The sequence below is a fragment of the Psychrobacter sp. P2G3 genome (assembly GCF_001593285.1).
Lineage (GTDB): Bacteria > Pseudomonadota > Gammaproteobacteria > Pseudomonadales > Moraxellaceae > Psychrobacter.
Window position 1 is genome coordinate 461,371 of sequence record NZ_CP012529.1, and the last position, 57,671, is coordinate 519,041.

Genomic DNA, 57,671 nt, shown 5'->3' on the forward strand with positions numbered 1-57,671 from the left:
GAAATTTCAGGGTGACGTGTATGAAGAGTTGGCACAGCTTGAATATATCTATGTCGATGATGAAATTGGATTAAATACCGAAGACAGTAAAACCATGACCTCGCACAAACCTATCTCTTTGAGTGATTTCTTTGAAGGATTGGCACAGCTTGCGACAATGGGTGTGGTTGAGGTTACTGACATTGTAGAAGCCATCCATCGTGAGATTATTCTACGTCCTTTGGGACGTTTTAACGAAGGCAATGTCAGTAAATGGCAACGTGGTCTTACCGGGCGAATCTATGGGGCAGTACGCCAAGTAACACGGCTAGTAGGCAACAATCTAGCCTCAGCGCTGCGAATATATAAAAGCCTGCTCAATCAAAAAGACTCGCGCCCGCTACCTGAAACACTAAAACAGCTTATCAACGTTCTAAATGGCGTAATGGGCGACCATCTTGTCACACATAATAACCCTCTCGCTATCCCGATGATTTTATACGACAGCTCTTTACGCCCAAGATATGGACATCTAAAAAACAAAGAGATATCAGGGCGCGTTATTGTTTTATGCCATGGTCTTTGTATGAGTCACTTGAGCTGGCAACCAACTGCAGGTAATAGTCTTGGCGCGTGTATTAGTCGCAGTCTGCCAAAATCTACCGTTCTATACCTTGATTACAATACTGGACGGCGCATCTCACTCAATGGTCGCAACTTCTCTAAAGTGCTACAACAGTTAGTAGATAATAACCCAAATATCAGTCAGATAGATTTGGTTGGGCATAGCATGGGTGGATTGGTCGCTCGTAGTGCGCTGTTCTATGGCAAACAACAAGGTTTTAACTGGGTGAAACGAGTTAGTAACCTCATTACTCTTGGCTCACCGCATCATGGTGCAAGCCTAGAGCGTATCGGTTATTTTGTGCAAGATATGATCGCCAAGCTGCCTTTTGCAGGGTCGCTTGCCAAACTGGGTGATTTACGTAGTACAGGCATTATCGATTTGCGACATGGTAGTATTCGTGACGATGATTGGAAGTCTTTAGAAGGCCGCAGTGTGCTACCGCAAGACTTTCATCATCCTGCTCGTCTGCCGCTACATGTGAATACTTACTTTATCGCGGCCACGCTGGTTGAGGCTCATTACGACTCCAAAGCCACAAGCTTATTGGGCGATGGTCTGGTAACAATAGAATCTGCGCTAGGGGAGTATGATGGCGAGCATGCTTTGTCGGTACCTGAAGGGCACAAGGCCATTTTTTATGGCGTAAGTCATTACAATTTACTTTACAACGATAGGGTACATAAGCAAGTCGTTGCATGGCTGTTGGACAATGGGCAAGGTAGCTCTAATCAAGAAGGTGATGCATTTGGTGCTTGCATACATTCTTATCCTGAAAATGTTGAGGTGGTGGTCTAGTTTTTTAGCCTTACTTTCTTATTTAGATTTATCCAGTAAAACAAAAACCCTCAAGCATCACACTTGAGGGTTCTAATTATAATTACAAATTAAACAAATCAATTCAATAAAAACTACTCAGCAAATATCGTTGCGACATCGTCTTTATTAAATTTATAGACTTCACCACAAAATCCGCAATCCATCTCGAATTTACCGCCTTGTTCCTCGATTATATCCAACGCTTCCGCTTCGCCGATTTGCTCAATTGCCATCTCGCATTTTTCACGTGAGCATGTACAGCCAAATGATAAGGCAACTGGGTCAGGCGCAACGACATTTTCTTCATTGTATAAACGATACAAAATTTCATTCGTATCAAGCGTGGTTAGCTCTTCGGCTTTGACAGTACGAGTCAAAACGCTTAAACGCGTCCACAAGTCGTCATCGATACCCGCATCTTCGTTTTGCTCTACCTCATAGGTTTCCTCAGCGGTACGAGGCAGCATCTGTACCAATATACCACCTGCTTGCAAGCCGTCAGAAGCCAAATTAATTAGCGTTGGAATCTGTGCAGATTGCTTTTGATAATGTGCTAAGCAGTCAGCTAAATTGTCATGGCTACGCTCAACGATACCTTGGTATGCTTCACCGCCATTAGGCTGAATGTTAATAAATAACACGCCTTGACCCATAGCGCCAAGCTCAGCAAAAGCCTCATTAGCACTGGTCATATTTTCCCATGCTTGTACTTGCTCATCAGTATCCGCTTTCCAGCTGGCAAGGGCGCGAATAATACCGTCTTGATCGCATTCAGCCATTGCCCAATTCAGTAAGCTGTCACTGTCTGACGACTGCAATTGAATGGACAGGTGGCCATCAATTTTAACAGTACCGATAAGTAAGCTGGCAGCCGTCAACATTTCACCCAATAAGCGTTTGATGGCTTCAGGGTAGGGCTTTTGAGCGATAGTGCTGGCGTAACTACGTGATAGGCGTACGACGTCGCCACGCACAGGCGAATCTTGAATAAAAAAGCGCTGACGCACATCATTATCGGTAGATACGGTGTCAGTTTTTGCTATCTGAGAGTTTTGATTGGCTTGAGTCATAAGTCATTAGTATGGTTAAGAAGTTGCTAGCTTTATGGGGATTATCCATAATTTATCAACGATAGAGAAAGCGCTAATATTGATTCGAAGCTCTAGAGTTGATAGTAGTTTACCCATTCCATTTAAATTTTCTTATTGAATATGAGATATTATGGATATATGTAAGAAAGTTTACTAAGGTCGGTAAAAGTGTTGTACAGTAACATTAAGTTGCTCTATGATAACTGAAAGTAACAGCAAGGATGCTGGGCAGTGATGTAGAAAATGTCCAAGCTTTTCACCGATTTGTAATAGTTTGATAAAAGGATGTATCTTATGGCTTATTCAATCTCAAAACCTCTAACGTTAGCTGCTTTTATGGCACTTGGCTTGGCTGGCTGTAATAACAGTAACCAAACTGCCGATGATGCTGCTCCAGCAGACGATGCAGCGACTACAGAGGCTGCAGCAAATCCTAACGGCACCCTACAAAAAATAAAAGATTCGGGCACTATTGTTGTCGGTTATCGTGACTCCTCTATTCCATTTTCTTACATCGCAGATGACCCTAATCAGCCGATGGGCTATGCGCATGATTTAGAGATGAAAGTGGTCGAAGCGGTTAAGCAAAAGCTAAACATGCCAGACCTAAACATTCGCTATAACCTAATCACCTCACAAACTCGTATTCCATTAGTACAAAACGGTACAGTAGATTTTGAATGTGGTTCAACGACTAATAATGAAGAGCGCCAAAAACAAGTGGCTTTCTCTAATGGCTTCTTTGAGATTGGTACGCGCTTATTAACCAAGACCGACTCTGGCATTCAAGACTTTGAAGACTTAAAAGGTAAAACACTCGTCACGACTGCAGGTACGACCTCAGAGCGTTATATTCGACAATATAATGACGAGAAGAAGATGGATACCGATATCATCTCTGCCAAAGATCATGGCGAAGGCTTCTTGATGTTAGAAAATGGCCGTGCTGATGCCTTTATGATGGATGATGTATTGCTTGCAGGCGAAAAAGCCAAAGCAAAAAATCCTGATGAATGGGTAATCGTTGGTACGCCGCAATCGTTTGAAATCTATGGCTGTATGATGCGTAAAGACGATCCTGAGTTTAAAGCTGTTGTCGATGAAGCATTGGCTAACACCTTTAGTTCAGGTGAGATTAATAGCATTTATGACAAGTGGTTCTTAAACCCTATTCCACCGAAGAACGTCAATCTAAACTTTGAGATGTCAGACAACTTAAAAGCTTTAATTGCTAATCCACATGATAGTGCCCAGCCAAAAGACGCTGCACAATAACGACATTTTGTCCCTCAATATAGCCGACTCATGCGCTTAGGTATTAGGTAGTCATTAAGTTCAACCTAGCGCATGAGTCTATCTTCCGTTGCTCGGAGAGACAAAAATGAATTATAGCTGGAACTGGGGTGTGCTCTTTGAGCACACTGGTATTGGTAATGAGCTGTACATACATTGGATGATTACCGGCCTTGGCTGGTTGTTATTGATTGGTAGTATTGCATGGGCGATTGCCATGGTTATTGGTACCATCTTTGGTATCATGCGCACTTTGCCAAGCAAGACGGCTCGCAGTATCGGCACCGCCTATGTGACTTTTTTTCGTAATATCCCTCTATTAGTTCAATTATTCTTTTGGTTCTATGTCGCCCCCGGCTGGCTAACACCTGCCTTACAAGAATGGTGGTATAAAGACTTATCTCCAAATACCTCAGCTATGCTCTCAGCGAGTATTGGTCTTGGCTTATTTACCGCTGCGCGTATCGTTGAGCAAGTGCGTACGGGTATCCAGTCATTGCCACAAGGTCAAATCAACGCCGCTTATGCATTAGGCTTTAGCGTCCCGCAAGCTTATAAAGAAGTCTTGTTACCACAGGCATTTCGCGTCATTCTACCGCCACTTAGCTCTGAGCTGACAAACTGCTTCAAGAATGCTTCAGTGGCATCTTTGGTTGGCGTAATGGAGCTGATTAGCCAGACCAAAACCATTAGCGAATATACGCAAAATAACCTTGAAATTTATACTTACGCGACCGTGATTTATTTGGTGTTTAACCTGTCTTTGATAGCTATCATGGGTTTGATTGAGCGCAAACTGCGTGTACCAGGGCTTATTGCAGGGAGTCAGAAATGAGTATGATGACCGAACTTGCAACGGCCTATCCAGGTCTAATGGGTGGCATGCTGACCACCTTAAAAGTATTGTTCTTAGCCATTCTCGGTGGTATCAGTTTAGGAACGGTACTCGCTTTGATGCGGCTATCTGGTATTAAGATATTAGAAGTACCAGCCAAGCTGTACGTCAATTACTTTCGTTCTGTACCGTTGCTATTAGTATTGCTATGGTTTTATTTTGCCGTACCGATGATCTACTTTTGGGTAGCTGGTAAATACTTACAACTTGATGCAGCCTTTGCCTCGTGCGTCGTTGCCTTTATGATGTTCGAAGCCGCCTATTTTTCAGAAGTGGTGCGTGCGGGTATTCAGTCTATCGGTAGTGGGCAAGTAAATGCCGCAAAAGCTTTGGGTATGACTTATGGGCAGACCATGCGCTTAGTCGTGCTACCACAAGCCTTTCGGAAGATGCTGCCACTTATTTTGCAGCAATGTATTATTTTATTCCAAGATACGACATTGGTATTTGCTATCGGTTTGACAGACTTTTTCCGTGCAGCCTACGTACGTGGTGAGCTGATGGGCTTATTAACGCCTTATATTTTAGGAGCAGGAGCGGTGTATTTTATCATCAGCTTAAGCGCTTCTATTGGCGTACAACAAGTGCAAAAACGTTTGAGGTTCTAATAACTGAAGTTTGAATTTCTGAGATTTTAATTACAGGTTCTAGTAATAGCTATTTATGAATAAATTTTAATAAAAAGCTATTGCCTAGAATTTATGAGAGTAACCAATAAATATCTTATGAAATATAACTATATTTCATAAAGCTACATTTAATAAAATTATCCAAAATACGACGGTTAGGAGCCAGTGATGAGTAGTGCTGATACGTATACAAATGACTTTGGCGGACTGGTTACCAATAACGGCCATGCTAGTGATGAGATGGTCATTCAAATGACTGACGTCAGCAAATGGTATGGTGACTTTCAAGTTTTGAGCGACTGTTCTGCCCACGTGCACAAAGGTGACGTGGTGGTGGTCTGTGGGCCATCGGGTAGTGGTAAATCTACTTTGATTAAGACCGTCAATGGACTTGAGCCTTTTCAAAAAGGTCAGATTATGGTCAATGGCATCTCAGTCGGTGCGCCAAAGACCGATTTACCTAAGCTGCGCAGTAGCGTTGGCATGGTGTTTCAACATTTTGAATTGTTCCCGCATTTGACTATTATTGATAACTTAATGGTCGCGCAAATTAAAGTATTAGGCCGTAAAGAAAGTGAGGCTAAACAAAAAGCGATGGCGTATCTGGATCGCGTAGGACTGACCGTACAAGCAGCGAAGTATCCGGCCGAATTGTCCGGTGGTCAGCAGCAGCGGGTAGCGATTGCACGTGCGCTGGCGATGGATCCAGTTGCAATGCTGTTTGATGAGCCAACCTCAGCACTTGATCCGGAGATGATTCAAGAGGTGCTGGATGTCATGGTAGAGCTGACCCGCGATGGTATGACGATGATGTGTGTCACTCATGAGATGGGCTTTGCTAGTCAGGTAGCTAATCGTATTATCTTTATGGATGAAGGCTATATCGTTGAAAACTGTAGTAAAGATGAATTCTTTGAAGGTGCGAAAAGTGATCGTGCGCAAATGTTCTTATCAAAGATTCTTAATCATTAAAATGTAGCCCTATGAGTCATTTTTAAAGCGTCTATAAATAGGCGCTTTTTTGTGGGGGTAGATTTATATCTTCAATATTAATATTGATATGAGTAACTACATCGTGAGCGACGTGGGAGAATAGATGAGTGAATGGCTGTTTACTGATACAATAAGGGCAATTATATTTGGCAAAATCTGATAAACACAATAATTAAATTAATAGGAGCTTGTATGAGTGCAGAACGTTCATCTACATCGAAAGGTGTGGTCATTATTGGTGCAGGGTTGGCCGGCTGGCATGTCATCGATGCAATTCGTGCGAAAGATAAAGACATTCCAATTACCTTGATTACCGCTGATAGTGGCGATCGTTATCATAAGCCAATGCTAACAATGGCAATTAGCCAAAACAAAAGCGCATCAGATTTAGTGAGAGCTACGGGTAATGATGCAGCAGAGGCTGCGAATATCAATTTACTTGCCAATACTGAAGTTAGTGATATTGATGCTGCCAGTCAGCAGTTATATCTTGTCTCTGCTAATCGCTCAGATCCAGCTAACACGAGTTACGCAACGATCAGCTATGACAAGCTAGTGCTAGCAATGGGTGCTCACCCTATCTTTCCGCAAAGCTTGCCAGAGGATTTGGTTTGGCATGTCAATCATATTGAGCGCTTTGGTCAACTGCAAGAGAAGCTGGCAACCGGTAGTCAGCATGTTGCCATTGTTGGGGCTGGCATGGTTGGGACAGAAATAGCAGAGGACTTGCTGAAGGCTGGTCATGAAGTGACGCTGATTGACTTAAATGATGCACCACTTTCACAAATGCTACCGCCAAAAGCCACAGCTCGTATTGCTCAAGCGGTCAAATCACAAGGGATTAATTTTTTGGGCAGTTGCCAAGTGTCTGATGTTACTCGTAAAGATAATGGTAAATTGCAGGTCAGTTATGAGCCGCTAGCGTCAGAAACTGACACTGACACTGACACTGACACTGACACAGAAGCAGACAGTACCGCTGCTCAACAACGTGAGCCGCTTATTGTGGATCATGTGATTGCCAGTACAGGCTTGCTCGTCGATGATAAATTGCCCGCCGCTGCTGGGGTTGAATTCAATCGCCGTACCGGTATCGTGGTCGATGCGACAACGTTGCGTACTAATGCCTCCAGTATTTATGCCATTGGTGATTGTATGTCTATCAATGGGGTTGCCTGTCGTTATGTTGCACCGCTGCGTGCGCAAGCTGCGACCATTGCTGATGATATTTTAGGTCATGAGCATGATGGCTATGAACATAAGCCGCCGATGATTCGTCTAAAAAATAAAGCCATTTCTGTGATGGTTACTGGGGTTCCGCAAGCTGCTGGCAATTGGCAGGTAAAGACTGAGACTGATGAAGAGTTAATCATGGATTTGCTAGATGATAACAACGAAGTCAGTGCGACAGTGACCATTAAAGCGCCTGTCATGCCTAAAGCTTAATTATTAAAAAATCTCTACACCATAGCCAGTGCTGCAATTCTAATGCAGCATTGGCTTTTTTTATGTCTATCGCATCTTTTATATCACTCGCTAACATGATAATACGTCGCATCAATCCTAATCGATACGTGCTGTATCAGTTATGATTGACAGTCTTTCGTTTAAGGCGCTATATTGGTTAGGGCATGATTTAACTATACTGTCTAGTTATAAAGAATATTCAAGGAGGAATATTGTACTTACCTTAGCAGCGCATTAAATGCTCATAAGGCAATAATAAAACTAACAGCAAAACGAAAGGACTCGTTATGACTCAGCTCACCAATTTCGACAATATTCTTAATAATGTTCCCAAAATTAATATAGGCGCACGCTCGGCAAATGCGCCACTGTCCCAAAGCCATGATAAAGGACTTGATGTACCGCTGATTGAGGCGACCATCGGTGATTTTTTCGATGCCATTGTCAATAAATATCCTGAGCGTGAAGCTTTAGTTTCTCGTCATCAAAATATCCGTTGGACTTACCGTGAGCTACAGGAGAAAGTCAATCAGTTAGCCAGTGCCATGATTGAGATGGGGCTTGAGATAGGTGATCGTATCGCTATTTGGTCGCATAACAATGCGGAATGGCTGCTGATGCAATTAGCAACAGCAAAAATCGGCGTCATCTTAGTCAATATCAATCCTGCTTATCGAACTTTTGAGCTGCAATATGCGCTGAATAAACTGGGCTGCTCGGCCTTGGTATTGATGCGTCATTTTAAAACTAGTGATTATACGCAAATGATTCGCGAGCTATGTCCTGAAATTTATCATAAAAGCTATAATCAGCTTGATTTGGTCGAAATTCCTACCATTGAGCGCATTATTTGGATTGATGAGCCAGAGAGTGATGAGGACTTTAATTTTATGCAAAAGTTCTCTACGTGGATGGCAGAGGGTGATGCAAACGACCCTCGCGTAGCGGAACGCCAAGCCCAGCTCAAAAACACCGATGCTATTAGTGTGCAGTTTACCAGTGGCACGACCGGCACACCGAAAGGCGCTACCTTAACGCATCGCAATATCCTAAATAACGGCTATTTTATGGGCGAAGGAATGAGGCTGACAGAGGAGGATAGGCTATGTATCCCATTGCCGCTTTATCACTGCTTTGGCATGGTGGGTGGCAATTTAGCCATTTTAACCCATGGTGGTTGCGCGGTGTATCCCAATGATGGTTTTGATCCGCTAACGGTATTGCAAACAGTGGAAGAAGAAAAATGTACTGCTCTACTTGGCGTCCCGACGATGTTTATCGCGGAACTCGATCATCCAGAATTTAATAGCTTTGATTTGTCCAGTTTGCGCACGGGTATCATGGGCGGTTCAAGCTGTCCTATCGAGGTTATGCGCCGTGTCATGGATAAGATGCACATGAGTGAGGTGACCATTGCTTATGGCATGACCGAGACCAGTCCAGCTTCTTGTCAGACTAGCTCGCAAACGCCACTTGAAAAGAGAGTGTCCACAGTGGGGATGGTGCTACCAGCGCTTGAGGTCAAAATCGTCGATACCGAAACTGGTGAGGTCGTCCCGATTGGAGAGACGGGCGAGCTACTGACATATGGCTATGCGGTCATGAAAGGCTATTGGGGTAGCCGTTTTAAAACACGTGCGGCAATCACTGATGGCTGGATGCATACGGGTGATTTGGCAACGATGGACGAAGATGGTTATATCACGGTGGTTGGGCGTAGTAAAGATATGATCATTCGTGGCGGCGAAAACATCTATCCAGTAGAAGTCGAAAACTATCTCTATCGCCATCCTAAGATTCGTGATGTACAAATCGTCGGCGTGCCTGACAACAAGTATGGTGAAGTATTGGCTGCATGGATTATTGCCAAAGAGCAAGGTAGCTTAAGCGAAGAAGAGATAAGGCAATTTTGTCGTGACCATATCGCTCATTATAAAGTGCCGACCTATTTTCGCTTTGTGACTGAATATCCAATGACTGTGACTGGTAAAATTCAGAAATACAAAATAGTCGAGCAAATGATAGAGGAGTTGGGTTTAGAGTAGACTGTAGTATATGAGTGCTAGCAAAAATAAGGGAGTTATTTATAATCGCTAGTATTATAAAGGCTTACAACTGAATGCTAAAGGCCTAAAGACAGAAGTGTTAAACACTGATAAAGTCAGTTTTATACTACTATACTATAAAGCTGGCTTTTGTATTTTAGGTTATATTAAATATTCATTATTTATCTATGAAAAATTTATTTAACTTATGCTATGCTTTTAAATGATACATATTGTATCGCTATCATTGACAGTCTTTCATTTGAAGCGGTATAGTAGATAATAATATATGATATATATTCAAGGACGAAAAATTAGCTTACGGGCTGTTTTTATATAGAATAAAAAAGTAAAACGAAAGGACTCGTTATGACTCAAAATATTGATTTCGATACTATCTTAGCTAACATTCCCAGCATCAATATGGGTGCACGCTCAGTAAATGCGCCACTTTCTCAAAGTTATGACAAAGGCCCCGATGTGCCGCTGATTGAAGCGACTATCGGCGACTTTTTTGACGCCATTGTCGCAAGATGTCCAGAGCGCGAAGCGTTGGTTTCATGTCACCAAAATATCCGCTGGACTTATAAACAGCTACAAGAAAAGGTCAATCAACTGGCGAGCAGTATGATTGAGATGGGACTTGAGATTGGTGATCGCGTCGGTATCTGGTCGCATAACAATGCCGAATGGTTGCTAATGCAATTAGCGACTGCTAAAGTCGGCGTTATCCTCGTCAATATCAATCCTGCCTATCGTACCTTTGAGTTGCAGTATGCCTTGAATAAACTTGGCTGCTCGGCTTTGGTGTTAATGCGCCACTTCAAGACCAGTGATTATACGCAAATGGTGCGTGAGCTGTGTCCAGAGATTTATCATAAAACTTATAATCAGTTGGATTTGGTCGAAATACCGACGATTGAGCGTATCATTTGGATTGATGAACCAGGTAATGATGAAACCTTTAGTTATATGCAAAAGTTCTCTGACTGGATAAGTGAGGGTGACCCGAACGACCCACGCGTTGCTGAACGGCAAGCACAACTCAAAAACACTGACGCTATTAATGTGCAGTTCACTAGCGGTACGACTGGCACGCCAAAAGGTGCCACGTTAAGCCATCGTAATATCCTCAATAATGGCTACTTCATCGGTGAGGCCATGAATCTCACTGAAGAAGACATATTGTGTATTCCTGTGCCGCTTTATCACTGTTTTGGTATGGTGCTCGGGAATTTAGCCATCTTGACCCATGGCGGTTGTATCGTATATCCCAACGATGGTTTTGAGCCATTAAGTGTCCTGCAAGCGGTCGAAGAAGAAAAATGTACTGGTTTGCATGGCGTGCCAACGATGTTTATCGCGATGCTTGATCATCCAGACTTTGACCAATACGATTTATCCACTTTGCGCACTGGTATTATGGCAGGCTCTAGCTGTCCGATTGAAGTCATGCGCCGCGTCATTGATGAGATGCACATGAGCGAGGTCACTATTGCTTATGGCATGACCGAGACCAGTCCAGTATCTTGTCAGACGAACAAGCATACACCGCTTGAAAAGCAGGTTTCCACTGTAGGACTGGTGCAGCCAGCGCTTGAAGTCAAAATTATCGATACAGAAACGGGCGAGACTGTACCGCTAGGAGAAAAAGGCGAGCTACTCACGCGCGGCTATTCGGTGATGAAAGGCTATTGGGGCGACCGCTTCAAAACCCGCGCGTCCATTCAAGATAATTGGATGCATACAGGCGACTTGGCAACCATGGATGAAGATGGGTACGTCAAAGTGGTCGGTCGTAGCAAAGACATGGTCATTCGCGGTGGCGAGAATATCTACCCAGTAGAGATTGAAAACTATCTGTATCGCCATCCCAAGATTCGCGATGTACAAATCGTTGGCATACCTGACGCTAAGTACGGTGAAGTATTAGCGGCTTGGATTATTCCCAAAGAGCCTGATTGCTTAAGCGAAGAAGAGGTTAAGGAGTTCTGCCGCAATAACATTGCCCATTATAAAATACCAACTCACTATCGTTTCGTCGAAGAATACCCGATGACCATTACGGGCAAAATTCAAAAATATAAAATTGTTGAGATGATGAAAGATGAGCTGGGCTTACAGTAAGCTTGCTGCTTAGGTCTGAAACATTTAGGTTTTAAACATCACGGATTAATCATGTGAGTAACGCTTAAAATAAATAGCAGTTAGAATAACTCGCATAAAAAAGCTACTCGCATTTACGTATCAAAGAAAAGGGATATCATGAGCGCTATCATAACCAGTAAACTGAGTCCAAACGCTGCTGAATTTCAGCAAAACAGTGCCGCCATGCAAGCGGTAGTCGATGACTTATATGTGCACTTGCGTAAAGTCGTCCAAGGTGGTTCAGAGCGTGCACGTGCTAAGCATCTAGCGCGTGGCAAGCTGCTGCCTCGTGAGCGTGTCGAGCGTTTGCTTGATGTGGGTACACCATTTTTAGAAGTGGCTCCGATGGCAGCGCACGACATGTATGGCGAAGATATTCCAGCTGCTGGCGTGATTGCGGGTATTGGCCGTATTAACGGCACTGAGTGTATGATTGTCTGTAATGATGCCACGGTAAAAGGCGGAACTTATTACCCATTGACGGTAAAAAAACATCTACGTGCGCAAGAAATCGCCCAAGAAAACAACTTGCCTTGTGTATATTTAGTGGACTCAGGCGGTGCTAACTTACCCAACCAAGATGACGTATTCCCAGATAAAGAGCACTTTGGTCGCATCTTTTTTAATCAGGCCAACATGAGTGCTGCAGGCATTCCACAGATTGCCGTAGTCATGGGTAGCTGTACGGCGGGCGGTGCTTATGTACCAGCTATGAGTGATGAATCTATTATTGTTAAAGACCAAGGAACCATCTTTTTGGGTGGTCCGCCACTCGTGAAAGCAGCAACGGGCGAAGAGGTCACCGCTGAAGATTTGGGCGGCGGCGATGTGCATACCCGTCTGTCAGGGGTCGTCGACCATTTAGCACAGAACGATACTCACGCACTATCGATTGCGCGTAATATCGTCAGCCATCTCAACCGTCCTGCCAAGCAAGTTCCGAATCAAATCAAACCACGTCCACCTCGCTATGATGCCAAAGAGCTATATGGCGTCATTCCAACGGACAAGCGCAAACCATTTGATATCAAAGAAATCATCGCTCGTATCGTCGATGATAGTGCCTTTGATGAATTTAAGGCGCGCTTTGGTACCACGCTGGTTTGTGGTTTCGCTCATATCGAAGGTATGCCAGTCGGTATTATTGCCAACAACGGCATCTTGTTTAGTGAGTCGGCGCAAAAAGGCACACACTTTATTGAGCTATGTTGTAAGCGTAAAATCCCATTGATATTCCTGCAAAACATCACCGGCTTTATGGTTGGTCGTAAATATGAAAACGAAGGTATTGCTCGTCATGGTGCCAAGATGGTGATGGCAGTGGCCAACGCGAAAGTGCCAAAATTTACCGTCATCGTTGGCGGCTCATTCGGCGCTGGTAACTACGGCATGTGTGGCCGTGCTTATAGTCCACGCTTCTTATGGATGTGGCCAAATGCGCGCATCTCTGTGATGGGCGGCGAGCAAGCAGCATCGGTATTGGCAACGGTCAAGCGTGACAATTTTGACCGTAAAGGCGAGGAGTGGAGTGCGAAAGATGAAGCCGCATTTAAAGCGCCGATTCTCGATATGTACGAAGAGCAAGGTCATCCATATTATGCAACGGCGCGTCTCTGGGATGATGGGGTGATTGATCCTGCCGATACTCGTAACGTACTGGCGTTAGGTTTGAGCGCTGCCTATAACGCACCGATTGAAGAAACTACTTATGGTGTCTTTAGAATGTAGATTGGTATTCTACTTTTGATGAGTGAGTGCTTTAGTTTACAATAAAAACGGTATTACTAAGGCCAGTACGTGACTGGTAAAAATTTTCTTGCGTGCTGTGCCTACGCCGACAGAGGCTGCGAAAATTTCTACCAGTCACCCATTTCTTTTCGAAGATAGAATGACGGTGTTAGAAGTAAAAAAGAACGTGACGCAAAATTATCCGTAAAAAAAGACATGCAAAAGTTACCACAAAACATTGAGATAACTCTATATGAATAATTATAAAAGCCTATTGGTCGATATTGAGCAGCACGTGGCTACGGTAACATTAAACCGCCCTGAAATACGTAATGCTTTTAATGATGAAATGATTGCCGAATTAACGGATGTATTTAACAAGCTTGGCACTGATGATAATGTCCGAGTCATTGTGCTAGCGGCTGCTGGTAAAGCGTTTTGTGCTGGTGCGGATCTTAACTGGATGCGTGCGATGGCAGATTATAGCTATGAAGAGAACCTAGCAGACGCTGATAAACTCGCGCAAATGCTTAAGACCATTTATGAATGCCCCAAACCAACGGTTGCCGCTATTCAAGGGGATGTCTATGCAGGTGGTATGGGTTTAGTAGCCGTTTGCGATGTAGCCATCGCGGTTAAAATTGCGAACTTTTGCCTAAGCGAAGTACGTTTGGGATTGGCTCCTGCAACGATTAGCCCTTATGTTATTAAGGCGCTAGGTGCTCGCGCATCACAGCGCTATTTCTTAAGTGCAGAAGTTTTTGATGCCAAAAAAGCTCAGCAACTGGGCTTTATCCATGAGCGCGTCAGCGAAGAAGCGCTTAATGATGAGGTAGCCACGTTCTGCGCCAAAGTGGTCAAAAACAGCCCGGATGCGGTTAAGACTTGCAAACGTTTATTGCATGAAGTGGCGGGCGCACCCATTAGCGATGAGTTGATTGCCGATACGGTAAAAGGCATTGCTGATATTCGTTCATCAGAGCAAGGTAAAGAAGGCGTACAAGCGTTTCTGCAAAAAAGGAAGCCTGATTGGCTGACAGCAGATTAATAATAGAAGAGATATTTGGTAAATTGACGATAAATTAACAGCAGATGCTATTTTTTTTAAAACAGTCACACGTGAACATCAACCTATATTTTATTATTTATCATTATTTATTAATGTCACAAACGAATGTTAAAAACGATAAAAACGACAAGACACAGGGATAGTTATGTTTTCTAAAATTCTAATCGCCAACCGTGGTGAAATTGCCTGCCGTGTTGCAGCAACTGCTAAGCGTCTGGGTGTAAGCACCGTCGCTGTTTATTCTGATGCCGACCGTGAAGCTAAGCATGTCGCTGTCTGTGATGAAGCCGTTTATTTGGGCGGATCGTCTCCCAAAGACAGCTATCTTAAAGGCGATGCTATCATTGCGATTGCTAAAGAGACTGGTGCAGAAGCGATTCACCCAGGTTATGGGTTTTTAAGTGAAAATGCAGATTTTGCGCAGGCCTGTCAGGATGCTGGTCTGGTCTTTATTGGTCCATCAGCTGATGCTATTCGCGCTATGGGCGGTAAATCTGAGTCCAAGCGTTTGATGGAAGCGGCTGGCGTGCCATTGATACCGGGTTATCATGGTGACAATCAAGATGCAGAGTTTTTAAAGCAGCAAGCAGATAGCATTGGCTATCCAGTACTGATTAAAGCCAGTGCGGGTGGTGGCGGTAAAGGCATGCGTATCGTTGAGCAGAGCAGCGATTTTATTGACCTGTTAGACTCCTGTCGTCGTGAAGCGATTACCAGCTTTGGTAATGATCAGGTATTGGTCGAAAAATACGCCCTAAAACCACGCCATATCGAAATCCAAGTATTTGGTGATACACATGGCAACTATGTGCATCTGTTTGAGCGTGATTGCTCGGTACAACGTCGCCATCAAAAGGTATTAGAGGAAGCGCCAGCTCCAGGTGTTGACGCTACCATGCGTGAAGCGATGGGAACAGCGGCAATCGAAGCCGCACGTGCGGTTAGTTATTTTGGTGCAGGCACGGTTGAATTTATCGTTGAACAGCGCGAAGGTTCTATGAATTTTTATTTCATGGAGATGAATACCCGTTTGCAAGTTGAGCATCCAGTCAGTGAAGCCATTACTGGCGTCGATTTGGTCGAGTGGCAACTCTTGGTCGCCGCGGGTAAGCCATTACCTAAGCAGCAAGATGAGCTGGCGATTAATGGTCATGCGATTGAAGCGCGTATCTGTGCTGAAAACCCTGACAATGGTTTTTTGCCAGCGACAGGTACTTTATTTACTTATCAAAAACCTGAGCACAGCACCTTTAACATTACCGATGTACGTATCGATGATGGGGTGCGTGAGGGCGATGTGATTAGCCCATTCTACGACTCTATGATCGCTAAGCTTATCGTTCATGCGCCCACTCGCGAGCAAGCATTGGCTAAACTCGATCGAGCACTCGGACAAACACGCATCGTTGGTTTGCCGACTAACGTGGCATTTTTACGCTATATTCTAAATACTGAGTCATTTAGTCAAGCCAATCTCGATACCGCATTGATAGAGCGTGAGGCGGACGAGCTGTTTAATCAGCATCCGCTTCAGTTATCGACGCTTGCTGTGACAGCCATTGCTCAGCAGCTTGCCAGTGAAGTGATTGCACAAGACGCAGATGCAGATCCGTTTAGTAAGCCTACTGGTTTCCGTGCTTATAATGCCTATGCGAGATCGTTTAGCTTGATATATGATGAGCAAGCTTATAGCGCCCGTATTAGTAATTGGCACAACGCACATTATTCTGACAGTAAAAAGAGTGCTGAAAATACCAGCAGCTTTACGTTGGTCATTGAAAAAGAGATTGCGAGTAACGATACCCAGGATAATGTCAATGTAGCCGCTCAGACAGAAAGTGTTTATGAAGGTGAAGTTAGCTACGCCAGCAGTGACTCGCATAATCATACTTTATGGTTAGATGGCGTACGTACTAATGCCCAAAGTTGGGTACATAATGAGACCGTTTATGTGTTCACAGATAGCGGTCGGGACGAGATTACGCTGATTGATATCATGGCGCACGTAGGCGAAGAGTCTGCAGCGGTCGGTAGTTTAAAATCGCCAATGCCAGGACAGGTCGTTGCCTTCAAAGTAGCTGTCGGCGATAGCGTGAAGAAAGGCGAGCCACTCGCCGTTATCGAAGCGATGAAAATTGAACATACCATTACCGCACCGACTGATGGCGTGGTGGCAGAGTTGTTATTTGCTGCGGGCGACTCGGTTGCTGATGGTGATGAGTTACTGCGCATCGACACAGAAGCTAGCGAAGCTTAAAAACCTAAGTATAAGAACAATGAAAGGATAATAACCATGAGCCATTCGTATCCAGAGCACGTCACCATCGTGGATGTCAGCCCACGTGATGGCTTACAAAATGAATCGATGACAGTACCGACTGCCATTAAGCAAACGCTTATCAACGATTTAATCGCGGCAGGCGTCAAAAAGCTTGAGGCGACCAGCTTTGTCTCGCCAAAATGGGTGCCGCAAATGGGCGACAACAGTGAGCTGATGACCGTGCTTGCAGATAATAAGCGTGATGACGTTATTTATTCGGTACTCGTGCCAAATATGCGCGGTTTTGAAAATGCCATCGTACATCGTCCTGATGAAATCGTTATCTTTGGCTCAGCTAGTGAGACCTTTAGTCAAAAAAACATCAATTGCAGTATCGATGAAAGTATTGAACGTTTTGCACCCGTTGCTGCTGCTGCAAAAGAGCAGGGCATCAAGGTACGCGGCGTTATCTCTTGCACGGTCGGCTGTCCTTATGAAGGCGAGATTGCTCCTAGCCAAGTGGCTTATGTGACTAAGCGCTTGGTTGAGATTGGTTCAGAACAGATTGGTATTGCTGATACGATTGGTGTTGGTACGCCGCTGAAAGTACAGCGCGCGCTACAAGCCGCATTAGAATATGCCGACATCGCTATGCTATCAGGACATTTTCATGATACTTATGGTCAAGCAGTCAGTAATACCTTAGCCGCACTACAGATGGGCGTCAGCGAATTCGATACCTCAGTGGCTGGGCTTGGCGGTTGTCCGTATGCCAAAGGCGCAACGGGTAATGTCGCAACCGAAGATGTAGTCTATATGCTGCACGGTATGGGTATTAGCACTGGTATTGACTTGGATAAACTGGTCGTCGCTGGCGAGCGTATCAGTGAGTTTCTAGGTCGTCGTAATGGGTCAAGCGTGGCGCGTGCGTTGATTAATAAGCGTCAGTCCTAATTAAATGCGCTGAAAATACAGTGGCTTTAAAGACGAATTAATATTTAAAACATCAAAATACAAGGAATAGTTATGAGTTTACCTGGATTGAATTTTCAGCTTGGCGAAGATATCGACGCGTTACGTGATGTGGTACAGCAGTTTGCGGCTAATGAAATAGCCCCGCGTGCGGCTGAGATTGACAGCAGCGATGAATTCCCAATGGATTTGTGGCAAAAGATGGGTGATTTAGGTCTACATGGTATCACTGTTCCTGAAGAGTACGGTGGTGCTGATATGGGCTACGTCGCTCATATGGTCGCAATGGAAGAGATTAGCCGCGCTTCTGCGTCCGTGGCGCTGAGCTACGGTGCGCACTCTAATCTTTGTATCAACCAAATTAAACGCAATGGTTCAGAGGAACAAAAGCAAAAATATCTGCCGAAACTCATTAGCGGTGAATTCATTGGTGCTCTCGCGATGAGTGAAACGGGCGCTGGCTCAGATGTGGTCAGTATGAAGCTAAAAGCCGAAGAAAAAGACGGCGGCTACATTTTAAACGGTAGTAAAATGTGGATTACCAATGGTCCTGATGCGGATGTGATGGTGGTTTATGCCAAAACTAATCCAGAGATGGGTGCTAAAGGCATGACGGCATTTATCGTTGAAAAAGGCATGGAAGGTTTTGGTACAGCGCAAAAGCTCGATAAATTAGGCATGCGCGGCAGTCATACCGGTGAGATGACTTTTAATAATGTTGAAGTCCCTAAAGAAAACATTTTAGGCGGCTTAAACGAAGGCGTTAAAGTACTGATGAGTGGTCTCGATTACGAGCGCGCGGTATTAGCCGCAGGTCCTATCGGCATCATGCAAGCGGTGATGGATAATGTCGTCCCTTACATTCATGATCGCAAGCAGTTTGGTCAAGCGATTGGTGAGTTCCAACTTATCCAAGGTAAAGTTGCGGATATGTATACCATCTTGCAGGCGGGGCGTAGCTTCTTATACACCGTTGGTAAAAATCTCGACATGTTAGATCAACGCGGTGCTGGTCATAGTCGAGAAGTGCGTAAAGATTGCGCCAGTGTGATTTTATGGTGTGCCGAAAAAGCCACTTGGATGGCAGGTGAAGGCATTCAAATCTTTGGCGGTAATGGCTATACCAATGAGTATCCGCTAGGTCGTTTCTGGCGTGATGCCAAACTCTATGAAATCGGCGCAGGTACCAGCGAGATTCGCCGTATGCTGGTTGGTCGTGAGTTGTTTAACGAGACTAAGTAAAAATTATTGAATGTTCGTTAGATATTAATTTCAGAATAAAATCGATACATTAATATCCTCGTGCTAATGGGCTAAATTTTTCTTGCTTGCTGTTTGCAAACGTGAAAGAGGCTGTGAAAAACTCATCCCTTTAGCACTCTGTATGGGTTTGAAATCGAACAGGCTATAACAAAAAAGCAGTACGCTTAAAACGTACTGCTTTTTTTATTTATACAAATGCTCAAAACACTATGTCTGTTTACTATGGTCAAAATAGCGTGCCAGACCATTTAACAGTAAATCATCGCGCAGGCGCACTGGACGATTGACATGTTGCGCAATAATGGCTGCATCACCACCCGTCATAATGACTTCAAAGTTGGGATGACGATGGCTAATCTCATTGATCGCACCAACGATGGATAATAATATCCCACGATGTACCGCATCTTGCGTGGTAGTGCCCTGACTGACACTATCAAAAGTACCGTTAGAGATGGTGATTTGCTTGGTACCAGAGAATAGGGACTCGCGTTGCAGATAGATGCTTGGGAAAATATAACCGCCTAAATGCTCAGCGTGATCAATCAAATCAATCGTCACCGCTGTACCGCAACCAATCACGCATTGACGCTTTTTCTTATCAACTGCGCCCAGCATCTGTAGCCAACGATCGCAGCCGAGCTGCTCGTCATTGTAGGCGCTACGCATCAATGGGTGTTCAGCATCAACATGGACAAACTCAAACGGAATATCTAGACGACTCAAAGTCTCTGATACTTTTACGTTCAGCTCGTCACCCAGTACAGATGAGATGCCGATAAAGTCGGGCGCATAACGCTCAAAGCGATCGGTTAGACCCATGAGTAATTCGGCAGGCGCTTGTAAATGCTGCTTGGCATCGTGCGCGACTATCTGCCCGATATCATCAGTGAGCCAGTATTTAAGACGAGTATTTCCAAGATCTAACCAGAGCATAAAAATCCCTTTATATAGTGCTCGTTAAGTAGGCGGTCTAAGCCTCATGAATCACATCAATACGACCGGTAAAAAGCGCAGAAATCTTACCGTTATCTTGACGCAATTGCAAACAGCCGTTTGTATCAATACTGCAGGCGTCACCAGTGATTACATGCGAATTATCATCATGGTCTTGGGTGACACGTAATCGCAGACCTGCCAGTGCGTCCATCGTCGCAAATTCTTGCAAAAAACTGTCCAGATAGTAAGTATGTCCAGTTGGCCTTTCGATATCAAAGTGCTCAAAGCGGGTCATAGCCGCCAGTAACGCTTCACTAATTTGCTGATAAAGCGTTTGTAAGGTTGGTAGACTGTTCGCGTTATCTGACGCCAGCATTCCATAAATATCTTGCAAGCTAACTGCTTGATAGCTCATGCCTTCACAAGTTTGCGCGGTTAGCTTTGGCGCAGCTTGTACATTAAGTCCAACGCCCATGACTACACCAACCAATTTTCCTGCCTTCCATACTGGTTCAATTAAAATACCAGCAAGCTTATTAAATTGAATAATTTGCGTGTCTAGTTCAGCTTTATCTGATTCGGGTGAGTTTTGATAAAAGCCTAAATCATTGGCCCATTTTACGCCAATAGGGGTTAAACTTTGCGCGCGTAATTGCTCATTCAATGTTTGGATAACAGGCGTTTTTGCCAGCTCAACGCCGATGATTAACGATAACAAACCGCTAATAGGCATGTGTACTGGATGGTATAACGACAGATAAACATTACCGCGCGGTGATTGCCATGAGCGTCCTCGCTGTCCGCGCCCTGCACTCTGGGTCTCAGCCGTTAGTAGATGCAACTCAGTAGCATCCAGCGTACCATCTTGCACAGCGTCTATCAGCTCACTATTGGTAGAGGCACTGCTGGTCACATGACGATGCGTAACCTCAGCTAAATGGACGGAAGGATTGGCTGGTGACGGCATAGATATAGATAACGGCATAAATTTAGTCGCTGTAGTTCATATAATGTTTGATAGAGTCTTTGAGATAGCATTTGATATACTAAGGCCATTGTTAAGAATGACAGCCATCGGCAGAATTGTCACGACTTAGATGCTAATGACGCGCAGGCGCTGGTTATTATCAACTAAAAATAACCATAATAAAAGGTAGAGCTATAATGTTATATGTGTGGTTTGTCATTGCAGGGGCATTTGCTGGGGTCAGCGCAGGTTTGTTTGGTGTCGGTGGCGGCATGATTATCGTACCAGCATTGGTATGGATTTTTACTGCGTATCATTTTCCTCCTGAAGTGGTCACCCATTTGGCAGTTGGTACCTCACTTGCGACCATTGTAGTGACTTCTATTAGCTCACTCACGGCGCATAATAAGCGCGGCGGTGTACGCTGGGAAGTGTGGCGAAAAATGGCGTTGGGCTTGGTTATCGGTAGCCTCGTTGGAGCAGGCGTTGCTGACATGATTGACGGTAAAGTATTGCAAGCCATCATCGGTGTCGGGGCGTTATTGGTCGCTTTAAAGATGTTGTTCTTCTCTAATAAAGAGCAGATAGGTAAGCCGTTACCGTCAGCTGGTGTGCAGTTTGGCGCGGGTACGGGTATTGGTATGGCATCGTCTATTTTTGGCATTGGCGGCGGCAGTTTGACCGTACCGTTTTTAAATTGGGCGGGACTGCCAATGAAGCAGTCGGTTGGCACTTCAGCGGCTTGCGGGCTACCGATTGCATTGGCTGGCGCGGCAGGCTTTGCATGGTTTGGTCAAGACGTGGTCAATTTACCTGAGGGTACGATAGGCTTTGTACATATTACGGGTTTTCTATGTATTTCCGTCGTTAGTTTCGCTATGGCAAAAGTCGGTGCCAAGCTTGCTCATGTATTACCTGCGCTCACGCTTAAGCGTGCCTTTGGGGTGTTGCTATTGTTTGCTGGCGGGCAGTTATTGTTAAGTGGAATTGGGGTGATTTAATTTAGGTTTAGCGAAATATTGATTAATAATGAATTGAGGGTTTAACATGGCTATTGTTGATTTATTTCATAAAAGGCAGAAGAAGCTTCGAGGTGAATATCCTGACGTTTACCAATACGATGAATTACCACGCGCGCTTAAAGTTCAAATAGTTCACTTATGGGATGAAACAATAGAAGAGGACTATTCTGGCGGTGATTGGAATCCTAGTAGCTTAAATCGTGAACATTTGAAAAAATGCTACAAGAGTCTATGCAAAGAGATAGGTGTATTTAAACTAAATGAAGAAGACAGTGATAATGAAATTTATATCACCTACTTTGAAAGTATTTCTAACTATTTTTTAAGTGAAGACAATATTGAGCAAGCTCTAAGTGTTATAGAGTTGATGATGCAAATTATTTCAAGCTTCGCTAGAGAATATAGGTATAAAGTTTCTATAAACGTTGATGAAGCTATCAATGAATTGAACCAACGTTTTCGTGAACATGGCATAGGTTATCAATACGAGAATGGTCAAATCATTAGAGTAGATTCTGAGTTTATCCATGCTGAAGCTGTTAAGCCAGCTTTACAGCTACTAAGTAATCCAATGTATAAAGGTGCACAAGAAGAATTCTTAAAAGCTCACGAACATTATCGTCATAGTCGTTACGATGCTGCTCTAACAGATTGTCTTAAAGCTTTTGAAAGTACAATGAAAATTATAATTCATAAGAGAAGTTGGATATGTGATAACAATGCAGCTTCAAAGAAGCTTATTGATTGTTGCTTAGCTAATGAATTGATACCAAAGTTTTGGACAGATCAATTTAATTCATTAAGCAATATGCTTACTTCAAGTATAGGTACACCTCGAAACAAATTGAGTGGTCATGGTAAAGGTAATGATGACATAGAAGTTCCTGAACACCTTATTCAGTATGTGCTACACATGACAGCCTCTACCATTGTATTTTTAATCAAAGCAGATGAAAGCTTGAAATGATTATTTCCTATCAATCGCATCTAGCCCTAAACGCATCCACTTTCTTGCTAACTCATCATGATCGCTGAGCATATTCCATAGCGCATCTTCACTAAAGATAGAGTGCTCTTTACCTGAGTGCTCAATTGGCAGATCCGCTTCACGATCTGTCATCCATTGCGGATTTAGATAGTAATCTTTCAACTCATTTTGCAATGCTTCAGCTTTTAAGAACTGCTGTTGCGCCTCAAGCTGTTTACGATGTAGCTCACACCATTCTTCATATTTTTGTTGTAGTTCTTGCGGGTTATATTCTGCCATTTTAATTCTCTTTTTTAGTGGTTAATAATTTAGCTTTTGAGCAGTATCATATAATGAATTGAAATAAAACTAGTATATAGATTTGAATGTGCTACTGGTATAAATTTTCCTTGCTTGCTGTGCGACTTCGTCACTCCAGAGGCTACACAAAATTCATCCCAGTAGCACTATATACTTTTTAAAGTGAACATATTATAGCATTCCTCACAAACTCTAAAAACTCGTCACAATTTCAGGTAGAATAGCCGCCTGTTTTCGCTAAGTTTATTGATTATTCATGCGTCTAAAATCTCTAAAGCTGGCAGGTTTTAAATCCTTTGCCAATCCAACGACTTTTACCTTCCACCATGGTATCACCGCCATCGTCGGGCCGAACGGCTGTGGCAAATCCAACGTGATTGATGCCATTCGCTGGGTGCTGGGCGAGACCTCTGCTAAGCAGTTACGTGGCGGGGCAATGAGTGATGTTATCTTTGCAGGCACGCAAGATAAATCTGCCAAAAGTGTTGCCAGTGTCGAGCTGACTTTTGAGCATACGCAAGATGAACAGACGGGTATTCGCCATGAATTCAATCTCTATCAAGAGCTGTCAGTACGCCGACAGGTAAATAAGGAAGGACGCTCAGACTACTTTATCAATGGCACGCGCTGCCGTCGCCGTGATGTAGTCGATGTATTCTTGGGAACTGGGCTTGGCGCGCGCAGTTATGCGGTTATCGAACAAGGTATGATTGGGCGAATTGTTGAATCTAGCCCGCTGCAGCTGCGAGAGTTTATCGAAGAAGCGGCTGGGGTTTCGCGCTATCAAGCGCGCCGCGAAGAAACGCAAAAAAAGTTAGAGAAAACTAAAGATAATTTAGCACGCCTGCACGACATGCAAAGCGAGCTGGTTACCCAGCAAAAACGATTATCTAGGCAAGCAGAAAGCGCTCAGCGTTACGAAGAGCTAGCGTTAACACTTGTTGATATCAAGCAGCAACTTGCCATTCAGCAACTGTATCAAGCCAAGCATAATCAGCAGCAGCAAAAAATAGCTCATGAGCGTAGCGCTAATGAGGTCGCCACATTACAAGCCAGCTATGAGACTCTAAAAGCCAAACAAGATAAGCTTGCTGCCCATATCAATCAAGAACAGTGGCTAAAAGACGATGCCCAAAGCAGCCATTATCAGCAGCAGCTAAGCTATCAACAAGCTGAGCACCAGCTCAGTGATGCCAAATCACAGCTAACCGTTATTGAACAGCAACTAGTCAGTTTAGAGCAGCAGCGTGAGCAAGCAGTCGATGAGATTGAGCGTTTAAAAGCTGAGCAAGCCACGCAGCAAAACGTGCTAGAAGAATTGCGTCCGCAGCTAATTGAACTGACGAATAAACGTGAAGCGTATAAACGCAATGAGCAACCGTTGCAGCGCGCATGGCATGAAGCGCAAAACAAGCTGTCACGCCTGCAAGATAATGCTCGTACGCTTGAGCAGCAGCAAGCGATTAATAGCCAAGCGCAAAAACGGCATCAGCAAAACCATGAGAAATGGCAGCGTCGCCAGCAAAACTGGCAGAGTCTATGGCAGCAACTACAACAGTCACTAGCACCAGCTGCCAATACTGACGGGGCTGATGGTGATGGGCAAGAGCAGGCTGACGCGAACAATTTGCAGCGCACATTAGAGACGCAAGTTGCTGAGCTAAATAAACAGTTGCAGCAGATTGAGCGTCAGCAAGATAGTATCGATGAGCGACTGTCTGAGCTACAACCGCAAGCGCATGATTTACAGCAGCGCTTGAATATGCAGCAACGCGAGTTGAGTGAGGATGAAAAACGTCTCGCAGTTTTAGCAGGTGAGTACGATACTCTACACCAGATATTGCATCCTAAAACTACGGCAAAACTTCAACAGCAATTATCTATTTCAGGAAATGACAATTTAAAAACTGATTTAGAAAATGAAATAGCCAACGACTATAAAGACTTGGCTATCACGACCTTGCGTGAGCAGATTGAGTTAAGCACCAAAGGGCAACAGCACGCAGAGCTACTCGATAGCGTATTGGCGTTATGGCTGGATAGTCATGTGCTGGTTTCTAAACAATCAAGTAATGAAAAAATTAACAGCGACGTTCAAAAAGTGAATAGCTTATGGCAAGCGCTTGAGCATAATTTAACGGATTTGTTTACTTATCAGACCGCACAAAATGAGCGTAGTAATAGAGAAGAGAATTCTTCAATAGAAACTGGTCATAGCCTTTGGCTATCTGCTAAGCAAAGTGAAATTAGAGACAGTTCATTTGTTAGCCCATTGCCTGATAGCTTGGTTGATAAAGTACTGCCTTTATCACAGCTAATTATTGCACCTAACTTAGCACTTTGGCAGCACTGTTATTTATATATCGCGAAGCTTGAAACGAATAATCAGCAGACACTTGAAGCGCTTGCCGATATCCTAAAAATATTACCATCATCAGCCATTTTATTAACCTCGGACGGTTGGCTTATCAGTCGTCAGGGTACGATTAATCTCAGCAAGTTTGCTGGGGCGCAAAATGGTCAAAATGAGAGCAATAGCCAATTCTTAAGCCAGCGTTTACAGCAGCGCAGCCGTCTGCAAGTATTAGAAAATCTGCTTGATGAATTTGAGGTCAAAATACAAGATAAGCAAAAGGCTATTGCTAATGACCAGCGTAACTATGATGCAATGACTGTCAGCTTAGAAGAAACCCGTGCGCAAGCTGAGCAATTGACCCGTGACCAGCATCAATACCAGCAACAGCTCACTACTCAGCGCGCTAATGCGGAGCGTCTACAAGCGGACAGCCAGCGTCTAAATGCTGATAAAGTAGCCCTTGAGCAAGAGCAACAAGAATTAGATCAAGAATTGCAAACTCTCAATCATGAGCAGCAGCATATCCAAAGCGAGATAGCAGCGCTGACGCCGCAAATAGCCGATGCTCGGGCATTGAGTCAGCAATTACAGTCCGAGCGTAGTGAGCTTGCCCACACACGTCAGGCAGATGATGACGCTTGGCAAGCATTGCAACTTCGTATTCAACAAAGCGAGATGCGTTTAGAGCATAGCGTTAGTAGTCTTACCCGTGCGAGTGAGCAACATGATAATTCGCTACAAAACGAGCAAAGTCTAAAGGCGCGTCATGAACAGCAGCAAAATAAACTGCCAGCACTGCAAGCAGCATTGCACACAGCGCAGACAGCACGCGATGAGCAGCAGGCAGTATTAGCAGAGCGTGAGACGGCATTAACGGCGCTTAAAGAGGATTATAGTCAGCAGCAGGCAGAGCTAGATACGCTACAACATACATTGCAGACTCAGCAAAGTGAGCTTGCGCGTCTCGCCACCGAGCTGGCATTAAGCGCGGCACGTTTAGACGATGCCAGTAGTCATACGCAAGAGACTTTAGAAGCTTATTTTAGTATTAGGCATAGATATAAAACTGATGAAGAGTTACCACAGCAACCGATTAGTGTCTCAAATTTATTAGCGGACTTTATTGCCCATGATCGCCGCGTACGTCCAGACAAAATCGCTGAGCTTGAGTCCGAACGTGCAAAGCTTGAGCAGCAGTTAAGTAAAATTGGTGCGGTTAACTTAGCAGCGGTTGCAGAATTGGCTGAGGTCAATGAACGCTTAGAGCCGCTGGCGCAGCAGACAGAAGATATTGCTGCCAGTATGCAGACGTTGACCGAGGCGATTGCTTCTATTGATGAGACCACCAAGACGCTATTTATGCAGACACTTGAGGCGGTCAATGATGAGCTTGCCAATTTATTTGCCAAAGTCTTTGGCGGTGGACAAGCTAGCTTAACGCTCAACACTGACGACATGCCTGCTAATGCATCAAAATCAGAACAGTGGCGGGCAGGGCTAACCTTAATGGCGCAGCCGAAAGGCAAGCGTAATAGTCGCTTGGCCGTACTCTCAGGCGGTGAAAAAACGCTTACTGCACTTAGCTTAATTTTTGCGATATTTAAGCAGCATCCTGCCCCATTTTGTGTGCTTGATGAAGTCGATGCACCCCTTGATGATGCCAACGTTGCCCGCTTTACCAGTCTGATTCATGAGTTGGCAGACGATTTGCAGTTTATATTTATCAGTCATAATAAGCTGACAATGCAGATTGCCGATGAGCTTAAGGGTATTACGATGCCTAACGCAGGCATTTCTACTTTAGTCAGTGTCTCACTCGATGAAGCTGCAAGCTATATTGATAGTTAGTATTAATGACTAGTATTAAAAATTGATAACTGGTATCGAATTCTATACAGTCCCTAGTGTTATAGTCGATGCTAGGACTGTAACGTAACGCAACTATGTCAGGCTGACTATAAACGATTACTATATGGTGACGAGGTTAGTCAGCCATGCTAGACTATTGCCATTTATTCCCTCTTATGTATTCCCTTTTATCATAGTTATTAGGATATATTTCTCATGACCGCTATTCAGTTTGTATTGATTGCCATTGCTGCATTTATCGTGCTTGCAGGCCTGTTTATGGTCATTCGTAGCTTTAAGCGTCGTAATAGCGCGGAGATTGCGGCAGTCAATTATGATAAAAATGGTATCCCAATTATACCGCGCCACGAGCGTAATATTGTCGATCAGCCAGACTTGGACGATACGGTCGCTGGTGAAACCACCATCGCTCCTGATCGTGATTATCTAAATGCGGTGATCGAAGATGAACCTTTAACTGAGACTCATACCAATGTCGATGCACAATTGACACAGGGTCGTGGTGATACCGCAATTGATGAAAGTGCAGAAAACAACGAGGACTATGTACGCTGGCAGGACGAGCAACAGCGCGCTGACAATGCTGAGTTTGTAGAAGTTGCTAGTGAAATGCAGGGTGATAATGAGTATGAGCCAGATGCGTTTTCTAGCCTTATGTCAGCGACGGATAGCTTGATGCCAGTGATTGATACGGCCGAAGAGCCAAGCTTTGATGACAACAGCCCGATACTTGATCAGCACCTCTTAGAGCCAGTTGACCAAGCGCAAAACGGTCCACTCATCAATGCTAAAGACAATATCAATATTACTATCTTGCCGCGCCAGTATCGTGATCGTCCTGTAGAAATTATTCGTGGTCGTGATTTATTGGCTTTAATTGATAAATATGGTTTGCGCTTTGGGGCGATGAATATGTTCCATCGCTATGAGCAAAAAGACGGCACTGGCATGCTTTGGTTCAGCATGATGGGTATTACAGATAGTGGTATCGCACCGTTCGATCCGCATAGCGTGGCGACCAATACTTACAACGGTGTGGTCGTATTTTTATCTCTGCCGCATCCACAAGCGCTACGCAGCTTCGATAGTATGATGAGTATTGCTTATATGATGGCCGATGACCTCAATGCGATGATGCTTGATGAAAGTAATGAGCCGATCACGCCTGAATATAAGCAGCAGTTACGCAATCAAGTACGCGACTATGAAGTTTAATAAAGACAAAAGTTAAAAGCATTACTAGCAATAACTTAAAAGGCAAATAGCGATTGACGTTATTTGCCTTTTTCGGTTTTCCATTGTCCTGATTGCCTATAAAATGATATCCGAGCATCCTACAAACTTGTTATCATATCGGCATCTTGAATTGCAAAGACGCTGACTATGACTGACCCTATCTTACCAACCGCTGCCCCTACCGAAACCAATCAAAAAACAACTTCGCAAAAGCCTACTTTGTCTGACGAACATACTGATACCATCGCGCAGATACGCTCGCTTATTGACGCCATCAAGAAACATAATTATGCTTATTATGTGCTCGACAATCCTATTTTAGAGGACAGCGAATACGATCAATTGCGTCGCTCTTTGCTTGAGCTTGAGGAAGAATATCCAAATTTGGTACAGCCGGACAGCCCCATCAATCAAGTCGGTGATACGCCGCTATCCGCTTTTACCCAAGTGACCCATGACATTCCTATGTTATCGCTTGGTAATGTGTTCGAATATGATGGGTTGCGCGATTTTATGCGCCGCGTTAATGATCGTCTCAATGACGCTCAGCAAAACCCTGAATACGAGATGGAGTTAAAGCTTGATGGCTTGGCGGTCTCATTAAAATATGCAAATGGCAAATTTGTCCAAGCGGTCACACGCGGTGATGGGCAAACGGGTGAAGATATCACTCAAAACGCCAAAACCATTCGTAACTTGCCACTCTGGCTAGCTGATGCCGCTGATATTGAGCTGTTAGAAGTACGCGGTGAAGTGCTGATGCCTAAAGCAGGCTTTGAGCGTCTAAACCGCCTAGCAGAAGAGAAAGAAGAAAAGACCTTTGCCAATCCTCGTAATGCCGCTGCTGGTAGCTTGCGTCAGCTTGATCCCAGTGTGGCAGCAAGTCGTCCGCTCGCATTTTATTGCTATTCAGTCAATCAAGGTCTACCTGAAAATATCAATACTCAATCAGCTGCGCTAGCATGGTTAAAAGACATTGGCTTTACGGTCAGCGCGGTCGAGGTCGTGCAAAATCCACGCGAGGCACAAGCCTACTATGAATCGGTGATTGAAACGCGTGATGATCTACCGTTTGAAATTGACGGTATGGTGATTAAGGTCAATAGCTTGGCATTGCAACAGCAGCTTGGGTTTCTATCTCGCGAGCCGCGCTGGGCAACCGCATATAAATTCCCCGCCCAGACCGTCATGACCCGCCTGCACGCTATCGAATGGCAAGTCGGACGTACTGGACAAATCACGCCAGTCGGTAAGCTTGAGCCAGTAAAAGTCGGCGGCGTCACCGTCAGCAGTGTTACCTTGCATAATTTTGGTGAGATTCAGCGCTTAGACGTGCGCGCAGGTGATATGGTTAGCGTGCATCGCGCTGGCGATGTCATCCCAAAAGTCACGCGTGTCTGGCATGATCAGCGTCCAGAAGACTCTGAACCAGTTAAACTACCGTCTACCTGCCCAGTATGCGACTCTCCGGTCTTACTGCCCGAAGATGAAGCCTTAGCGCGTTGTACTGGCGGTCTATTTTGTCCAGCGCAGCAGCAAGAAGCACTCATTCATTTTGTCTCGCGTCGGGCGATGGATATCGATGGTTTAGGCGCAAGCTGGCTCATTAGCTTCTTTAAGCATGGACTCATCAAAACTGTCGCTGATATTTATCAATTGCATAACCATCAACAAGAACTTATTACCCTTGAAAAGTTGGGCGAAAAATCTGTACAAAATATCATCAGCGCTATCGAAGCTAGCAAACATACCACGCTTGCACGCTTTATCTATGCACTCGGTATTCGCGGTGTGGGTGAAGGCACGGCGCAAAATCTCGCCCAGCAGTTTGGTGATCTAGATAGTTTAATGGCAGCAGATATTGATACGCTACTACAAACGCCTGACGTTGGCGCTATCACCGCTGAGCTGGCGCATGAATTCTTCCGCGCACCGCATAATATCGAAGTCATTACCGCGTTACGAGAAGCAGGCGTGCATTGGGATAAGGTCGAGCAAACCGCATCGGCTGATCAACCACTCGATGGTCAAACGTGGGTAATTACAGGCGCACTCGATAGCATGGCACGTGATGAAGCGAAGGCCAAATTGCAAGCACTAGGTGCAAAAGTCTCAGATAGTATCTCGGCAAAAACCACTGCGCTGTTAGCTGGTGATAAGGCAGGCTCTAAGCTAACCAAGGCAGAAAAGCTTGGCGTTAAGATAGTGGGTGAGGAAGAGTTCTTAAAATTAATTGAAGGCTAAATGTTGGCGGTAGGGTGCGCTCAGCGCACCATTTGCAAGCTGAATTTGATGAAGAGCAAAAGACAAAAGCATGGCCTCAGCATCGCTTGCTTTAACAGTTGGCAAATATGCAGGTCATGAGTTGTCTATCTTTAATGATGCACTCGGCGCTCGTCCCTCGCGCATAGTTTAAGTGTTGTGGACGAGCGTAGCAGTGTTTTGCTACTTCCGTCCTCACTCGCGCAAAAGCATAAATCTTGCATATAAAAGTGTAGGGGGTGCCTCGCGCACCGTTGAAAAATAATTTAGCAGTGTAAGGTAGGTTAGCGAATGCGTGACCCACCAAATGAGGAGTTATTATGTTAGAAGGTCAAATAAAGTACGCTGAACTATTAAAAACTGCTTATGAAGAATATTTGCAAATTTATTTATGTGGAGACTTGAAACCCAGCCTATCTTATTTGAAATATGAATTTGATTTCATTAATGATAAAAATATAGGTATTTTTGGTAATGAGATGATAGAAGCTGACTTAAGAGAGGTTACCAATGTTATCAATGAATGGAATAATCTACTTCATCGTTGGTATGCGTGGAACACAGTGTTAGAGTCCTACAATGAGGATAGACAAAAAGAATGGAAGCTTGAAAGTGAGTTCTTAAAATTAATTATTGATAAGTGCTTGTTCGTGCCTAGCAGAATCAAGGATACTTTTATCAACGTTGGTATTGAGAACTTTCATCAAATAAGATTAGCTACCCACGATAAATATGATGATAAAATCGAGAAACATCGTTATGACCCACGTATACGTGCATCAGATAACAAACTAATCCATAATTATCCTAGTCGAAAAAACAAGGAAGAAATATTAGAAGGAATTTTATCCTTCTGCAACCATAAAAATTTTTTAGATAAATTACAAGGGTTAAATAACGATCAGTATCAAAGGCAATTAACTCAAAACTATAGAAACTTGAGCAGTCATTCGATTGCACCGAGAATAACAGCGGGTACTGTATCTCCTATTGCTAGAACAATTGAAAAGACGACAAGAATGCAGAAAAACACAGATGGTAGTTTTTCAAAAGTAGAGGTCGAAGATAAAACTTCAGTTGTCTATAGCTACGGTGGAACAGAGCCACTAAATAGAAATCAATTATTTGACGCAAATGTCGAAGAGTTTAAAGAGGCGAGAAATTGCTACGATGAGTTCAAAAAACTATTAAAAAAGACTATATCTGAGATTCCAAATTAAAAAATGATAGTAGAAATGAGGTATTTCAACTACTGCTTTCATCTAAAGTTAAATGTAGCATGGGTTACATCCAACCCACGCTAGTAATTTTCAAGACACATCTAGCCTTCTACTCCGCCACCTCTCCATGCACCTCAACCTCACCCTTCACCCCATCCGGCTGAATCACGATAGGCAACACCAGCCCTTTAGCAAAGTCATCAGCTAACACATAATCATAGCTACTGGCAGCGACATCGGGCGTAGTATGAATAATAAGCTTCATATCTTTGCCATCGGTTAGCTCATGAGAAGTATAGCTATCACTGAGCTGATCGAGCACCTTTGACAGTGCTTCGTTACTTGCCATACTTATTGTCAAATTATGCTGGGCAGTGGCATTATCTACTTTGAAGTAATTAGCATATGACTGTACAGATTGGCTATCGAGCTCAAACGGATAGTTGTAGTCAGCGAGGTTAGCAGCTGATTCGCCACTTGACATTACTGACCAGTCGATGGTTTTTGCTGTCGTCGATGAGCCTGATGTTGTTACCGCATCTTCAGAGACTTTACTAGCAGTATCAGCACTGTTGTCGCAGCCTGTTAGCGCCCACATACTTGCGGTAGCGATTATTATCATACTCATTAGACGCTTCGTCATCGACGTATCCTCTTTATCATTAGTCATGAATTTTTATATAGGCGCTATTTTGACAGCTTTCGTTATGCTTCTCTAGCAAAATGCAGCAAACGAGCGATTGTTATAGAAATATCGGCAAGACAGGTATAGTTGGTTCACTTTAAAACTGATACAGTGCTACTGGGGTAAATTTTTCTTGCGTGCTGTTCGCAAGCGTGACAGAGGCTGCAAAAAATTTGCCCCAGCAGCATGTCGCTATTTACGTATCGATTTTATTTCGAACTGACTATATGTTTTATGGACTAGACGCATAAAAAAAACAGCCATCTTTCGATGACTGCTTATACTAATGCTAATGCTAAGGTTAAAAAAGTATAGATTTATCATTATTAATGAATGATTAAAATGGAATTACTATCTACCCACTTGGCAGTTTACTTGGTATTCTTTACCATCAGCCCATTTCATCGCTAAGATACCTTTATCGCCTTTCATATGCCATGCATAGACAACTTCTGGGTTTGACTCATTTACATAGCTTGCCGTATCGCCTTCTACGCCGCCATTCAAGATAATTGGTTGTTGTGACCAGTTTACTTTAGGTAGCGTAGCAGTCAACATTACTTGTTTTTTATTAATAGATTGTTTTGCAAGGATTTGGCTGTCATCAGTACAAGTATAAGGAGCTGGCGCCATGCGATCATAGGCAGCATTGGTTACGCTTTCTGAAGCAGGAGTAGTAGTACTTGGCGTTGTTGGAGTCGTAGGAGTGTTTGGCGCAGTAGGCGTTGGCGCGGTAGTAGCACAAGCACTAAGTAGAGCAAGGGCAGGTAAGGCAGTAGCAATCTTAGTTAAGGTATTCATGGTTCTCTCCAAAAGCATCAAGTCATATCGTTTATTTGTATTTAACAATGCGTTAAGCATATGACGCATATGGTAACCAAAACGAAGCCTGAGAAATGTTAGAAATTGTTTGCTAGCTGTGAGTTTCGTTACTTAACGGCTGACTAATGTAACTATTAATTTAGGGAGTTCTTAAAAGCCTAAAGTTAGATAATAGACGAATGCAATAAATTAGTTCAAATAAAAAAGCGCACATCGACTTGAGAGCCGATGTGCGCTTTTTATTGTCTTACTTAGATGGGCTGATAAGGTTCAGCCCATCGTTTTGTGTTACTTAAACTACTTATCAATACTACTTAGTTTTGCGCGGTGGTAAACCAGTATGCTGCGTTTGGAAATTACCTTTACTCACATTCTTTTTGGTATTCTTACTAGCTGCATTATTATTGGCTGAGCCATTGCTACGCTTCACTGAGTCATTACCAAGGCGGCTGTTCTTTTTGCGCGCTGATTGGTAGCTGTCTTGTGCGGCATCGCGACCTTCCAAACTGGCATTAAATGGCGGAATTAGGCAGCCACGGTTTTTACCAATCAAATCACTACGACCCATATCTTGTAATGCTTTACGTAAAAGTACCCAGTTTTTTGGATCATGGAAGCGCAAGAAGGCTTTGTGCAGTTTACGCTGCTTCCCAGACTTGACGATATCCATATCACCCTCAGTACGGCTGATCTTATGTAGCGGGTCTTTATGGGTATGATACATGGTGGTCGCCGTCGCCATCGGGCTAGGATAAAACGCCTGAACTTGGTCAGCACGGTAGCCGTGACTTTTTAGCCAAAGCGCAAGGTTCATCATGTCTTCATCTTTGGTGCCCGGATGCGCGGCGATAAAGTAAGGAATCAGATATTGCTCTTTGCCAGCCTCTTGGCTGTACTGCTCAAACATGGCTTTAAATTTATCGTAGCTGCCCATGCCAGGCTTCATCATCTTCGATAGCACGCCTTCTTCTGAATGCTCAGGGGCGATTTTGAGGTAACCACCGACATGATGGCTGACCAATTCTTTGACGTATTCAGGGTCTTTAACCGCCAAGTCATAACGTAAACCAGAAGCGATAAGGATTTTTTTCACGCCTTTGATATCGCGCGCTTTACGATATAGCTTGGTCAAACTACTGTGATCAGTAATCAAGTTTTCACAGACATCAGGATAGACGCATGACGGCTTACGGCAATGCTTTTCAATCGTTTCATCTTTACAGTTTAGACGATACATATTGGCAGTCGGGCCACCAAGGTCGGATATCACCCCAGTAAAGTTCGGCGCGGTATCACGAATCGCCTCTACTTCACGTAGGATAGACTCTTCTGAGCGGTTTTGAATAATACGGCCTTCGTGCTCAGTAATCGAGCAAAAAGTACAACCACCAAAACAGCCGCGCATGATATTGACCGAAAACTTAATCATGTCATAAGCAGGGATGCGTGCATCGCCATAACTTGGGTGTGGCAGGCGCGCATACGGTAAGTCAAAGACGTAATCCATCTCTTCGGTCGATAGCGGAATCGGTGGTGGATTGAGCCAAACGTCAATTGAGGTGTGTGAATTACCAGCACCGCTACTATGACGTTGCACCAGCGCACGAGCGTTTCCTGGGTTGGTCTCCAGATGCAAAATACGGCTGGCATGCGCATACAAGACTGGGTCAGATTTGACATGCTCATAATCAGGCAGGCGAATGACGGTTTGCTCACGTGGCGGCATTTTGATCTTATACTTACGCGCCGTCATCGGCTTGTCATTAAGGGTAGTATCAAAGCCGCGCATCTGCACTACTTGAGTCTCTTCGTCAACTTGATCGGCATTGATGATTTTATTGGTGACTGGCTCTGCGACGAAACCCTGATACTGTGCCGACATGCCTGTCATGGCTTGCCCAACTGGTGAGTCAGCTGGCTTCTCTTGCTCAATTTTGCAGCTATCAACGTCTTCGGTCATGACATACGGATTGATAATCGGATCAACACGGCCGACGGTATCGACATCATTACTGGCGACCTCGGTCATGCCCGCTTGCCAATGACGACGTGTCGGTGTTAGTAGATAAGCCGTACCACGCAAACTACTCATTTGCTCAAAGCTATAGCCTTTTGACAGACCATGTACCACATCGACGATGGCGCGTTCAGCATTACCATACAATAAAACGTCAGCACGGGCATCCAGCAAAATACTACGACGAACCTTATCCGACCAATAGTCATAATGAGCGATACGGCGCAGGCTGCCTTCGATACCGCCTAAAATAATCGGCACATCAGGATAGGCTTCACGGCAGCGCTGGCTATAAACAATAGCGGCACGGTCAGGGCGCTTGTCCGCCACGTTACCGGGTGAATAAGCGTCATCGCTACGAATCTTGCGATCGGCAGTGTAGCGGTTGATCATGCTGTCCATGTTGCCAGCGGTCACGCCGTAAGCGTAGACCGGTTTGCCAAGCTCCATAAAGGCGTCTTTGCTCTTCCAATCTGGCTGAGCAATGATACCGACACGAAAGCCTTGTGCTTCTAATAGACGACCGATAATCGCCATACCAAAGCTTGGATGATCGACATACGCATCACCTGAAATGATAATGACATCACAGGCATCCCAGCCCAAATCGTCCATCTCTTTGCGGCTCATGGGTAGATAAGGCGCAGGCTCGTAGCAGCTCGCCCAGTGTTTGTCGTAGTCGTAAAGAGGTTTGGTGCCTTGCTTAAAGGCGGTGCGGGCGATGGTATCGGCAGACATGAGCGGACCTGTTGGCTAAGAATGTGGCTGTGTATCGTTAAGAATTTTTGAAGATAAATAGAGGGATTTTCCCATACCTTCGAAAACCGCTCATCTTAACATGAATTCGCCTCAGGTAGGGATAAGTTATTGATAGCGTGAGATAATCTATTGATATAAAAGAAAGTACAAAGGAAAGTTCACAACTTGCCGACTTTCAGGCATGTTAAAAATCAAAGGGCTACTAGAAATTTTATAAATACAATAATCTCATTCGCGCTAATCCAACAAAATTTTCGTCCCACTCTTCGTAAAATTCATCACAAACTGGCTTTTAAAGTTGCGTACATTATTCTCATAAGTGAGCAAACCAGTCGTAAACTGATGATAGTCTTGCATGTTTCTGGCATTGACCATCAGCATAAAATCTGCATCGCCCGATACTTCATAGCAGCTCATGACTTGTGGCTGCGTATTCATCAAGCGCTCAAACCGATGTTGCATAGAGGTATTAGAGCGCGCCATCTCTATCATTACTACCGCGGTAAGCCCGTAACCGACTTTATTGGGATCGACGATAGCAACTTGCTTGGTAATAACACCATTATTTATCAATGCTTGAATACGGCGTTGAGCAGTAGCGATAGACACATGGACACGTTCTGAAACAGCTTTTAATGGTAGCGTCGCATCGTCCTGTAGCAAGTTTAAAATGGCTTTATCAATATCATCTAAAGTTTCACTCATCGTATTAACTCTTATAGAAATTAATATCACTATAGATTAAAAATTGATAAATAATCCAATTTTAAAGCGGATTTTTGATATATAAATTCAAAATTAAATTTATATAGAGATAATATTTCGCAGTGTCTTAGTAAAATAGATGGTATCGAACAGAGCTTAGCAGTGAAAAACAAAAGCTAATAGCTGACTTCTCAAACGTCTATTCAAATTTACGGTGCTGACTATGTCTATCTCAATGCTATCTAACGTATTCGCAAATACACTCACAACCACTGTTTCGCGCTTGCCATTGCCTACGATGTGGACAGCGGGAAGCGTTCAGCAACGTACATTAATAATGGGTGTGGCGCTGGCTGTATTATCAAACCTTTTATTTGGCGTGCTTTATGCGTATAGCAGTTTTTTAGCACCGTTATCAGGTACGCAAGTATTTATCTGGCGTATGCTGGCAATGTGGGGCGCATTAATAGGGTATCTCCTCATTAGCGGTCGCTTAGGTTCACATTTTGATAAATTAAAGACACTTAGAACCGCAAAGCAATGGGCGTGGTTACTATTGCCAACACCGATATTTTTGAGTCAGTTTTGGCTATTTATGTGGGCACCGGTTAATGGGCAGGGCGTACAAACCGCGATGGGCTATTTCTTATTTCCACTGATGATGGTGATATTTGGTTGCGTCTTATTTGGCGAAAAGCTCAGCCGTTTACAGTGGTTAGCCGTTGCTTTTGCTGCATTAGGCGTGGGCAGTGAGATTGTAAGAACCCAAAGCGTTTCTTGGGCAACGCTTTGGGTCTGCGGCACTTATCCTATCTATTATATTTTACGTCGCATGCAGGGCATTGGCGCAGTCACTGGACTACTAGTTGATTTAACCATTTTTGCTCCATTTGCAATGGCTTACTTATTCTTTATTGCACCGAGTAGTCTAATGCTCGTTAGCGGGTCTGGATTTTTTATCATGATGCTAGTAGGGTTGGGCGTACTTAGTGTTTTAGCCATGAAAACCAACGTTGATGCCAGCCAAATGCTGCCAGTGAATGTCTATGGCATGATGAGTTACTTAGAACCTGCGCTATTGTTTGTTTTAGCGGTCACAGTATTGGGCAATCCATTTGAATCAGCGATGATCTATAGCTACGGTTTGATTTGGTTAGGGATTGCTTGTTTGATTGTTCATGGTATTCGCCAGCTGCACCGAGCTCGTAAAAATATGCAGTCTTCGATAACAGAGCAAGTAGCCTAAGAATAGTCATCAATAATATTTTTATAAAATAATAGATAAATAAAAAACGGACGACTCAGCTTAATGTTGAGTCGTCCGTTTTCGTTATAGACTAAAATAATGAATTTAACTGCTTAGTTCTAATCCAATTAGATTTAGTCTAAATGCTGTTTAAAGCCGCGCTGCTTATCACGTTCCCAATCGCGGTCTTTTAGGGTTTTACGTTTATCATGCTGTTTTTTACCTAGAGCAAGTGCAATCTGGCATTTCACTAGTGAGTTTTTCCAGTAGCAAGATAATGGCACGCAAGCATAGCCTTTTTGATTGACCGCGCCCATGAGCTTTTCGATTTCGCGGCGATTCAGCAGCAGCTTACGGGTACGTATGCTATCAGGGCTGACATGCGTTGAGCTTGAAAGCAGCGGCTGAATATGCGCGCCAAAAATAAACGCCTCATTATTACGAAAGATAATATAAGCTTCGGTAATGGTCATTTTACCGGCACGAATAGCCTTAACTTCCCAGCCTTGTAATGCTAACCCTGCTTCAAATGTCTCTTCAATAAAATACTCATGCCGAGCCTTTTTATTGCTGGCAATTTGATTGTCAGGTTTTCTTGATTTTTTTGACATAATTTCTCCATAAGGACTTCTATATGCATAGTTTGTATATATTGTCCTTGTCTAACTATTCCTCATCCTACCCCTTTAATAGAAGTTGTCTTTTTTGTCATGCTGGTTTGTTATACTAGGCATGCTAGAAGGGATGAGTCGAACCGACTATTGTAGCAAAGCGCCTAACAAAAATGTAAGTCAACTGTTAGGACAAATGTAGCAGATAAGTATTAAGTTTGGACAAAATTTGCTAGCATATAGCGTAACATTACCGACTATATTAGCCATGCTATGAGCCATCCTGCTACTTCTTCAAAATTGCATACCAAAATTCTATACCCAGGTACCTTTGATCCCATTACCAATGGTCATGTGGACTTAGTGACGCGAGCAACTAAGCTGTTCGATGAAGTGGTGATTGCGGTGGCCTCAGGACATCATAAAAAGCCTTTATTTGATTTTGAGGAACGCGTAGCGTTGGTCGAAACGGTATTTGCTGATTTACCGCAAGTATCAGTGATCGGCTTTGAAGGTTTGCTTGTGGACTTTATGCGTGAAAAAAACGCTACTGCCGTATTGCGTGGCCTGCGAGCGATGTCGGATTTTGAATATGAGTTTCAATTGGCTAATATGAACCGTGAGCTCGATGAAAACTTTGAAGCAGTATTTTTGACCCCATCTCAGAACTATTCGTTTATCTCATCGACGATGATTCGTGAAATTGCCAAACTTGGCGGTGATGTCACCAAATTCGTTCCCCCTTGCGTCTCGCAAGCCTTTACGCAAAAGTTAAACGTTAAATAAAATAAGCACTCACTGACACCGCCGAACAATATCGGCTGCCAGTAGAGCGAGGAGCAGATCATGGCATTATTAATCACTGATGAATGTATCAATTGTGACGTATGTGAGCCTGCCTGCCCGAACGAGGCTATCTCAGAAGGGGACGATATTTATGTTATCGACCCTGATTTGTGCACTGAATGTGTTGGTCATTTTGATGAACCACAATGCGTGGTAATTTGTCCTGTTGACTGTATTCCTCATGACCCTAACCATGTCGAAACTGAAAGCGATTTATTGTCCAAATACAAACGCATTACTGGTCAATAATACGTTGCAGATTACGCTATCAATGGATAAAAATTCTAAAAACTAGGAATAATATGACGAATACGGATATTCAACTTGCAATATGTTTTTTTGAAAGCAAATTCCTGTCGTTTGAGAGCGTACTATGACTGTCAATACTGCTACCAGCGACTTTGATCAGCAGCACCTCTGGCACCCATATGCCAGCCTGCCACCTACTTATCCGAATATCATTATTGATCGTGCCGAGGGTATTTATATCATTACCGAAGATGGCACGCGCCTTATCGATGGCATGTCATCATGGTGGGCAAGCGTTCATGGCTACAATCACCCTAAACTGAATGAAGCACTTACCAAGCAATTGGGTAAAATGGCGCATGTAATGTTTGGAGGCTTGACTCACCAGCCAGCGATAGACTTAGGCAAAAAAATTCTCTCTATCGTCCCTGCTGGGCTGGATGCTATCTTCTACGCTGATAGTGGTAGCATCGCAGTAGAAGTCGCGCTTAAAATGGCCCTGCAATATCAGATTGCTGCAAAACGCCCAACCAAGCAACAATTTGCCTCAACCCATTCTGGTTATTATGGTGATACTTGGCATGCGATGAGTGTCTGTGATCCGGTAGCAGGGATGCACAGCTTGTATGGAAAGCAACTGCCGATGCAGCACTTTGTACCTGCGCCGCCTTTAGGGTTTGGACGAGCGTTAACAGAGTCTGAGCGCGCAGTATTGACCACATTTTTTGTAGAGTATGGTTCAAAGTTAGCAGGTTTTATTATTGAGCCCATTATTCAAGGCGCAGGTGGTATGCGCTTTTATAGCCCTGAGTATTTGCAACTGTTGCGTCAGCTTTGCGATGAGCATGATGTGGTGCTGATAGCTGATGAGATTGCGACCGGTTTTGGCCGTAGCGGCAAATTATTTGCCTGTGAGCATGCTGATATTAGCCCTGATATTATGACCATTGGTAAGGCGCTTACAGGCGGCTACATGACTTTTGCCGCTACCCTATGTACCCGAAAAATTGCTGATACCATTCATGATAGTGATTATCCAGCACTGATGCATGGCCCTACTTTTATGGGGAACCCGCTAGCCTGTGCAGTTGCCTGTGCTTCGATTGACTTGATATTGTCTTACGACATTCCTCATCGTACCGCAAAGATGCAAACGATGATGGAGCAACAGCTTGCCCCAGCCGCAAGGTTAGACGGTGTCAAAGAAGTGCGCTGTTTGGGAGCGGTAGCAGTCATTGAGCTGTATGAGGCCGTTGACATGCCTATCTTTCAAACGCTGCTATTAGCTCAAGGTATTTGGGTCAGACCCTTTGGTAAATTGGTCTATATCATGCCCCCTTATATTATCACTGATAGTGAACTTGAGGTCTTATGCCAAGCATTGTTAAAGGTAGTGACAAGCTATCTTGAAACCTCAAAACTGGCTCAATGAAATTAAGCATACGCAAAAACCAAGTTATAAAATTAAGTTATAAAATTAAGCTATTTTTATAAGGTAAACGATGAGTGTTCTATTTATATCCGGCATTGATACCGATATTGGTAAAACTTATGCTACCGGAATGATTGCTAAAGCGCTAATGCAGCAAGGCATCAGTGTCATGACCCAAAAGCTTGTGCAAACGGGGGTGGCAATAAATTCAAACAATGGTGAAATGAGTGTTGCTGACGATATTATTATTCATCGTCAATTAATGGCTATTCCACTACAGCCATGCGATTTGGATTTTACAACTTGCCCTTATCGTTATCCAAAACCTGCTTCACCGCATTTAGCTAGCAGATTAGCAGGGCAAACGCTCAATCCTGATGTTATTACTGGTGCTACAAAAAGCCTGCAAGCAGATTATGAGGTAGTGCTATTAGAAGGGGCTGGCGGGTTATTAGTGCCAGTAACTGAGCAATTATTAACCTTAGATTATATTGCAGCTCAAGGCTATCCTATTGTTTTAGTGACTTCGGGACGGCTTGGTAGTATCAATCATACTTTACTTAGTTTGGAAGCAATAAAATCGCGTGGTCTACAAATTCATAGCGTCATTTATAATCATATTCATGACGTTACTGATAATACGGATACCGAGATTGCGAACAGCACCATTGATTTTCTACAACAGCATCTCAGTCAAAGGTATCCAACCACGCATTGGCTACAGTTGCCTTACTTAAGAAACATAGCAGTGTCTGATACTAAAATATCACTGAGAGATAATGATTGGACTTTACCACAGGGCTTTATTTGAGTGATTTTTTGACAGTATTATTATAAAAGTGCAAATAAACCCAAAAGACATTCCTATATTGTCATTAGATTTGCTATACTAGCGCGCTTGGTAGACTAGGCAATCGCCGCTGCACACTGGCAACAGATGAGCAGGGGAGGAAAGTCCGGGCTACATAGGGCAGCGTGCCAGCTAACGGCTGGGCAGGGTAACTTGACGACCAGTGCAGCAGAGAGTAGACCGCCTTTGGTATCCTAGATATCATCGGTAAGGGTGAAAGGGTGCGGTAAGAGCGCACCGCGTGGCTGGCAACAGTTCACGGCATGGTAAACTCCACGCGTAGCAAGACCAAATAGGCATCGGCATGGCGCGGCCCGCGTTCGATGCGGGTAGGTTGCTTGAGCGTACGAGCGATTGTACGCCTAGAGGAATGATTGTCCACGACAGAACCCGGCTTATCGGTTTACCAACATTTTTATTGTTCGTTTTTTGGTAGTAGTATTAATAATTGCAGTTAATTTGAATAAAATTCATATTTTTTGCAAAAAAATGCTGTTTAGGGGTTGACGTTAGTCACCTGTATCGGCATAATACCGAGCCTAAAATGGCGATGTAGCTCAGCTGGTTAGAGCGCATGACTCATAATCGTGAGGTCAAGAGTTCAAGTCTCTTCATCGCCACCATTTATATTGCAGTAGCTCGTTTTATTAAAAACTCCAATCCTTTGTGGTTGGTTTTTTTTTGCCTAAAATAAACTGCTAGATAACGTGCATAGCAATGATATAAGACTGACAAACGATTGCTACCTATTCCGTTTACCTGCCTATTTCTTGCTAAATCATAGCTTTATCTGCTTACTCACAGATTAATTCTTGTAACTTAAGTCCCTCTTACTTATCATAGGGGCTGTTTTTAGTGAAGTCCTGTAACGCCATGTCCGTACAATTGCCTCCTTATCGTCCTATTAAGCATCGCAGTGGCCTGAAAGTCATGGGTGCTGCATTCCACGCTTTGCTCATGCGTGAGCTACAAACGCGCTTTGGTGGTTATCGATTAGGTTATCTGTGGGCACCCTTAGAAATCATATTCCAAGTTGCTATTTATTTAGTTATTTTTGGTACTATTATGACGCGTGTGCTCCCAGGGATGGACTACATGCTGTTTTTGGTGGCAGGCTTAGTACCGTTTCGTATGATGAGTACGATAGCAACACGATCATTAGGGGCAGTAGAAGCCAATCAAGGTCTCTTAATGTACCGCTCAGTCCGTCATATTGACGTTATTATTGCGCGCTCATTCTTAGAGTTAGTGATTTACTTTTTTACCTTTGTACTTCTGTTGCTCGTACTGGCATTTATCGATATTCCTATTAGTCTTGCGCATTTAGACGTGGTGTTATTTTGCTGGCTGACCTTATTTTTATTTGGCTTTGGTCTAGCGATGATTATGATGGTTATCGGCTATTATGGTGGTGAGATTAGTAAAATTATCAGTTTGATTTTCACTATTTTATATTTTGCTTCTGGTATTATTTATTCTATTCATATCATTCCTGAACCTTATTTTAGCTACCTGCTCTATAATCCTTTTATCCATAATATTGAACTCATGAGGCACTCACTCGCGCCCAATTATCCTGCATATCATATCGATATGAGTTATTTTTTAAAGTGGACAGTAGCTGTTAATTTCCTAGGTCTATTAATGTATAAAGCAGTGGAAAGAGATTTAATACGTTCAAAATAGAAGGTTTGAAGGACTACCAATCCATTTATAGTGATTAGTTTTCAGATATATTAAATAACAAGGTATGGTAAGTAAAAGTATGGTAAGTAAATGATTGAAATTAAGAACGTTTCTAAATCGTTTATGACCAAGCAAGGTCGGCATTATTTATTTAAAGATCTAAATCTGACCATTGGTGATAAACAAAGTGTCGGTTTGCTAGGCCGTAATGGTGCTGGTAAATCAACGCTGCTACGTATTATATGCGGACTTGATGAGCCAGATCATGGCGAAATTATCACCAACTCAACGATCTCGTGGCCAGTTGGCGTGGCAGGTGGCTTTCAGGGTAGCTTGACGGGACGGCAAAATGTACGTTTTGTCTGTCGTCTGTACTCAAGCGGACCTTATATTGATGAAAAGATTCGTTTCGTTGAAGAGTTTGCTGATATCGGTAATTACTTTGATATGCCGGTCAAAAGCTACTCATCGGGCATGAAATCTCGCCTCACTTTTGGTTTAAGCCTAGCGTTTGATTTTGATTATTATATGCTTGATGAAGCGGGCGCTGTTGGTGATGCTGCTTTTCGTAAGCGTAGTGAAGATATTTTAGCGGCTCGCCGTGCGCAAGCAGGATTTCTAATAGTGTCACATAATATTGGTGATATTAAGCGAAACTGTGATATTGGTATTGTGTTAATGGATCAAACAGCACACGTGTTTGAGGATACAAAAGAAGCGATTGAGGTATATGAAGAGCATGTCCACAAAGCGAAAAAATAAGATTATTGACTTCTTGCTGTTTATCGGCTTGGTGATCCTCCCTTGGGTGCTGGTGATTTATTATGTCATGACACTTGCTCATCCGCGCTTTATTTCAACTGCTGACGTGGTGGTAAAGCAAGTTAGTGATGCTAGTGTGCCTTCTGGTGGTGGTTTATCGGCATTGTTAGGGGTAAACAGCACCAGTAAAGAAGATGCCACTTATTTGACTGAATATATCTTGTCAAATGATATGGTCAAACGTCTTGATAATAAGTTTAAGTTCCGTGAAGCTTATTATGTAGATGGCTCAGATCCTATCTATGAGATAGACCCTGACGCCTCGCAAGAGGATTTACTAGAATACTTTAAAAAACGTGTGCATATCGATCTCGATGAGCAAAGCTATGTACTCTCAGTATCGACAGAAGCTTTTGATTCAGATTATGCTTTTGAGCTTAACAAAGCTATCTTGGGTGAGTCTGAGCAGTTCGTTAACCGTATTTCACAAGAAGTCGCTCGTGATCAGCTAATATTTGCTGAAACTCAATTGGATGAATCACAAGATCGTTTAAATGAAGCGAAAGAACAATTACTTAACTACCAAAATGAAAATGAGATTTACGATCCGCAAGCCAATGCGCAAATTGTTAACCAGCTGATCGGTAGTTTGCAAGGGCAACTTAGTTCACTACGGACTGAAGAGCGCCAACTGCTTAGCTATCTAAATCCTGATGCGCCGCAAGTAGTGTCGTTAAGAAGCCAAATCAAAGCGGTTGAAGAACAAATCAGTCAAGAGCAAACCAAGCTAACTTCACCAAATACGACCAAATTGAACCGTCAAGCTGTACAGTTTGAGAGTATAAAAGCTGATGTTGAGTTCGCTACTGAGCTATATAAGTTGTCACTGTCTTCACTTGAAAAGTCGCGCTTAGAAGCCTTTAGAAAAATGAAAAATTTGATTGTGATTTCGACTCCTTATGAAGCTGAAGAAGCGTTATATCCACGCCGTCTTTATATCATCTGGACATCGCTGGCACTACTATTAATGTTTTATGGCTTCGTGCGTTTAGTAATGGCCGTTGTGCGTGACCATCGCAGCTAGTTTGATTATGACTTCTTTATAATCACATCTATTGGTTATTTACACCGTAGAGTGCTAAAAGCTTAATACACTTGATAATCGTGAACGATTGGATAAACCAGATATTAGTAATGATCGACAGATCAGCAAAGGAATACAGCTCATGAACATGAAACCACGTCCTATCGTGACGATGATTAAAGTATTAAGTTTAACGATGGCTGCAACCAGCGTTCCAGCGCTAGCAGCGAGCAGTTACGCAGATCAAATAGCAGGTTCTAGCTTTGGTACCAGCGCTAATAACGCGAGCCAAGATCAAAATCGCAATAATATTAATGTCTCAACCCAAGCTTTTGCTGGTGGTGTTCTAGGACAAGGAGCGACGCAAGAGGCGGTTAACTCAGCAAGCTTGCCTAGTCAGTCGGTTATCAATACGACGCGCCCTTATCAAGATATCAATACTAAAGACTTGATGTTTGGTGAGCAGCTGTTCCGTGGTGCATTTTCAACGACTTCGGGCTCTACCTTTAACGACAGCTATTCGATTAATCCTGGTGATAATGTACAGGTACGCATGTGGGGTGCCTATCAATACGCCTCAACGATGACAGTCGATCCACAAGGCAATATCTTCTTACCTAATATCGGTCCAGTTCGTGTCTCCGGTATACAGAACGGTAACCTACAAAACGTAGTTAAAAGTGCTGTCAATCGTATTTACCGCTCAAACGTTGGCGTCTATGCCTCACTAGAGCAAGCGCAACCGGTTAAAGTATTTGTGACAGGTTTCGTCAAGCAACCAGGTTATTATGGCGGGCTTGCAGCAGATTCAGTATTGTCATATTTAGATCGGGCAGGCGGTGTTGATCCAACCCGTGGTAGCTATATCGATATTCAGATAAAGCGTAATGGTCAGTTGCTACAGCAAGTTAACCTGTATGATTTTCTATTAGCAGGTAAGCTACAGTCATTTTCATTCCGAGATGGTGATGTGATTACTGTTGCACCGCAGAAAAAGACGTTTGTAGTTGGCGGGCAAGTTCAGAACGAATATACTTTTGAGTTTGATGTCAATGACTTGACCATTGGTGACGTATTGCAAGTTGCCAGTCCCGCAGCGAATGCCACCAACGTTAGTATTACTCGTAGTGCAGGACGCGCGCAGACGGCAGAGTATTATTCACTTGCTGACGCCCAAAACGTTCCTGTCTATAATGGCGATCAGATGGTAGTGACCTCAGACCGTTATGCAGGTACTATCGCGGTACAAGTCAAAGGCGCTCATACTGGTAATGGTGCAATGGTCGTACCTTACGGCGCACGCCTGAAAGATATCGTGCCAAAATTACAACCGAGCCCGTTAGCGAAGCTGACCCATTTGACTATTTACCGTCAATCAGTGGCTGAGCAGCAAAAACGCATGATTAATGAGTCGCTTGATCGCTTAGAAGAATTAACGCTGGCTACTCAATCAACGACGCGTGAAGAGGCAGCGCTACGTCAAGATGATGCCAATTTAGTTAAACAATTCGTGGCTAAAGCACGTAGTGTAAAGACTGATGGTCGAATAGTGGTCGTACCAAACTCTTGGCAGGATATTATTCTCCAGCAAGGCGATATCATTGAGATACCTGCGCAAACATCAGTGATTACCGTCAACGGTCAAGTGCGAGCACAAGGTGCGTTGACCTTTAACCCAGACTTTACGGTTGGCGATTATATTGCTAATTCAGGAGGCTTTGGGGATAATGCCGACACTAAAGAGATTCTGATTATTCATCAAAATGGTGCAAACGAAGTGGTCAATACTGCTTATCGTATTCAGCAAGGTGATGAAATTATGGTCTTACCAAAGGTCAAAACCAAACGCGTAGAAATTACACGCGGAATCTCACAGATTGTTTATCAATTGGCAGTCGCGGCTAAAGTTATTTTAGACTTATAACTATTGATGCTAGATTTATGAATTGAGGCAGAAATAATCAAAAAGGATATCAAAAATGGCAAAAAACGTAGCATGTGAAGGCAAGTTGGTGGTAACTTCTACCTCTAATGATGCGCTACGTTTTTTGACCGCTCAACGCCAGCTACCGAATAATCTAGCAGTAATTGGCAAAGGCATGCGTCGCAACAACGTACTGTTATCTCAGGTGCTACAAGCGAACATTCAGCGCTGGTATCCATGGTCAGGTTTACAGCAGCAGCTTAATTCGGATCTTGAGACACCTGATGCTTTTATTGGATGGGGTCATAAAAAGAGCTATCAACGAGCCAAAAAGTCTGCTGATCGTCAACAGCTGACGACTTTAAGTATCGAAGATGGCTTTTTACGCTCATTAGATTCTGGTATTAGCAGTCGTCATGGATTAAGCGTAGTTGTCGATGATGTGGGTATTTACTTTGATTTAATGCAAACCTCACGCCTTGAGCAATTAATCGTTGCGCGTGCCAAAGAATGCTCTAACGCTGATAGCAATGTCTTAGATAAAAAACATGCTCTGCAGTTGATGACACGTATTTGCGAAGAGAAACTAAGTAAATATAATGCTGTGATTACTTGTCCGTCATTAGATAAACTGATTGCTGAAGAAAACGGTCACGTAGAACAAGACTCGTTAAAATCGCATGTGTTATTGATTGATCAAGTCGCTGGCGATGCCTCCATCAAAGGTGCTGGTGCGGATAAAAACCAGTTTAAGCGAATGCTAAAAGCTGCTTGTCGCAATCATCCCGATGCTCACATTTGGATAAAGGCTCATCCTGCCGCAAAGTCAGGATACCTTACCAGCCTAAAATTACCCAAAAACGTCCAAATATTGACTCAAGCACTTAATCCTATTGGATTACTAGAGCAAGTAAGTGATGTCTATACGGTCAGCTCACATATGGGCTTTGAAGCATTAATGCTATGCAAAAAGGTGCATTGCTTTGGGGTTAATTGGTATAGTGGTTGGGGGCTTACCGATGATAGTGGTGCGCCAAAAATTTTACTCAAATCAGTCAAACAGCGCCGTCTAGCATTTGCAGCAACATTGCCGGCGGTTGAAGAGTCATTAAAACTATCGCAGCCAGCGTCATTATCTAAGCAATCTACTAAACGATTGAAAATCACTCAGCGACTGCGTAACTTGCGTAACAAACAATCTTCTATAGCAGCTAATAGTACACTCAATGCTACGTTAGAGGCATTATTCTATAGCGCCTATATTGACTATAGTCATTATGTAGATCCAGCAACCAAGCAAGCTTGTGACATTGATACCGCGATTGAATGGTTAGTGACCAATCGATATTGGCAAGCACGCCTCGAAGGCAGTTTGACGGTATATGAGTTCAGTCGCTGGAAGCTACCTTTTGTGAGGGCCTTTGTTAATCTACCGCGCACGACATTATTTATTAAACCCAAACCGCGTCTGAAAAACTTGCTACATCCAGATCATTTTACAGTCAATTACCAGCAGCCACTATTAGTCTGGGGCTTAGCTAAACGGCAACAAATTCAAAAAAAATTACAGAGCAAACTTGCGAAACAGCCAATGTCGGACATGCCAACTATTTATTGTATGGAAGATGGTTTTATCCGTTCAAATGGCTTGGGTGCCACATTGTTAGCACCCTTGTCGGTTGTGATAGATAAGCAAGGTATCTACTATGATGCGACTCAGCCGTCGGATTTAGAGATATTATTATGTAACTGTGAGGCGTTAAGTCCACAGCAAAATGCACGAGTACAGGCGCTTCAAGCCAAACTGCTTACGCAGCGAGTTAGTAAGTATAATGTTGGTGTTAATCTCACTGTTATTGATAATCAGCTTCCATTATGGATACAGGATGCAAAGGTATCTGGTAAACCGCGCTTACTTATCGTTGGGCAAGTAGAAGATGATTTATCGGTTCAGTATTGTGGTTCAGACATTAAGACCAATCGAGATTTGATTAAGCGTGTACGACGAGACAATCCTGATGCTTATTTAATTTACAAACCCCATCCAGATGTGGAAGCAGGACTGCGTACAGGCAGAGTCGAGGCAGAGTGCTTACGGCAGGTGCAAGCGGTCGCTTATGATACAGCGATGCCTGATTGTTTAGAGTGTATTGATGAGGTACATACGATCAGTTCGTTAACGGGCTTTGAGGCTCTATTGCGTGGTTTAAAAGTCACTTGTTACGGTTTGCCGTTTTATGCAGGTTGGGGCTTAACGAACGATATTGATGCACAGTTATCGCCAAAATCTGACTATCTACATAGGCGCAAACGAGACACCACGTTATCACTTGAGCAACTGTTGCATTGTGCACTCATACGTTATCCACTATATCGCCTGCCTAAAGGCCATGGGCTTGCTCAAGTAGAACAAGTAATTGACTATTTATATCCGCCTAATAAGAATGCAGAGACTTTGCAAATTAAACAACATAGTAGTATAGCCAGTGCAACCAATAGTTCATCAGCGAAATTGTCCGAACTATCAGAAGTAACTGCTCATCTTAAACATCGTACTGCCACGCGCTTTATGCAGCAGCGTCATAAATGGCAACAGCGCCTACGCAATATTTCTCATTAATTTATGTCAAAATAAATCGGTTACGACAAGTATGATTTTTTTCGGTATAATTTGTGTGCAAACTAGCTACTATTAAATAATTTTTTCAATTGCCTAGCTTATTCCTTCATTCTCTAATCAATGGTACGTACTCTTATGGCAGCTTCGATGCATCAATTGCTTACTCATCGACACGTCTTGCTGCTACAAGGAAAGATGGGCGGGTTTTTTAGCCGTTTTGCTACGTTTTTGCAAACTCAAGATATTGAAGTGAGCAAAATTAACTTTAATGCCGGTGATGCATTTTTTTATCGCCATTCTAATGCTCACGAATATACAGGTACTTTGGCGCAGTTCTCATCTTGGCTACAAGCTTTTATTGTCGAACATGGTATTGATGCGATTGTCTGTTTTGGTGATTGTCGTCCTCATCATACACAGGCTGCCTGCTTAAGTGAAAAACTAGGCATATCCTTTTTTGTATTTGAAGAAGGCTATTTACGTCCTGATTATATTACCCTGCAAGAGCACGGCATCAATGGTTATTCGCGCTTAAATATAGCGGATATTAAGGCACTCAAAAAAGCCAATGATAAACCACTGTATACGCATAATCGCTTTTATCGATTGAGTATCGCCGCCATTGTTTATTACATTATTACTAGACTATATAAATCGCGCTATCCGCATTATTCCCATTATCGCGGGATGACAGCATGGCAAGAAGCGATAGCTTGGCTAAAAGCACCTTGGCGTAAGCTATGTGGTTATCTACCCGATAAAAAGCTACAAAAGCAGCTAATCACCCAAGCAGACAACAACTATTTCTTGGTTAGCTTGCAGGTACATAATGACTCGCAAATTACTCATCATAGTGGTTACCGTGATGTGGTGCAGTTCATTGACGAGGTGATCGCTAGTTTTGCAGAATATGCTGACACAACGCAGATACTGGTATTTAAGCATCATCCGTTAGATCGTGGTCACCGTGATTATCGTGAGTTGGTGGCAAGCCTAGCAGCACGTTATCAAGTTAAATCAAGAGTGTTTTATGGTTGTGATATGCACTTGCCAACACTTATGAAGCATAGTATCGGTATGGTGACTATCAATAGTACAACGGGTCTGCAGTCGGTGTACCATAAAAAACCTACCAAAGTGATGGGACGAGCCATCTACGATACCCCTAAGCTCACAGATCCTAAGACACTTGCGCAATTTTGGCAGCAGCCTACACATCCAGATAATGAGTTCTATCTAAGATTCCGTGAGTATCTGATTGAGCAAACTCAAATCAACGGGGCGTTTTACGGTAAATCGCCATGGATGTATAAGTACTTACCGCAGTCAGAGACCACAGGCATAATGTCTGATACTGCTAAATAGTTCAGCAGCCATAGTCAGTAAATATCTGTCGATATCTTGCAGTAACTATTTTAGAGTTATAAATCTTTGAGTTATAAACCTTTAATTTAAAGCTTTCTATAACTATTAGCTCCAGTCAGTCGTCAATTTTAGCTACGAATCAAATCCTTACCAATAAAATCGCCTTACTTTACAGTGGAAAACTGCTAGAATACGCTCACATGTCTGTGTATATCATCAAGCGTCATGAACAGTGGCTTTAATAATAAATGTTATTAACTTAGCTCTTTTTAAATACGCTTTAGTTACCACAATTGACACCACTAGTTTTTATTTTTTAAATCTTATTTCCAAAATTATTATCGCAATAATATCTAATAACCGTTATTTTTCCACTGTTGTTCAAGTACCGTTTGTTCAAGTATTTTTGTTCAGTAGCGGTTATCCAATCACCTTTTATTTAGTAGGCGCTTTGTGACTGCATTAGCCAATATTCGTAACTTTTCTATCATTGCCCACATTGATCACGGCAAGTCGACGCTTGCCGATCGCTTTATTCAGATGTGCGGTGCCTTGCAAGATCGTGAAATGCAGGCGCAAGTACTCGACTCCATGGATATTGAGCGCGAGCGTGGGATTACTATCAAAGCACAATCGGTCACCTTATTTTATGACCATCCAAATGGTGAGCGCTATCAGCTTAACTTTATTGATACCCCCGGCCACGTTGATTTTTCATACGAAGTTTCGCGTTCATTAGCTGCCTGTGAAGGTGCGTTATTGGTTGTAGATGCGGCGCAGGGCGTGGAAGCCCAGTCTGTTGCCAACTGCTATACTGCCGTTGATCAAGGCTTGGAAGTGATGGCAGTCTTGAATAAGATTGACTTACCACAAGTTGAGCCTGAGCGCGTTATCCAAGAGATTGAAGATATTATTGGTATTGACGCGGTAGATGCGCCGCGAGTATCAGCAAAATCTGGTCTTGGTGTTGATAAACTACTTGAAGCGTTGGTTGAGTTTATTCCACCGCCAACAGGTGATCGTGAAGCACCATTACAAGCATTAATTATTGATTCATGGTTTGATAGCTATTTAGGCGTTGTCTCGTTAGTACGTGTCCGTCAAGGTACTGTTAAAAAAGGCGATAAAATTTATATTAAATCGACCAAAGAGGCTCATCCAGTCAGCTCTATTGGCGTGTTTACGCCTAAACCTTTAGATACAGGGATTTTAGAAGCTGGTGAAGTAGGCTTTATTATCGCTGGTATCAAGGATATTGCTGGTGCACCAGTCGGTGATACCATTACGCATTCTAAGACACCTGACGTTGATCGTATCCCTGGATTTAAACAGATTACGCCGCAAGTCTATGCTGGTATGTTCCCTGTTGAATCTACTGACTTTGAAAAGTTTCGTGAAGCACTACAGAAGTTGCAAATTAATGATGCGTCGCTATTTTTTGAGCCAGATACTTCTGATGCGTTGGGCTTTGGTTTCCGTTGTGGCTTCTTAGGTATGCTGCATATGGAGATTATCCAAGAGCGCCTAGAGCGTGAGTATGACTTGGATCTTATCACCACTGCGCCGTCAGTTATCTATGAGATTGTAAAAAAAGATGGCAGCATCATCTATGTTGATAATCCATCAAGATTGCCTGAACCGAATAATATCGAAGAGTTCCGTGAGCCGATTGCCCGTTGTCAGATTTTAGTGCCGCAGGATTATCTCGGTAACGTTATGACTTTGTGTATTGAGCGCCGCGGTGTACAGGTTGATATGCGCTTTATGGGCAGACAAGTTCAGCTGATATTTGATATTCCGATGGGTGAGGTGGTGATGGATTTCTTTGATCGCCTAAAGTCAGTCTCGCGCGGATTTGCGTCACTTGATTATAACTTTGAGCGTTATCAAGTCGATAAATTGGTTAAAGTTGACGTACTTATCAACGGTGAAAAAGTTGACGCTTTAGCCATGATTGTGCACGAAACACAATCTCGTTATCGCGGTAATGCGCTGGTTACCAAGATGAAAGAGCTTATTCCACGGCAGATGTTTGATGTGGCCATTCAAGCCGCTATCGGCGGCCAAATAATTGGACGTAGTACGGTTAAAGCCATGCGTAAAGATGTATTAGCCAAATGTTATGGCGGTGATGTCTCGCGTAAGAAAAAGCTGCTATCTAAGCAAAAAGCTGGTAAAAAACGTATGAAGCAAGTTGGTAATGTGGAGATTCCACAAGAAGCCTTCTTAGCGGTATTGCAGGTAGATTAAATAATCTGATAGCTGAGTTAGTAAGTAATCACTGCATGTAAGTCACTGTTTAAAACTCTAAATGACCATGACTGGCATGACAAATTGACATGGTCATAGAAGCAGATCTTTAATAGGCAAATTAGCATGGATTTTGATTTCAATTTGATTTTGGTGCCGTTAACTATAGCCTTAGGTTTTATATGGTTACTAGACAAGTTAACACTAAAACAGCGTAAAACACGTGGCCGCGGTAAAGAGAGCTTGCTAGTGCGCTGGGCCTATGACTTTTTCCCTGTATTGGCAGTAGTGCTGGTTGTGCGCTCATTTTTGATTGAACCTTTTAATATTCCATCATCGTCTATGGTGCCAACTCTATATACTGGTGACTTTATTGCCGTCAATAAATATGCTTATGGCGTACGCTTACCGCTCACCTGTAATAAAGTACTAGATACTGGCTCACCAGAGCATGGTGATGTCATAGTATTTCGCTATCCTGAAAACCCTAGCATCTATTATATCAAGCGGGTAATAGGTCTACCGGGAGATACGGTCAGCTATAATCAGGGACAAATTGCGATTAATGATGTGCCAGTAGATACTAAGTCAGTGAATTTCGATGCTAACACTGATCTAACGGCGCAACTTTACCCAGCTGGTCAAGTGATGCCAGGTCAGGTACTGACTGAGAATGAAGCGACACAGATGGGGCAGCAAGAAGAAGACCAAGCACAATATTTTCAAGAAACTCAAGGTGAGAATAAGCATTTAGTGCGCTATCTTTCAGATATGAATAGTTCGCAATATGCACCGTTCTTACAGCAGCAATCGCCAGAAGTAGTCAGTTCAGCGGGGACAGAGTGGCAGGTTACTGTGCCTGATGGTGAGTATTTCGTCATGGGTGATAACCGAGATCGTAGTGCTGATGGACGCTTTTGGGGCTTCGTACCCGATGAAAATTTAGCGGGTAAAGCCGTCTATATTTGGATGCATAAGCCACCAGGACTTAATCTTCCAACTTTCTCTCGTAATGGTTCAATTGATTGATTATTGTTTCTAATCAGTAACTGTTTTGTTTATTAGATATTATGCTAGTATTCATACTGACCCTAATCAAAATAAAATTTATACTATATTTGACATATTAATCGTAGTGGATATGAAGGTACACAAACGGATAATAAAAAAATGAGATATAAAAATAGATAGGGCGGATAAAACAACTGGTTAGAATACATTAAATTAAATCATTAGAGGGGGCCTCATGGCGCACCAGTTAACGAGTTTGACGTCTCAGCGTGGGTCTAGTGTGACTAGTATTGTCTTGCTGCTAATTATTATTGTTATTGCTGGCAAATTGATTATTGCGATCATGCCTGCACAAGTTGGTGATTACCAGCTAAGCAAAACGTTAGGTGCGCAGTTAAAAGAAGCTAATAATAATGGTGAGACTGCAAAACAGTTCGTTGAACGTGTTAACCGTCAACTCTCTATTAATGCTGATTATGATACGACCGCTGAAGAAGTATTTACTTTTACCAATAACAAGACAGGTCAACTGGCCATTTATAAAGACTATGATAAAACCAGTAACTTTTTTGGTAATGTCGATATCGTTAATCGTTTTGAAGGTGAAATAAATGCTGCCTCGGTAGAGTAGGCATTCTCATAAGATTTTTACCAATTAACAATAATTCATAAGGGTCAGACGACTCTTGTGAAATAATTCTATCAATTATTTAAACGTTTAAATTACTAACATTAAAGGATAGCCAAAAGCCACGCATGAAATCAACTCCACAACAGTACCAAGCGCTGCCTGCCGCCAAAAAAAATAGCGCAACTATGGAGACTTTGCCAATCAGCTCAGATTTTATTCAGCGTCTGGAAGTATTGACACGCAAATTAGGCTACGTCTTTAATGATTTAAATCTACCAAAGTTAGCCTTAACGCATCGCTCGTTCGATAGCAAAAAAAACTATGAGCGCTTAGAGTTTTTAGGTGATGCACTTCTTGGAATGATTGTTGGCGAGGCACTATATCATCGCTATCCTAGTCAGAATGAAGGGCGTTTGACTCGTATGCGTGCCACATTGGTACGCCAAGAGTCCCTAGTTACCATCGCTCAGAACTTAGAGCTATCCAACCATCTGATCTTGGGTATTGGTGAACGTAAAGGTGGTGGACGTAATCGCGCTTCGATATTGGCTGATGCGGTAGAATCGTTGATTGGGGCTATTTATTTAGACAGCCAAGATATGGAAATCACTCGTAATTGTGTGCTGTCATGGTATGGTGACTTAATCGACAACGTTAATGACCAAAAAGCACTAAAAGACGCCAAAAGTCGTTTACAGGAATGGCTACAATCCAAACAGTTTGATTTGCCACACTATGAGTTGGTCGAAACCCGTGGCAATGCGCCTTATCAGATATTTGTTGTACGCTGTCAGGTGAATATTAGCAGTTGCCCTGATATCACTGAGTCTGGTGAGAGTCGCCGGATTGCTGAGCAAAAAGCAGCTGAACTAATGATCAATCAATTGCACAAGTTACCTGGCGCGCTTAAAAAACGTTAATAACTTAATTCCTAACGTTGATAACCTGTTCACCTGACTCGATTAAATATTAGATACTTGTTAAAGACTAACCTAATGGTTATCAACAACTTAATAAACAATATAGACCTTCAAATTTCTTTATTTCTAAATTGAAATTAGCCTAGTAAGTATTATTAACAGATTAAATATACTGCTAGGCCTATCATCAAAACTCCACAGGATTACCCTATGAGCAATCATACTGACTTGCCATCTACCCCCGAAGATAATGCCAATAATATGACAGAGAACACTGATACAAACCAAGCAACTACTGTAGAACAAGTAGAAAACACACAAGAAAGTAGAAAAATAGGAGAGTCGTTGACAGCTATTCAGCAGCAAGATAATGACGCTGCCGACGAATCTGATAGCGATACTGATCTTGAAAATAACGATGCGATTGATGGGTTCTTTGCGCCAAGTAATAATGATGACGTTTCTGAAGACTTTAAAGCAGGCTACGTAGCGATCATTGGTCGTCCAAACGTTGGCAAGTCAACTTTAATGAACCATTTACTAGGACAAAAGCTGTCGATTACCTCACGTAAGCCGCAAACAACTCGTCATCGTATTCATGGCATTTTAAGCACCCATGAAATGCAGGCAGTGTTTGTAGATACGCCTGGTATTCATCGTAATGAAGTACGTGCTATCAATGAGCGTATGAATAAAGCTGCTGTATCAGCGCTGGTAGATGTAGATTTGGTACTGTTTGTGGTTGACTCAGACCAGTGGCG

Annotated in this window: 44 protein-coding genes, 1 tRNA gene and 1 other RNA gene (2 of these 46 only partly in view); 37 read left to right on the forward strand and 9 right to left on the reverse strand. The window is 43.2% G+C overall.

Annotated features, from left to right (window positions below; all coding sequences use genetic code 11):
• Nucleotides 1-1,402: the 3' portion of an alpha/beta fold hydrolase gene (locus tag AK823_RS01955; RefSeq protein ID WP_068325774.1), read on the forward strand. It extends 98 nt beyond the left edge of the window; 1,402 of the gene's 1,500 nt are visible here — the last part of the coding sequence; the start codon falls outside the window, past its left edge; the stop codon is at nucleotides 1,400-1,402.
• Between the two features lie 113 nt (nucleotides 1,403-1,515).
• Here AK823_RS01955 and AK823_RS01960 read toward each other — a convergent pair whose 3' ends face one another.
• On the reverse strand, nucleotides 1,516-2,493 hold the full coding sequence (locus AK823_RS01960; RefSeq protein ID WP_068325775.1) for an Hsp33 family molecular chaperone HslO: 978 nt from the start codon (nucleotides 2,491-2,493) through the stop codon (nucleotides 1,516-1,518).
• 315 nt (nucleotides 2,494-2,808) lie between these two features.
• Here AK823_RS01960 and AK823_RS01965 point away from each other — a divergent pair, with 315 nt between their 5' ends.
• The 12 genes from AK823_RS01965 to AK823_RS02020 all read left to right on the forward strand — a co-directional run bounded on the left by AK823_RS01965 (nucleotide 2,809) and on the right by AK823_RS02020 (nucleotide 19,255).
• Nucleotides 2,809-3,789, forward strand: a complete 981-nt coding sequence (locus AK823_RS01965) for a glutamate/aspartate ABC transporter substrate-binding protein (protein WP_203226484.1) — start codon at nucleotides 2,809-2,811, stop codon at nucleotides 3,787-3,789.
• 106 nt (nucleotides 3,790-3,895) lie between these two features.
• Nucleotides 3,896-4,642 (forward strand): amino acid ABC transporter permease, encoded by a 747-nt coding sequence (locus AK823_RS01970; protein ID WP_068325779.1) that lies wholly within the window; start codon nucleotides 3,896-3,898, stop codon nucleotides 4,640-4,642.
• On the forward strand, nucleotides 4,639-5,310 hold the full coding sequence (locus tag AK823_RS01975) for an ABC transporter permease subunit (RefSeq protein ID WP_068325780.1): 672 nt from the start codon (nucleotides 4,639-4,641) through the stop codon (nucleotides 5,308-5,310). Before AK823_RS01970 ends, AK823_RS01975 begins: the two co-directional genes overlap by 4 nt.
• A gap of 261 nt (nucleotides 5,311-5,571) precedes the next feature.
• Nucleotides 5,572-6,303 carry an amino acid ABC transporter ATP-binding protein gene (locus AK823_RS01980; RefSeq protein WP_068330068.1) on the forward strand — a complete coding sequence of 244 codons (732 nt, stop codon included), beginning with the start codon at nucleotides 5,572-5,574 and terminating at the stop codon, nucleotides 6,301-6,303.
• 213 nt (nucleotides 6,304-6,516) lie between these two features.
• Nucleotides 6,517-7,770: an FAD-dependent oxidoreductase gene (locus tag AK823_RS01985; protein ID WP_068325781.1), complete on the forward strand. Its 1,254-nt coding sequence runs from the start codon at nucleotides 6,517-6,519 to the stop codon at nucleotides 7,768-7,770.
• A gap of 308 nt (nucleotides 7,771-8,078) precedes the next feature.
• On the forward strand, nucleotides 8,079-9,836 hold the full coding sequence (locus tag AK823_RS01990; protein ID WP_068325782.1) for an AMP-binding protein: 1,758 nt from the start codon (nucleotides 8,079-8,081) through the stop codon (nucleotides 9,834-9,836).
• Between the two features lie 369 nt (nucleotides 9,837-10,205).
• A complete protein-coding gene (locus AK823_RS01995) occupies nucleotides 10,206-11,963 on the forward strand; it encodes an AMP-binding protein (RefSeq protein WP_068325785.1) in 1,758 nt (585 codons plus the stop codon).
• A 138-nt stretch (nucleotides 11,964-12,101) separates the two neighbouring features.
• Nucleotides 12,102-13,712, forward strand: coding sequence for a carboxyl transferase domain-containing protein (locus tag AK823_RS02000; protein WP_068325788.1), 1,611 nt, complete (start codon nucleotides 12,102-12,104; stop codon nucleotides 13,710-13,712).
• A 253-nt stretch (nucleotides 13,713-13,965) separates the two neighbouring features.
• Nucleotides 13,966-14,760, forward strand: coding sequence for an enoyl-CoA hydratase/isomerase family protein (locus AK823_RS02005; protein WP_068325792.1), 795 nt, complete (start codon nucleotides 13,966-13,968; stop codon nucleotides 14,758-14,760).
• Between the two features lie 166 nt (nucleotides 14,761-14,926).
• Nucleotides 14,927-17,038, forward strand: coding sequence for an acetyl/propionyl/methylcrotonyl-CoA carboxylase subunit alpha (locus tag AK823_RS02010; protein ID WP_068325795.1), 2,112 nt, complete (start codon nucleotides 14,927-14,929; stop codon nucleotides 17,036-17,038).
• Nucleotides 17,039-17,074: 36 nt separating this feature from the next.
• The gene (locus tag AK823_RS02015) at nucleotides 17,075-17,995 is read left to right on the forward strand and encodes a hydroxymethylglutaryl-CoA lyase (protein ID WP_068325800.1); all 921 of its coding nucleotides are present in this window, start codon (nucleotides 17,075-17,077) and stop codon (nucleotides 17,993-17,995) included.
• 72 nt (nucleotides 17,996-18,067) lie between these two features.
• Nucleotides 18,068-19,255, forward strand: coding sequence for an isovaleryl-CoA dehydrogenase (locus AK823_RS02020; RefSeq protein ID WP_068325803.1), 1,188 nt, complete (start codon nucleotides 18,068-18,070; stop codon nucleotides 19,253-19,255).
• A 228-nt stretch (nucleotides 19,256-19,483) separates the two neighbouring features.
• On the opposite strand, the gene AK823_RS02025 is transcribed toward AK823_RS02020, so the two are convergent.
• Nucleotides 19,484-20,212, reverse strand: a complete 729-nt coding sequence (locus AK823_RS02025; protein WP_068325805.1) for a pantothenate kinase — start codon at nucleotides 20,210-20,212, stop codon at nucleotides 19,484-19,486.
• A gap of 37 nt (nucleotides 20,213-20,249) precedes the next feature.
• The gene (locus AK823_RS02030; protein WP_068325808.1) at nucleotides 20,250-21,200 is read right to left on the reverse strand and encodes a biotin--[acetyl-CoA-carboxylase] ligase; all 951 of its coding nucleotides are present in this window, start codon (nucleotides 21,198-21,200) and stop codon (nucleotides 20,250-20,252) included.
• Between the two features lie 179 nt (nucleotides 21,201-21,379).
• Here AK823_RS02030 and AK823_RS02035 point away from each other — a divergent pair, with 179 nt between their 5' ends.
• Both AK823_RS02035 and AK823_RS02040 read left to right on the forward strand, forming a co-directional pair.
• Nucleotides 21,380-22,183 carry a sulfite exporter TauE/SafE family protein gene (locus AK823_RS02035; protein ID WP_068325809.1) on the forward strand — a complete coding sequence of 268 codons (804 nt, stop codon included), beginning with the start codon at nucleotides 21,380-21,382 and terminating at the stop codon, nucleotides 22,181-22,183.
• A 46-nt stretch (nucleotides 22,184-22,229) separates the two neighbouring features.
• Nucleotides 22,230-23,171, forward strand: a complete 942-nt coding sequence (locus tag AK823_RS02040) for a hypothetical protein (RefSeq protein ID WP_068325810.1) — start codon at nucleotides 22,230-22,232, stop codon at nucleotides 23,169-23,171.
• Here the strand turns inward: AK823_RS02040 and AK823_RS02045 are convergent, their stop codons facing one another.
• On the reverse strand, nucleotides 23,172-23,471 hold the full coding sequence (locus AK823_RS02045) for a DUF4298 domain-containing protein (RefSeq protein WP_068325811.1): 300 nt from the start codon (nucleotides 23,469-23,471) through the stop codon (nucleotides 23,172-23,174).
• Between the two features lie 277 nt (nucleotides 23,472-23,748).
• Between AK823_RS02045 and AK823_RS02050 the strand changes: the two genes are divergently transcribed.
• The 4 genes from AK823_RS02050 (at nucleotide 23,749) to AK823_RS02065 (ending at nucleotide 32,435) form a co-directional block, all read left to right on the forward strand.
• Nucleotides 23,749-27,696, forward strand: a complete 3,948-nt coding sequence (locus tag AK823_RS02050; RefSeq protein WP_068325814.1) for an AAA family ATPase — start codon at nucleotides 23,749-23,751, stop codon at nucleotides 27,694-27,696.
• A 216-nt stretch (nucleotides 27,697-27,912) separates the two neighbouring features.
• Nucleotides 27,913-28,932: a cell division protein ZipA C-terminal FtsZ-binding domain-containing protein gene (locus AK823_RS02055; RefSeq protein ID WP_068034307.1), complete on the forward strand. Its 1,020-nt coding sequence runs from the start codon at nucleotides 27,913-27,915 to the stop codon at nucleotides 28,930-28,932.
• Between the two features lie 168 nt (nucleotides 28,933-29,100).
• Nucleotides 29,101-31,197: an NAD-dependent DNA ligase LigA gene (gene ligA / locus AK823_RS02060; RefSeq protein ID WP_068325826.1), complete on the forward strand. Its 2,097-nt coding sequence runs from the start codon at nucleotides 29,101-29,103 to the stop codon at nucleotides 31,195-31,197.
• 338 nt (nucleotides 31,198-31,535) lie between these two features.
• Nucleotides 31,536-32,435 (forward strand): hypothetical protein, encoded by a 900-nt coding sequence (locus AK823_RS02065; RefSeq protein WP_068325827.1) that lies wholly within the window; start codon nucleotides 31,536-31,538, stop codon nucleotides 32,433-32,435.
• Between the two features lie 109 nt (nucleotides 32,436-32,544).
• On the opposite strand, the gene AK823_RS02070 is transcribed toward AK823_RS02065, so the two are convergent.
• The 4 genes from AK823_RS02070 to AK823_RS02085 form a co-directional block, all read right to left on the reverse strand.
• The gene (locus tag AK823_RS02070) at nucleotides 32,545-33,078 is read right to left on the reverse strand and encodes a hypothetical protein (RefSeq protein WP_068325829.1); all 534 of its coding nucleotides are present in this window, start codon (nucleotides 33,076-33,078) and stop codon (nucleotides 32,545-32,547) included.
• 393 nt (nucleotides 33,079-33,471) lie between these two features.
• Nucleotides 33,472-33,921, reverse strand: coding sequence for a hypothetical protein (locus AK823_RS02075; protein WP_068034314.1), 450 nt, complete (start codon nucleotides 33,919-33,921; stop codon nucleotides 33,472-33,474).
• 331 nt (nucleotides 33,922-34,252) lie between these two features.
• On the reverse strand, nucleotides 34,253-36,697 hold the full coding sequence (locus AK823_RS02080) for a YgiQ family radical SAM protein (protein WP_068325831.1): 2,445 nt from the start codon (nucleotides 36,695-36,697) through the stop codon (nucleotides 34,253-34,255).
• A 258-nt stretch (nucleotides 36,698-36,955) separates the two neighbouring features.
• The gene (locus AK823_RS02085; RefSeq protein WP_068034319.1) at nucleotides 36,956-37,423 is read right to left on the reverse strand and encodes an Lrp/AsnC family transcriptional regulator; all 468 of its coding nucleotides are present in this window, start codon (nucleotides 37,421-37,423) and stop codon (nucleotides 36,956-36,958) included.
• 235 nt (nucleotides 37,424-37,658) lie between these two features.
• Between AK823_RS02085 and rarD the strand changes: the two genes are divergently transcribed.
• Nucleotides 37,659-38,669 carry an EamA family transporter RarD gene (gene rarD / locus AK823_RS02090; protein WP_068330071.1) on the forward strand — a complete coding sequence of 337 codons (1,011 nt, stop codon included), beginning with the start codon at nucleotides 37,659-37,661 and terminating at the stop codon, nucleotides 38,667-38,669.
• 134 nt (nucleotides 38,670-38,803) lie between these two features.
• On the opposite strand, the gene smpB is transcribed toward rarD, so the two are convergent.
• Nucleotides 38,804-39,280 (reverse strand): SsrA-binding protein SmpB, encoded by a 477-nt coding sequence (gene smpB, locus AK823_RS02095; protein WP_068034322.1) that lies wholly within the window; start codon nucleotides 39,278-39,280, stop codon nucleotides 38,804-38,806.
• Nucleotides 39,281-39,553: 273 nt separating this feature from the next.
• Here smpB and coaD point away from each other — a divergent pair, with 273 nt between their 5' ends.
• From coaD to era, 17 genes are all read left to right on the forward strand, one after another.
• Nucleotides 39,554-40,066, forward strand: coding sequence for a pantetheine-phosphate adenylyltransferase (gene coaD / locus AK823_RS02100; RefSeq protein ID WP_068034323.1), 513 nt, complete (start codon nucleotides 39,554-39,556; stop codon nucleotides 40,064-40,066).
• Nucleotides 40,067-40,126: 60 nt separating this feature from the next.
• Nucleotides 40,127-40,375, forward strand: a complete 249-nt coding sequence (locus AK823_RS02105; protein ID WP_021814308.1) for a YfhL family 4Fe-4S dicluster ferredoxin — start codon at nucleotides 40,127-40,129, stop codon at nucleotides 40,373-40,375.
• Between the two features lie 124 nt (nucleotides 40,376-40,499).
• Nucleotides 40,500-41,807, forward strand: coding sequence for an adenosylmethionine--8-amino-7-oxononanoate transaminase (bioA, locus tag AK823_RS02110; RefSeq protein WP_068325845.1), 1,308 nt, complete (start codon nucleotides 40,500-40,502; stop codon nucleotides 41,805-41,807).
• Between the two features lie 70 nt (nucleotides 41,808-41,877).
• Nucleotides 41,878-42,618 carry a dethiobiotin synthase gene (gene bioD, locus AK823_RS02115; RefSeq protein WP_068325847.1) on the forward strand — a complete coding sequence of 247 codons (741 nt, stop codon included), beginning with the start codon at nucleotides 41,878-41,880 and terminating at the stop codon, nucleotides 42,616-42,618.
• 87 nt (nucleotides 42,619-42,705) lie between these two features.
• Nucleotides 42,706-43,071: RNase P RNA component class A (gene rnpB / locus AK823_RS02120), an RNA gene on the forward strand.
• 132 nt (nucleotides 43,072-43,203) lie between these two features.
• Nucleotides 43,204-43,280, forward strand: a tRNA-Met gene (locus AK823_RS02125).
• A 250-nt stretch (nucleotides 43,281-43,530) separates the two neighbouring features.
• Nucleotides 43,531-44,343 (forward strand): ABC transporter permease, encoded by an 813-nt coding sequence (locus tag AK823_RS02130; protein WP_068325849.1) that lies wholly within the window; start codon nucleotides 43,531-43,533, stop codon nucleotides 44,341-44,343.
• A 90-nt stretch (nucleotides 44,344-44,433) separates the two neighbouring features.
• The gene (locus AK823_RS02135) at nucleotides 44,434-45,105 is read left to right on the forward strand and encodes an ABC transporter ATP-binding protein (RefSeq protein ID WP_068034331.1); all 672 of its coding nucleotides are present in this window, start codon (nucleotides 44,434-44,436) and stop codon (nucleotides 45,103-45,105) included.
• Nucleotides 45,083-46,189: a capsule biosynthesis protein gene (locus AK823_RS02140; RefSeq protein ID WP_227514101.1), complete on the forward strand. Its 1,107-nt coding sequence runs from the start codon at nucleotides 45,083-45,085 to the stop codon at nucleotides 46,187-46,189. The genes AK823_RS02135 and AK823_RS02140 overlap by 23 nt, the downstream gene beginning before the upstream one ends.
• A 142-nt stretch (nucleotides 46,190-46,331) precedes the next feature.
• A complete protein-coding gene (locus AK823_RS02145; protein ID WP_068325851.1) occupies nucleotides 46,332-48,113 on the forward strand; it encodes a polysaccharide biosynthesis/export family protein in 1,782 nt (593 codons plus the stop codon).
• Between the two features lie 55 nt (nucleotides 48,114-48,168).
• Complete coding sequence (locus AK823_RS02150) at nucleotides 48,169-50,733, forward strand: capsular polysaccharide biosynthesis protein (protein WP_068325854.1); 2,565 nt, start codon at nucleotides 48,169-48,171, stop codon at nucleotides 50,731-50,733.
• 135 nt (nucleotides 50,734-50,868) lie between these two features.
• Nucleotides 50,869-52,098: a capsular biosynthesis protein gene (locus AK823_RS02155; protein WP_068325856.1), complete on the forward strand. Its 1,230-nt coding sequence runs from the start codon at nucleotides 50,869-50,871 to the stop codon at nucleotides 52,096-52,098.
• 453 nt (nucleotides 52,099-52,551) lie between these two features.
• Nucleotides 52,552-54,348 (forward strand): translation elongation factor 4, encoded by a 1,797-nt coding sequence (gene lepA, locus AK823_RS02160; protein ID WP_068034341.1) that lies wholly within the window; start codon nucleotides 52,552-52,554, stop codon nucleotides 54,346-54,348.
• A 126-nt stretch (nucleotides 54,349-54,474) separates the two neighbouring features.
• A complete protein-coding gene (gene lepB, locus AK823_RS02165) occupies nucleotides 54,475-55,377 on the forward strand; it encodes a signal peptidase I (protein ID WP_068325859.1) in 903 nt (300 codons plus the stop codon).
• Between the two features lie 217 nt (nucleotides 55,378-55,594).
• Complete coding sequence (locus tag AK823_RS02170; protein ID WP_068034346.1) at nucleotides 55,595-55,990, forward strand: DUF4845 domain-containing protein; 396 nt, start codon at nucleotides 55,595-55,597, stop codon at nucleotides 55,988-55,990.
• Between the two features lie 125 nt (nucleotides 55,991-56,115).
• Entirely contained in the window at nucleotides 56,116-56,910 is a 795-nt protein-coding gene (rnc, locus tag AK823_RS02175) for a ribonuclease III (RefSeq protein WP_068034348.1), read from the forward strand.
• 210 nt (nucleotides 56,911-57,120) lie between these two features.
• Nucleotides 57,121-57,671, forward strand: partial view of a GTPase Era gene (era, locus tag AK823_RS02180; RefSeq protein WP_149031833.1) — the start only. Its footprint extends 622 nt past the window's final position; only the first 551 of its 1,173 coding nucleotides appear in the window; it begins with the start codon at nucleotides 57,121-57,123; its stop codon lies off the right edge, out of view.

Excerpts from the sequence above, each read along its gene's own strand:
- AK823_RS02045 (WP_068325811.1), bottom strand. The coding sequence starts at position 23,471 with ATGGCAGAATATAACCCGCAAGAACTACAACAAAAATATGAAGAATGG.
- AK823_RS02145 (WP_068325851.1), top strand. The coding sequence starts at position 46,332 with ATGAACATGAAACCACGTCCTATCGTGACGATGATTAAAGTATTAAGT.
- coaD (WP_068034323.1), top strand. The coding sequence starts at position 39,554 with ATGAGCCATCCTGCTACTTCTTCAAAATTGCATACCAAAATTCTATAC.
- AK823_RS02130 (WP_068325849.1), top strand. The coding sequence starts at position 43,531 with ATGTCCGTACAATTGCCTCCTTATCGTCCTATTAAGCATCGCAGTGGC.
- AK823_RS02050 (WP_068325814.1), top strand. The coding sequence starts at position 23,749 with ATGCGTCTAAAATCTCTAAAGCTGGCAGGTTTTAAATCCTTTGCCAAT.
- AK823_RS02010 (WP_068325795.1), top strand. The coding sequence starts at position 14,927 with ATGTTTTCTAAAATTCTAATCGCCAACCGTGGTGAAATTGCCTGCCGT.
- AK823_RS01980 (WP_068330068.1), top strand. The coding sequence starts at position 5,572 with ATGGTCATTCAAATGACTGACGTCAGCAAATGGTATGGTGACTTTCAA.
- ligA (WP_068325826.1), top strand. The coding sequence starts at position 29,101 with ATGACTGACCCTATCTTACCAACCGCTGCCCCTACCGAAACCAATCAA.
- AK823_RS02015 (WP_068325800.1), top strand. The coding sequence starts at position 17,075 with ATGAGCCATTCGTATCCAGAGCACGTCACCATCGTGGATGTCAGCCCA.
- smpB (WP_068034322.1), bottom strand. The coding sequence starts at position 39,280 with ATGTCAAAAAAATCAAGAAAACCTGACAATCAAATTGCCAGCAATAAA.
- AK823_RS02065 (WP_068325827.1), top strand. The coding sequence starts at position 31,536 with ATGTTAGAAGGTCAAATAAAGTACGCTGAACTATTAAAAACTGCTTAT.
- AK823_RS01975 (WP_068325780.1), top strand. The coding sequence starts at position 4,639 with ATGAGTATGATGACCGAACTTGCAACGGCCTATCCAGGTCTAATGGGT.
- AK823_RS02150 (WP_068325854.1), top strand. The coding sequence starts at position 48,169 with ATGGCAAAAAACGTAGCATGTGAAGGCAAGTTGGTGGTAACTTCTACC.
- AK823_RS02075 (WP_068034314.1), bottom strand. The coding sequence starts at position 33,921 with ATGAATACCTTAACTAAGATTGCTACTGCCTTACCTGCCCTTGCTCTA.
- AK823_RS02000 (WP_068325788.1), top strand. The coding sequence starts at position 12,102 with ATGAGCGCTATCATAACCAGTAAACTGAGTCCAAACGCTGCTGAATTT.
- AK823_RS01990 (WP_068325782.1), top strand. The coding sequence starts at position 8,079 with ATGACTCAGCTCACCAATTTCGACAATATTCTTAATAATGTTCCCAAA.
- AK823_RS02005 (WP_068325792.1), top strand. The coding sequence starts at position 13,966 with ATGAATAATTATAAAAGCCTATTGGTCGATATTGAGCAGCACGTGGCT.
- AK823_RS02020 (WP_068325803.1), top strand. The coding sequence starts at position 18,068 with ATGAGTTTACCTGGATTGAATTTTCAGCTTGGCGAAGATATCGACGCG.
- AK823_RS02055 (WP_068034307.1), top strand. The coding sequence starts at position 27,913 with ATGACCGCTATTCAGTTTGTATTGATTGCCATTGCTGCATTTATCGTG.
- AK823_RS02105 (WP_021814308.1), top strand. The coding sequence starts at position 40,127 with ATGGCATTATTAATCACTGATGAATGTATCAATTGTGACGTATGTGAG.
- AK823_RS02025 (WP_068325805.1), bottom strand. The coding sequence starts at position 20,212 with ATGCTCTGGTTAGATCTTGGAAATACTCGTCTTAAATACTGGCTCACT.
- AK823_RS02080 (WP_068325831.1), bottom strand. The coding sequence starts at position 36,697 with ATGTCTGCCGATACCATCGCCCGCACCGCCTTTAAGCAAGGCACCAAA.
- AK823_RS02155 (WP_068325856.1), top strand. The coding sequence starts at position 50,869 with ATGGCAGCTTCGATGCATCAATTGCTTACTCATCGACACGTCTTGCTG.
- AK823_RS02035 (WP_068325809.1), top strand. The coding sequence starts at position 21,380 with ATGTTATATGTGTGGTTTGTCATTGCAGGGGCATTTGCTGGGGTCAGC.
- AK823_RS02135 (WP_068034331.1), top strand. The coding sequence starts at position 44,434 with ATGATTGAAATTAAGAACGTTTCTAAATCGTTTATGACCAAGCAAGGT.
- AK823_RS02030 (WP_068325808.1), bottom strand. The coding sequence starts at position 21,200 with ATGCCGTTATCTATATCTATGCCGTCACCAGCCAATCCTTCCGTCCAT.
- bioA (WP_068325845.1), top strand. The coding sequence starts at position 40,500 with ATGACTGTCAATACTGCTACCAGCGACTTTGATCAGCAGCACCTCTGG.
- AK823_RS02070 (WP_068325829.1), bottom strand. The coding sequence starts at position 33,078 with ATGACGAAGCGTCTAATGAGTATGATAATAATCGCTACCGCAAGTATG.
- AK823_RS02170 (WP_068034346.1), top strand. The coding sequence starts at position 55,595 with ATGGCGCACCAGTTAACGAGTTTGACGTCTCAGCGTGGGTCTAGTGTG.
- bioD (WP_068325847.1), top strand. The coding sequence starts at position 41,878 with ATGAGTGTTCTATTTATATCCGGCATTGATACCGATATTGGTAAAACT.
- AK823_RS01995 (WP_068325785.1), top strand. The coding sequence starts at position 10,206 with ATGACTCAAAATATTGATTTCGATACTATCTTAGCTAACATTCCCAGC.
- lepB (WP_068325859.1), top strand. The coding sequence starts at position 54,475 with ATGGATTTTGATTTCAATTTGATTTTGGTGCCGTTAACTATAGCCTTA.
- AK823_RS01970 (WP_068325779.1), top strand. The coding sequence starts at position 3,896 with ATGAATTATAGCTGGAACTGGGGTGTGCTCTTTGAGCACACTGGTATT.
- AK823_RS02040 (WP_068325810.1), top strand. The coding sequence starts at position 22,230 with ATGGCTATTGTTGATTTATTTCATAAAAGGCAGAAGAAGCTTCGAGGT.
- rarD (WP_068330071.1), top strand. The coding sequence starts at position 37,659 with ATGCTATCTAACGTATTCGCAAATACACTCACAACCACTGTTTCGCGC.
- AK823_RS02085 (WP_068034319.1), bottom strand. The coding sequence starts at position 37,423 with ATGAGTGAAACTTTAGATGATATTGATAAAGCCATTTTAAACTTGCTA.
- AK823_RS02140 (WP_227514101.1), top strand. The coding sequence starts at position 45,083 with ATGTCCACAAAGCGAAAAAATAAGATTATTGACTTCTTGCTGTTTATC.
- AK823_RS01985 (WP_068325781.1), top strand. The coding sequence starts at position 6,517 with ATGAGTGCAGAACGTTCATCTACATCGAAAGGTGTGGTCATTATTGGT.
- AK823_RS01965 (WP_203226484.1), top strand. The coding sequence starts at position 2,809 with ATGGCTTATTCAATCTCAAAACCTCTAACGTTAGCTGCTTTTATGGCA.
- AK823_RS01960 (WP_068325775.1), bottom strand. The coding sequence starts at position 2,493 with ATGACTCAAGCCAATCAAAACTCTCAGATAGCAAAAACTGACACCGTA.
- rnc (WP_068034348.1), top strand. The coding sequence starts at position 56,116 with ATGAAATCAACTCCACAACAGTACCAAGCGCTGCCTGCCGCCAAAAAA.